Source organism: Halorubrum sp., from assembly GCF_046498025.1.
Taxonomy (GTDB): Archaea; Halobacteriota; Halobacteria; order Halobacteriales; family Haloferacaceae; genus Halorubrum.
In genome coordinates this window covers 1-52,641 of sequence record NZ_JAWOBM010000038.1, presented here as the reverse complement: position 1 = coordinate 52,641, position 52,641 = coordinate 1, and the positions used below count along the sequence as shown (strand labels likewise).

The following is a 52,641-nucleotide window of genomic DNA, read 5'->3' as shown; positions in this document are numbered from 1 at the left end:
GCGGCGTCCCGAAGAACTTCACGCTCCAGACGATGCTCGTCACGCCGCGGGCGTACGACTACGCGGTCCAGATCACGATGGACCCGGAGGCGACCGGCGGGCTCTCCGGCGCGACCCTCGAGGAGGCTCGGTCGTGGGGGAAACTGGAGAAGGACGCGCGTAACGCTTCCGTCTACGGCGACGCGACCGTGATGCTGCCGATGCTGATCGCCGCGGCCCGTGAGCGCGTGGAATAGGGTCCCGAGTGCGGTCCCGATCGCGCCATCATTTATAAATCGATCTGCGGTGGCGTCGCCGGCGCGTAGCGCCGGCTGCTAGCGAGAGCTTCGCTCTCGCCCCGCGTGCTTCCGAGCGGTCGCCCTCGGCGACCGCGAGGAGCGCGCGCGAGGGACGCGGCGAACGCGAGCGGCGAAGCCGCGAGCCGTGAGCCGCGAGGCTGGGGAGGCGTGAGGCTGCAGTTGCGGTGGGGGTGGGACTCAAAGGGGCAGCCGCGAGGGCGAAGCACGGCGCAGTAAGCACCGCAGCGAGGGAGCGACAGCGACCGAGTGAGGAGCTCAACAAGCCGCGCGAGTAGCGAGGGCGACCGAAGGGAGCCCTCGACTGGCGAGCGGCCGGTAGGCCGCGAGCCCCTCGCGGCTGGGGCTTTGGAGGTGTTCACCGTCGATCCACAAGTAACGATTTATAAGCGAGCGGCTGGGGCTTTGGAGGAATCTCTCGCCGCCATCCGATCAACTACTTATAAAGAAGCGCCCGAAACGCCGCGATCCTCCTATTCGCCGTCGGCGCTCGCGAAGAACTCCACGTCGCCGGCGATCACCGCGCTCGCGACGACCGCCCCGCCGACCAGCAGCGCGACGACGAGCGTCGTCAGCGTCGCGGTGAGCGCGCTCCCGCCGACCGCGACGCCGACGAACGCGCCCACTGAGCCGCCCACGCCGCCGGCGATGACCGCGAGCGTCTGTGCCTCGCCCATAGCTGTCGATTTCCCAACAGGGCTAATAAGCGTTCGCGTCGGGCTCTCACGGGTGATAACGGGGGATGCGACCCCAGACGGCCACCGCTCGCTCCCCGGCGCTCAGCGCGGATAGCGTCGCCCGAGGTCGACGCCGTTGGCGGTGCGGTCGTCGCCGTCGGCTCCCGCCCCGTCCTCGCTCTGGTCGCCGTCGGCTCCCGCCCCGTCCTCATCCTCGTCACCGCCCGGACTCACGCTCCCGGTCCGGTAGCCGGCCATGTCGAGGGTGACGTAGTCGAATCCGAGGTCGGAGAGGTGCTCGTGGACGGCGTCGGCGAACGCCGGGTCGAGCGCGCGCTCCAGCTCGTCCGGGGCGATCTCGACGCGCGCGAGCCCGTCGTGGTCGCGAACGCGAAACCCCTCGAATCCCCACTCGCGGAGCACCCGCTCGGCCTTCTCCACGCGGGTCAGCCGCTCCTCCGTCACTTCGAGTCCGGTCGGGATCCGCGAGGAGAGACACGCCATCGACGGCTTGTCGGCGACCGAGAGGTCGTACGCCTCGGCGATCGCCCGCACCTCCCCCTTCGAAATGCCGGCGTCCAGAAGCGGCGAGACCACGTCCAGCTCCTCGACCGCACGGAGGCCGGGGCGGTGCCCCTCGCCGGGGTCGTCGGCGTTCGTCCCGTCGCAGACGGTGTCGATCCCCAGGTCCTTGGCCGTCTCGTACATCCGCCCGAGCCGCATGGTCCGGCAGTGGTAACACCGGTCGCCGTCGTTGGCGACGAAGTTCGGATCGTCGAGCTCGGAGAACGTCACGGTCTCGTGACGGATCCCGATCTCGCCCGCGACCCGTTTCGCGTCGTCGAGCTCCGCGGCCGGCAGCGTCTCGCTCCGCGCCGTGCACGCGACCGCGTCGTCGCCGAGGGCGTCGCGCGCGAGCGCGGCGACGACCGCGGAGTCGACGCCGCCCGAGAAGGCGACGAGGACGCCGTCGCGCTCGGCGAGGTCGTCGCGGGCGGTCGCCGCCTTCGCCGCCGTCTCCGGGTCGAGGGCGTCCCGATCGGCGGCGAGGGTGTGGTGGCTCATGGCCCCGCGTTCGCGGGCGGCGGGAAAAAGCGCGTCGGCCGCGGCGAGCGCGCGGCGGATGGGGACGCGCCTCGGCTCGGTCTTGACCCCCATCCTTTTGCGCGTTGCCGCGATAGCGGCGAGTAGATGGAGCTGGAGGCGATTCCCGGCGTCGGGGCGAAGACGGCCGCCGCGCTGCGCGAGCTCGACGACCCGGCCGGGACCGTCGAGTCCGGCGACGTCGCCGCGATCGCCCGCGCGCCCGGGGTCAACGAGGCCCGCGCGGCCCGCATCGCCCGCGGCGCGATCCGCCGGCGACACGGCGACGACGGTCGGGTGCTGGCGACCGACCGCGCCCGCGAGGTGTACCGCTCCGCGATCGACCTGCTGCGCGAGCGCACCGTCACCGACTACGCCGCCAAGCGGCTGGAGACCTTCTATCCGAGCGCCTCCGCCTCGCGGATCGCGGAGGCGCAGTCGTTCGTCGAGTCGGCGATCGAGCGCGACCCGGACCCCGCGGTCCGCGAGGCGCTCGCCGGCGTCGAGCCCCTGACCGACCCGCCGACGGTCCGGGTGCGCGACCGCTGTCTCGCGACCGCCGACGCCGAGACCCTCGCTCGCGCGGAGTCGGCCGTCCCGGAGCTCTCCGTCGAGACCGTCGAGGACGCCCGCGACGTCTCCGAGCTCGCCCGGTCGTACGCGACCGTGATCGTCCTCGACGAGGAGTTCGCCGGACTCGACGTCGAGGGCGACGTCCACGTTCGCCCGGACGCGCTCGGTGCGCCCGCGGAGACCGTGCCCGAGCGGCTGCTCGCCTTCTTCGCCGCGAACCGCGAGCGGCTGGAGGCGGCCGCGGCGGTCCACGAGGCGGCCGAGGCGGCGGGCGACCCCGTCGCCGGCGGCGATCCCGCGGCCGACCCCGACCGCCTCCGCGACGCCCTCGCGCGGCTCGACGACGACGGGACGATCGTCGGCGACGAGGAGCTGGCGCGGCTGACCGCCGCCGTCGACGACCTCGACGCCGCGGTGTCGACCGCTGAGTCGATCGCCGACGACCGTCTGAGGGAGGCGATCCGCGAGCGCGACGTGACCATCGAGGGGACCGACTTCCTCTCGCTGGTCGAGCAGGGCGCCCGCGTCGACTCGCTTCTGGACCGGGAGCTCGCCGACGAGTACGACGAGGCGATGGCCCGCGCCCGCGAGCACCTCGCCGACGCGCTCCGCCTGGAGCCGGAGGAGGCGGAGCTCGCCGACCGCGTCTTCGGCGACGACCCCTCGTTTCCGGTCGACCACGACGAGACCGCCGTCTCCCGGCTCCGCACCGAGCTGGCCGCCGCGCGGGACCGGCGCGCCGCGCGGCTGAAGGCCGAGCTCGCGAGCGACTTCGGCGACCTCCGCGAACCGGTGGAGGCGCTCGTCCGGGACGCACTCGAGCTCGACGTGGCGCTCGCGATCGCCCGGTTCGCCCGCGACTTCGAGTGCGTCGTGCCCGAGGTTGTCGGGCCCGAATCGTCCGATCCGGGCTTCCGCATCGAGGGCGGCCGCTCCCCGCTCCTCGACGTCGACTTCGCCGACGCCGAGCCGATCGACTACGCCGTGTCGGGCGCGACGCTCCTCTCCGGCGTCAACTCCGGCGGGAAGACCTCTACCCTCGACCTCGTCGCGCTCGTCGTCGTGCTCGCGCAGATGGGGATGCCGGTCCCCGCCGAGTCGGCGACGGTCGAGCGCTTCGAGGAGGTGCACTACTACGCGAAGTCGCAGGGCACCCTCGACGCGGGCGCGTTCGAGGCGACCCTGCGGGACTTCGGCGACCTCGTCGAGGGCGCCGACGGCCGGCTCGTCCTCGTCGACGAGCTGGAGTCGATCACGGAGCCCGGCGCCTCCGCGAAGATCATCGCGGGCATCCTCGAGGCGCTCTCGGCGCAGGACGCCACCGCCGTCTTCGTCTCGCACCTCGCCCGGGAGATCCGCGACGCGGCCGACTTCGACGTCGCCGTCGACGGGATCGAGGCGGCCGGACTGGTCGACGGCGAACTCCGGGTGAACCGCTCTCCGAAGAAGGGCCACCTCGCGCGGTCGACGCCGGAGCTCATCGTCGAGAAGCTCGCGGGCGACCGCGACACCGAGTTCTACGGGGACTTACTGGAGAAGTTCTGAGCGAAGGCGGCCCGCTCCGACGGGTCGCTCGACCTCAGTCGTCGCCCAGTTCCGCCGTGACCGTGATCTCTACGTCGAGCGGCGCGGGCAGTCGGGACACCTCGACGCAGGTCCGCGCCGGGTACGGCTCCGAGAGGAACGACCGGTACGCCTCGTTCACCGCGTCGTAGTCGTCCATGTCGGTGAGGTAGACGGTCGCCGACACGATTCGGTCCGGGGTCGTCCCGGCCGCCTCCAGCATCGCGGCCACGTTCGCGAGCGTCTGCGTCGTCTGCTCCGCCACGGACTCGGGCGCCTCGCCGGTGTCGGGATCCACGCCCGTCTTCCCCGAGACGTGGACCGTGTCGCCCGAGACGATCCCCTGGGAGTACGGCCCGAGGGCCTCCGGCACGTCGTCGGTCGTGATCTCGTGCATCGGTCGGAGCGACGGCGCGTCACCGCATCAAGGTGCGGGTCGCGGGGCCCGCCGACCGGGTTCCCCCGATCGGCCGCGGCGGGGCGCTCCACCGAGACCGCTCAGATCAACACCGCTCGGGCCAGTCCGAGGAACACGAGGAACCCCAGCACGTCGGTCGCCGTGGTGATGAAGATGGTCGCCGACGTCGCCGGGTCGATCCCGAGCCTGTCGAGCGTCAGAGGCATGAGCGCGCCGAAGAACCCCGCGATGACGAGGTTCGCGACCATTGAGACGCCGATGACGGCGCCGAGCAGGACCCCGAACTCGCCGTACGAGAACGCGGTCGCGATGACCGCCACGAGCGCGCCGGTGATGAGACCGTTCACCGCCCCGGCGACGGCCTCGTTCGCGATGACGCGCTTGCCGGTCGCCAGCGACACCTGTCCGAGCGAGATGCCGCGGACGGTGACCGCCATCGACTGCGTGCCCGCGTTTCCGCCCATCCCGGCGACCACCGGCATGTAGGCGGCGAGGATCGCGACGGCGGCGATCGTCGACTCGAACAGGCCGACCACCGCCGCGGCCACGAACGCGGTCCCGAGGTTGAGGACGAGCCACCTGTAGCGCCGGCGGATCTTCACGGCGGGGCCGTCGAGGACGCTCTCCTCCTCGGCGACGCCCGTGAACTCGTACAGCCGCTCGCCGGTGGCCTCGCCGATCAGCCCCAGGAGGTCGCTCGCGTAGATCACGCCGAGGACGTCGTCGTCCTCGTCGAGCACCGCGACGGTCCGCTCGCTGTTCCGACGGAACACCGCCAACACCTCCTCGTCGTCGCGGTCGTACCGGACCGAGGGCGTCTCCCGCACGTAGTCGGTGATCGCGTCCGTCTCCGGATCGGCGGTCGAGAGCGCCGCACCGGGCAGCTCGCCGAGGAGGACGTCGTTTTCGGTGACGAAAATCGTCGGCGTCCGCCCGGTCCGCTCCTCGAAGCGTCGGACACGTTCCGTCACCGCCTCGAACGACCGATCGGCGTCCACGGTGACGTAGTCCAGATTCATCACGCCGGCCGCGCTCTCGGGGTCGAACGACAGCAGGAAATCGACCTTTTCCCGGCGAGCGGAATCGAGCGTGTCGAGCAGGGTCTCGCGGGTCGACTCGTCGACGTAGCCGAGCACGTCGGTGATCTCGTCGGGGTCGAGGCGGTCGAGGAACGCCTCCAGCTCCGCCCGGCTCATGTCGGTCGCGACCGCGGCCCTGACGTCGGTCGTGAGCGCGAAGAAGGCGTCGCGCCACTCCCGCTCCGGCAGCGAGGTGAACCGCTCTCCGGGCCGCGGCGACATGGCGATCGTCGCCTGCGGATCCGACGTCTGGCTGCTCATGTACGAAAGGGACAGGAATCACACAAAACGGTACCGGGAGCCTCTGGGCGGTCGGCGTCCGTTCGCCCGTCGGCCGCCGCGTGCGGGCTCCGTTCCGCGCTCCCGCTCAGTCGTCGTCCGCCGCCGCGGGCTTCCGGCGGTCGTCGCGCGGGCCCGCGATGTCGACGTCGGGGAGCAGGTCGCGCAGGTACCGCCCGGTGTGGGACGCCTCCTCGCGGGCCACCGCCTCCGGGGTCCCGCTGGCGACGAGCTCGCCGCCGCCCTCGCCGCCCTCGGGACCGAGGTCGACGATGCGGTCGGCGTTCTTCACGAGGTCGAGCTCGTGCTCGATGACGACCACCGTGTTGCCCCCGTCGACGAGGCGGTGGAGCACGTCGATCAGCTTGCGCTCGTCCTCCTTGTGGAGCCCCGTCGTCGGCTCGTCGAGCAGATAGAGGGTGTCGCCCGTCGCCTTCTTGCCGAGCTCCTCGGCGAGCTTCACGCGCTGGGCCTCGCCGCCGGAGAGCGTGGTGGAGGGCTGACCGAGCTCCATGTAGCCGAGCCCGACGTCCTTCAGGAGCTTCAGGCGACGCTGGAGCCCCTGGTGGCTCTCGAAGAAGTCGTACGCCTCGTCGACGCTCATGTCGAGCACGTCCGAGATGGTCGCGCCCTTGTACGTGACGTCGAGCGTCTCGTCGTTGTACCGCGCCCCGCCGCACTGCTCGCAGGGGACGTACACGTCCGAGAGGAAGTTCATCTCGATCTTGACGGTCCCCTGGCCGCCGCACTCCTCGCAGCGCCCGCCCTTCACGTTGAACGAGAAGCGGCCCTTCTCGTAGCCGCGACGCTTCGCGAGCTTGGTCTCCGCGAACAGCTCGCGGACGTAGTCGAACACGTCGGTGTACGTCGCCGGGTTCGAGCGAGGCGTCCGGCCGATGGGCGACTGGTCGATGAGCCGCACCGTCTCGATCCCCTCGATCCCCTCGATCGCGTCGTGGTCGCCGGGATCGACCGAGGTGTTGTCGTTCATCTCGCGGGCGAGGCCCTTATAAAGAACGTCGTGAACCAGCGTCGACTTCCCGGAGCCGGAGACGCCGGTGACGGTCGTCAGCGTGCCGAGCGGGATCGACACGTCGAGGTCCTTGAGGTTGTGCTGGCGGGCGCCGCGCACCGTCAGCTCGCCGTCCGGTTCGCGGCGCTTCTCGGGGACCGGGATCTCCTTCCGTCCCGAGAGGTAGTCGGCGGTGACCGACTCGTCGGCCGCGACGATGTCGTCGAAGTCGCCCTGCGCGACCACCTCACCGCCGCGCTTGCCGGGGCCGGGTCCCATGTCGATGATCTCGTCGGCGCGGCGCATCGTCTCCTCGTCGTGCTCGACGACGACGAGGGTGTTCCCGAGGTCCCGCAGCCCGGTGAGCGTGTCGAGCAGGCGGTCGTTGTCGCGCTGGTGGAGGCCGATCGACGGCTCGTCTAAGACGTAGAGCACGCCGACGAGCCCGGAGCCGACTTGCGTCGCGAGCCGGATGCGCTGGCTCTCGCCGCCGGAGAGCGTCGACGCCTCGCGGTCGAGCGTGAGGTACTCTAAGCCGACCTCCTCCATGAAGCCGAGCCGCGCGCGGATCTCTTTTAAAATCTCCGTCGCGATGGTGGTCTCGCGCTCGCCGAGCCGCTCCTCCATCCCCTCGAAGTGCGCGCGGGCGTCGGCGATCGACATCCGGTTCACCTCGGTGATCGGCGTGCCGTCGACGAGGACGTGTCGCGACTGCTCCTTCAGGCGGGTGCCCTCGCAGTCCGGGCACGTCGTCACGGCCATGAACTCCTCGATGTGGTCTCGAGCGCGCGAGGAGTCGGTCTCGACGTGGCGGCGCTCCAGGTTGGGGATGACGCCCTCGAAGCGCTCCGTCTTCTCGCGGGTGCCGTTCTTCGTGGTCCACTCGAAGTGGACCAGGTCGTCGGTGCCGTAGAGGAACTGCCGACGGATCGACTCGTCCAGCTCCTCGAACGGCGTCTCCAGCGAGACGCCGAAGTGCTCGGCGACGTTGTCGAGCTGGCGGGAGTAGTAGGTGCGGTCGTAGCTCCACGGCTCGAAGACGTGTTTCAGGGGCCTCGAGGGGTCCTCGATCACGAGCCCCTCGTCGACCTCCTTGGTGGAGCCGATCCCCTCGCACTCGGGGCAGGCGCCGTACGGGCTGTTGAAGGAGAACGAGCGCGTCTCGATCTCGGAGAACTGGAAGTCGGAGTTGGGGTTGCCGAGCTCCTCGGAGAACTCGACGACCAGCCGGTCGTCGCCGTCGGCGTCCGCCGCGAGCGACCCGGTCGAGCGGGTGTTGGAGGCGAAGGGAACGTCCTCGGGCGGGTCGGGGACGATCAGCTTGAGCGCGCCGCCGGCCTCCTCCAGGGCGGTCTCGACGGAGTCGGTGATCCGCGATCGGGCGTCGGGCGAGACGGTCACGCGGTCGACGATCACGTCGATCGTGTGGTCGTAGTTCTGGTCGAGCTCCGGGTCGTCGAGCGTCAGGTCGACCGGCTCGCCGTCGACCTCGACGCGGGCGTACCCGTCGCTCGCGAGTTCCTCGAACAGCTCTTCGAACGCGCCCTTCTGGTCGCGGACGACCGGCGCGGCGACCTTCGCGCGGGTCCCCTCGGGGAGCTCGAGGATCTGTTTCACCATGTCTTGTGCGGACTGCTCGCCGACTTCCTCGCCGGTGACGGGGTCGTACTGGGTGCCGATCCGAGCGTACAACAGCCGGAGGTAGTCGTGCAGTTCGGTGACGGTTCCCACGGTCGAACGGGGGTTGTTCGCGGCGTTCTTCTGGTCGATGGAGATCGCGGGCGAGAGCCCTTCGACGGCCTCTACCTGGGGTTTATCCATCTGTCCGAGGAAGTTGCGGGCGTACGCCGACAGCGACTCGATGTACCGACGCTGCCCCTCCGCGTAGACGGTGTCGAACGCGAGCGACGACTTCCCCGACCCGGAGAGCCCGGTGACGACGGTGAACTCCTCGCGCGGGATCCGGACGTCGAGGTCCTTGAGGTTGTGTTCCTCGGCGCCGCGGACCTCGATGTAGTCCTTGCTCATTTCGTTCCGTTCTTGCGGGCGCGCGCGGGAATACTCGTCGGTCTCGGTGTTCTCACGCCTCGTCGGTCTCGGTGCGCTCACGCGCAGCGGCGGCGTCGTCAGGGGCGAGCGATCAATGAGTGTGTCCCTCCGGGGTGCGCCGGTCAGCGCTCGACGACTCTCGAGGGCGGCGAGAGGTTCCGACGCCCGCCGAACGTGACGAGGAACAGGAGGCCGACGCCGACGCCGTACGCCGCCATCAGCGGGAGCGTCGCGAGGAACATCGTGATCACGTCCGCCGGGGTGAACACCGCCGCGAACAGCATGATCCCGACCGTGACCTCGCGCCAGCGGTTCCGGAACACGTCGTACGGGACGCCGGCGTTGTTCAGGAGGAGCATGAGGATCGGGATGTCGGCGAGGAAGCCGATCCCGATCGTCGTGTACACCACGAGCCAGAGGAAGTCGCTCACCTGGTAGGTGATGATCATGTCTGCGAGCCGCGCGTCCGTCACGAGCCAGCCGATGAGCCCCGGCGCGATGTAGGCGTACCCGAGCGCGAAGCCGCCGAGCAGCCCGCCGAGCAGCGCGCCCGCCCAGAGGTAGACCTTCCAGATCCGTCCGGCGACGAAGCCGCGCTCGCGCAGGGCCGGCCACGCGTAGTAGAGCGCGACCGGAAACACGGCGACGAGCCCGAGCAGGATCGAGAACTTCACCATGAAGATAAGCGCCTCGACCGGGTGGAGCGTGATGATGTTGATCCCGCCCTCTATCTCCGCCGGAACGCGCTGTTCGAGGTCGTTGCGCACCGTCGCCAGCCCGCCGAGATACAGCCACGTGAACGCGGCCGCCATCACGCTACCGAAGACGGCGACGAGCCGGAACGACCGCGACCGCAGCGAGTCGAAGATGAACTTGAGGTCCGTGTAGTAGCCGCCGATGTCGTCTTCGGCCTCCTCCTCCTCGCCGTCGGTGAGCTCGGAGAGGAACGTCGAACTCGCGCGGGAGGTGCGGTCCTGCATCGTTCCGACCAGCCCGTCTTGACCGCCGGACCCGCCCGATCCGCCGGCGCCGCTCGCGTCGCCCGCTCCCCCATCGTCGCTTCCGGCGTCCGTCTCCTCGCCTCCGGACACCTCGTCGAAGCGGTCGAGGATCGCCTGCGCCTTCTGCGGGTCGTCGTCGTCGAGCGCGGCCTGCGCGAGCGCGAGCGACTCCGCTTCGTCCATCTCCGCGAAGGCGGCGGCGGGGGCGGCCCGGACGCCGGCCTCGTCGAGCTCGCTCACGTCGATCGCGGTGGGGTCGCCGTACTGGTGCCCCGCGCTCGTCGTGTCGAGGTCGGCGTAGACGGCCCACAGCGTCGCGACGAGGACGAACACGAACGCCCACACGGCGGCGTACACGCCGGCGGCGGTGGTGGGGTCGACGCCGAGTCCCGCACCCGGTTCGAGGAACCGCCAGTCGCTGCCGGCCGTTCGGAGGAGATCGTTGAACGCGGTCCAGACGCCGTACTCGTAGAAGGCGTACGCGAGCCCGCCGCCGAGGACGGCCGCGCCGCCGACGACGTTCCAGTGGTTTCGGACCGCGCCGCGCACGTCGATGCGGTCGGAGCTCCGCTGGGCCGTCACGACGAGCTTCGCGAGGTAGAGGCTGAAGCCGTACAGGGCGATCAGCGGGAACGCCCACATCAGCTGCGTGAACGGGTCCGGCGGCGAGAACACCGCGCCGAAGACGAAGATGGCGACGACCGCGTAGCGCCACTTGTCGCGGAACGTCTCGTACTGGACGATCCCGGAGTACGAGAGGCCGGTGATCAGGAGCGGCATCTGACCAGCGAGCCCGAACGACAGCGAGAGGAAGACGATGAACTCCGTCCACATCACGATCGAGTACGTGGGCTGGATCCCGGCCTCGAGCCCGAAGCCGGCCAGGAAGGAGAACATGATCGGGAAGAACGCGTAGATCCCGTAGGCGACGCCGACACTGAACAGGCCCACGCCGAGGAGGCCGACCCCGGCGAGCTTCCAGCGCGGGACCGCTGAATGCGGCCACGCACCGCGCGCGCGGAGCTCGTCGCGGGAGACGTAGATGAGCGGCGGAATCGCGGTGATCGCGCCGACGATCAGCCCGATCTTCGCCTGCAGGAGGATCACCTCGAACGGGGTGGTCGCGATGACGTCGGCCTCGGCGGCGACCGCGGGGGACATGTTCGATTTGGTGACGTTATACAGGAACTCCCAGACGTACACGCGGAGCGCCCAGAACGTCGCGAGGAAGCCGAGCAGGAAGACGACGAACACCTTCTGGAGGTCCTTCTGAATCGACCGGAGGAACGCCTTCGCCGACTCGCGTCCCTCTGCGAGCGACTGCTGGGTATCCTCGTCGAGGGCACTCGCCATACGGGAGTGGAAGTCCGTCGCCGTTATCAACCTTTTCGACCCGCTCCGCGGGCTGCGGCCCCCGGTTCGCTCCGGCTCCATCCGAAAAGGCCTATAATCACCCGGTTGCGTAGGTGAAGTGAATGGACGACTCGGACCGGTCGCGCGACGAGCCATCGGCCCCCGAGGACGACTCGGTCGCCGACGACGCCGTCAGCGACGGCGACGGTACCGACGCGGCTCCAGACGACGGAAGCGACTCCGTCGAATCCGAGGCCTCCCAGGCGGTCACGCCCGAGATCGACGGCGTTTCTGACGACGATGGCGGCGACGCTTCTGGCGGTGAGGACGGCGACGCTTCTGGCGGTGAGGACGGCGACGCTTCTGGCGGTGAGGACGGCGACGCTTCTGGCGGTGAGGACGGCGACGCTTCTGGCGGTGAGGACGGCGACACTTCTGACGACGAAGCGACCAGCGATACGACTGATTCCGTCGACGAGGACGAGGCTGATTCCGTCGACGAGGACGAGGCTGATTCCGTCGACGAGGACGAGGCTGACGACGCGCCGACCGAGAGCCTCGGCGACGGCGGGACGCCCGCGACGGCCGAGGACGCGGCGGCCGCCGGTTCGGTCGAGGACGCGACGATCGCGGACGACGGGGCCGCCGACGATTCCTTCGAGGGATTGAAGGCGCCGGAATCGGACGAGGAGATGCCGCTCGCGGCCCACATCGAGGAGATGATGCGACGGCTCGCCGTCGTCTTCCTCGTCGGCGGGCTCGCGACGCTCGTCGTGGTGACCGAGTCGACGGAGCTGATAAACTACTTCTGGAGCTACCACATCCCCGCGCCGCTGGAGAACCGGCCGCGGCTGTACGGCCCCCTCGAACTCCCGCTCACGCGGCTGAAGGTCGCCGGGCTCGCGGGCGTCGTCGTCGGGCTGCCCGCCTTCGTCTACGAGACGTACCGGTTCATGAAGCCCGGCCTGTACGAGAACGAGCGCCGCTACTACCTCGCGGCGGTTCCCACCAGTCTGGTCCTCGGCGGGATCGGCATCGCGTTCGCCCACTTCCTCGTGTTGCCCGCGATCTTCTCGTATTTCACCACCTACACCTCCGACGCCGCGACCATCGCCTTCGGGCTCGCGGAGACGTTCAACCTCATCGTCATCATGCTCGCGTTCATGGCGATCGTCTTCCAGATCCCGCTTTTCATCATGCTCGCGATCATGATGAACCTCGTCACCCGGCAGTGGCTGGAGGCGAAGCGGCTGATCTTCTGGGGCGCGTTCCTCGGGATCGCGTTCCTGTTCAGCCCCGACCCGACCGGGATGGCGCCCATCATCGTGACGCTCACGATGATCGTCTTATACGAGGGGACGCTGGCGATACTGCGCTGGACCGGCAACTAGATCGCGCCGCTGACGTTTATATACGGTCGCAGCTCGGAAATTGGCGTTCACGAGGCCGCTTCGTAATCACTGCGTCCGTCGCGGTCGCTCGTTTATAAGTACCCAGCGGCGGATCGGGAGTGAACGCGGTCAAAGCCCCAGCCGCTTGAGTATACGTCTTCGGCTCCTCTCCGACGGCGAACACCTCCAACGCCCCAGCCGCGAGGACTCGCTCGACTCGTTGCGTTCCTCGGTCACTCGCGTCGCTCGCTCCCTGCGGTACTTACGTCGTCGTGCTTCGCCCTCGCGGCTGCCCCGTTGAATCCCACCCGACCGCACCGCCCCGCCCCTCACGCCTCCCCAGCCTCGCGGTTCGCGCTCTCCGAGCGCTCACCGCGTCCAGCGAGAATCGGAGATTCTCTGGCAGCCGGCGCTATGCGCCGGCGACAGCGAGGCGCGAAGCGCCTCTGGCAGTCGGGCGAAGCCCGACGACCTCGCACGCGCTGTTCGCGGCCCTTCGGGCCGCTCACAGGCGCGCGCCACCGCACTTTGATTTATAAACAATCGCCGCAACTCCCTCGCGGCTCTTTCCTGTACGTATCCACGGGCAGGAACCGGATCCCGCCTCCGCCGGACAAGGGTAAAGGGTCACCGGCGAGTACGAGACTTATGAACGACTCCGCAGGTCTCCGCCTGTCGGTGCGTGCCGCCGAGAAGCGGGACGCCGGCCGCGGGATCGCGAGGCTCCCCGAATCCGCCCGGAAGCGACTGGGCCTCCTCAGCGGCGACACCGTCGAGATCCGCGGCGACCGCGTCGCCGTCGCGAAGGTGTGGCCCGGCGGCGCCGACGCGCGGGAGGGCTCCGTCCTCATCGACGCGGACACGCGCGCGAACGCCGGCGTGAAGGTCGGCGACGCCGTCACCGTCGCGCCGGTCACCGTCGAGGACGCCGACCGCGTCGTGCTCGCCGCGCCCGCGCGCCTGGCCGACGTCGACGTGAGCCGCGACGTGGTCGAGCGCGCGCTCGGCCGCGACCTCCGCGACCGCCCCGTCACCGAGGGCGAGGCGGTCCACGTCGAGCGGCTCGGCGGGCTCCGGTTCGTCGTCGCCGAGACGACCCCGGCGGGCACGGTGCGCGTGACCAGCCGGACCGACGTCTCGGTGACCTACGGAAGCGGTGACGACACCGAGCGGGACGCGGAGACCGCCGCCGGGGGCGCCGAACGGGGGTCCCGCGACGCGTCCGGCGGGGGCGACCGCGTCGGCGACTCCCGAGACCGGACGACTCCTCCTCGCACCGACGCGCGCGCGACGGGCGGGGGGACCGCGCCCCCCGAGGAGCACACGGCGGGCGCGACCTACGAGGACATCGGGGGGCTAGACGAGGAGCTGGAGCTGGTGCGCGAGACCATCGAGCTCCCGCTCTCGGAGCCCGAGGTGTTCACCCGGCTCGGCATCGACCCGCCGAAGGGGGTCCTCCTGCACGGGCCGCCGGGCACCGGGAAGACGCTCATCGCCCGCGCCGTCGCCAACGAGGTCGACGCCGAGTTCATCACCGTCGACGGCCCGGAGATCATGTCGAAGTACAAGGGCGAGTCGGAGGAGCGCCTGCGTGACGTGTTCGACCGCGCGGGCGAGGCCGCGCCGGCCATCGTCTTCTTCGACGAGATCGACTCGATCGCGGGCAAGCGCGACGACGGCGGCGACGTGGAGAACCGCGTCGTGGGACAGCTGCTCTCGCTGATGGACGGGCTCGACGCCCGCGGCGACGTGATCGTCATCGGCGCGACGAACCGGGTCGACACGCTCGACCCCGCCCTCAGGCGCGGCGGTCGGTTCGACCGCGAGATCGAGATCGGCGTCCCCGGCGAGGCCGGCCGCCGCCAGATCCTCGACGTCCACACGCGGCGGATGCCGCTCGCCGACGACGTGGACTTAGACCGGATCGCGAGCCGGACGCACGGGTTCGTCGGCGCCGACATCGAGGGGCTCGCGCAGGAGGCGGCGATGACGGCGCTGCGGCGCGCCCGCGAGTCGGACGCGCGGGCGCTCGACGAGGTGACCGTCTCGAAGGCGGACTTCGAGGCCGCACACGCGAACGTTGAGCCGAGCGCGATGCGGGAGTACGTCGCCGAGCAGCCGACCACCGACTTCTCGGACGTCGGCGGGTTGCCGGAGGCCAAGGCGAAGCTGGAGCGCGCCGTCACGTGGCCGCTGACCTACGGGCCGCTCTTCGACGCCGCCGACGCCGACCCGCCGACGGGCGTGCTGCTGCACGGGCCGCCGGGCACCGGGAAGACGCTGCTCGCGCGGGGGATCGCCGGCGAGAGCGGCGTCAACTTCATTCAGGTCGCCGGGCCCGAGCTGCTCGACCGCTACGTCGGCGAGTCCGAGAAGGCGGTCCGGGACCTCTTCGACCGCGCGCGGCAGGCGGCGCCGGTGATCATCTTCTTCGACGAGATCGACGCCATCGCGGCCGACCGCGACAGCCCGGGCGGGGACGGCTCCGGCGTCGGCGAGCGGGTCGTCTCACAGCTCCTGACGGAGCTCGACCGCGCCAGCGACAACCCGAACCTCGTCGTGCTCGCGGCGACGAACCGGCGGAACGCGCTCGACCCCGCCCTGCTCCGACCGGGGCGGCTGGAGACCCACATCGAGGTGCCAGAGCCCGACCGCGAGGCGCGCCGGAAGATCTTCGACGTCCACACCCGCGCGAAGCCCCTCGTGGAGGGGGTCGACTTGGAGCACCTCGCCGACGAGACGGAGGGGTACTCCGGCGCGGAGATCGCCTCGCTGTGCCGGGAGGCCGCCCTCGTCGCCATCGAGCGCGTCGCCGACGAGCACGGCGCGGCCGCGAACGACCACGCCGACGAGATCGGGATCACGAGCGACGACTTCGCCGCCGCGCTGGAGACGGTGCGGCCGGCGACCCCGTGAGCGATGCGCGCCGAGGGGGACCGCAGCGACGGAAACCCGCCCACCCTCCGCGGGCTCGTGGCCAGCGTCGCCGCCGCGGTCCGGTCGCGCCCGCCGACAGACCTCTTCCTGATCGCCCTCCCGCTGCCGACGCTGCTCGTCGCCGTGAGCCTCACCCCGGGGACCGACGCCTGGCGGCTCTCGCTCGCGACAGGCGGCGTCTTCGAGAGCCGGTGGGCGCTGTGGACCGCGTTCGCGTCGTCCTTCGTCCACGCGAGCCCGGGTCACCTGTTCGATAACGTCGTCAACTACTGGCTGCTCGTCGCGGTCGCGTATCCCCTCTCCGTCGTCGCGGGCTGGCGCAGACGGCTGTTCGGGGCGGCGGTGATATACCTGGCGGTCGTCCCGCTCGCGTCGGCGTGGGCGACCATCGTCGCGCTCGGCGGCCTGACGAACGCGCCCACCGCCGGCTTCTCGGACGTCAACAGCGCGCTCCTCGGCTACCTGGTCGTCGTCTGGTTCGCCGCGCTGGCGACGGAGGCGGGCGACGGCGAGACGAACGCGACCGAGCGAGACCCGATCGGGCCCGCCCGCCCGGCCGTCGGCGTCGACGCCCGCTGGGCGGTCGTGGCCGCGCTCGGGTCGCTCGCGCTCGCGTACCTCGCGCCGAGCGGCGTGGGGTACTTCCCGTCGCTGCCGGCGGTCGGGTCCCTGTTCGCGCTCTGTGCGGCCCTCGTCGCCGCCTGGCTCTCCGTCGGCGTCGGCCGGCCGCGGGTGGTCGGGCTCGACCTCCCGCCGGAGCGAGAGCTCCTGTACGTCACCGGCGCGAGCGTCGCCGTCGCCGGGGTGATCGGCTCGCTGATGATCGTCCCGTTCGGCAGCAACGTCTTCGCGCACCTCGCCGGCTACGTCGTCGGGGTCGCGGTCCCGCTCGTCGGCGTCGTCCTCGACGGGTGAGGCGGGTCGGGCCGGCGGTCGACGACCGAGCGCGACACTCCTACTCCTCGACGTGACCGTGTTCGCCGTCGCCGTGTCCGTGCGCGTGCCCGCCCTCGACGGCGACCGCGCCGTCACCGAACTCGTCGACCGGAGTCACGCTGTAATCGACGGTGAGCGTGTCCTTCGTCGCCCGGATCTTCCCGACGAACGCCGAGATGTCCTCCAGCCGCCCTTCCAGGACGAACAGCTCCATGCAGTAGCGGGAGCCGACGTGGTTGTGGAAGTTGGAGGCGACGAGCCCCTCGTGTTCGTGGCGGAGCCGCATCATCCGCTCCTCGACGCTCGTGGTCTCGTAGTCGAACAGCACCGTCACCACCGCCATCAGCTCTCTGTCCTCCAGCGTGGCGTCCTCGAACTCGCCGAGGAGGTTCCGGGAGGCCTCGCGGACGACCTCGCTGCGCCCGGTGTAGCCGTGTTCGTCGGCGAACCCGTCGATCCGCTCCAGTAACTCCTCCGGCATCGAAACGCTGACAACGGTCATGTATTAACCCAGACGGTCGATGTTGTTAATCCTTGAGATTCGGGCGCTCGCGCGGCGTCGGACCGTCGACGAGTCCGGAGAGCCACTCGTAGTGGGCGAGGAGCGCGCGCTCCCCGGCCTCGGAGAGCGCGTACACGTCGGCGATCCCCTCCGTCCGTCGGTCGAGGAAGCCCGACTCCACCAGCGACCGGAGCGTCGCGTAGAACGAGCCGGGGTCGACGCGCTCGTCGTAGTGCGACTCCAGCCGGTTCTTCAGCGACTGCGCCCGCAGCTCGCCGGCGTCGTACAGCAGCGCGCACAGGTCGCGCCGACGCCCGCTGTGGAACCACTTCGTCATGGGTCGACTACCGCGCGCCGACTCACGACCGTTTCGGTCGCGGACGGACGGCCCGAGCGCGTCACCCGCGATCGGTCGAGAACACTGACCGTACACTCGACTGTACAGCTATATACAAAACTTCTACTCAGTAGAGGGGGGTGACTATTCGAAGTATATCAATATATTAGGCATATTAGTGTGTGTTCACGGAGGTTATTTATAAGAGAATACCACCACCGTGACACACGATGAACATCGACCGCCTGATCTGTCGCCACCAGTACGAACGCCGCGCGATAGTCATCGACCCCGACGAGGTCGTGGAGTCGTGTGCGAAGTGCGGCAAGGAACGAGTCCGACGGATCGCCGGCTCCTGAAACCGCGGAGCCGGTCACGTCGGCTCGACCAGCTCGTCGAGTCGACCCACGCGACGGTCGCCGAGCACGCACCGTCCGCGGTCCTCGTGGCCGACGCGCTCGACGTGGACGGCGTCGAGCCCGGCGTTCCACGCGGCGCTCACGTCGCTCTCGCCGTCGCCCGCGTAGTAGCCGCGGTCCGCGCGCGGGTCGACGCCGAGTTCGCGCATCGCCAGTTCGATCGGCGCGGGGTCGGGCTTCCAGCCCGTCTCGTCGGTACAGCAGACCACCGCGTCGAACCGGCCCGCTAAGTCGACCCGGTCCAGCACGGGCTCGGCGAGGAACCGCTGGCAGTGAGTGACGAGCCCCGTCGGCCCGCCCGCGTCGTCGACGCGGTCGAGCAGCCGGGCGGCGTCGTCGTGGAGGTACGTCGCCTCCGCGCGGGCCATCGGGTCCTCGACCGCGTGGAACGCCGGCCAGAAGGCGCTCGGGTCGACGCCGAGCTCGCGGAGGGTGTCGCCGCGCGGGCCGCCCAGCCCGTGCCAGAGGACGTACGACTCGCGGTCGGAGAAGCGCCGGCCGAGCCGGTCGCCGACGCGGTCGAACACCGTCCGGGTGTACGACCACTCCGCGTCGACGAGGGTGCCGTCGAGGTCGAAGAGGTGAAAGTCGTAGTCGGCGACGGCCATGGGCCCGTGCGTAGGCTCCCGGATAATAAGTGCGTTGCGGGCCCGTGGGGGACGGTCCCGCGGCACACGGACCGTCCGTCACCCGGCCCTTCACCCCTCGCGCACGTGGACTGACGACCCGAGGTACTTGTGAAGGACCTAGTCGACCGACTCGGCGTTGAACCGGTCGAGGTCCGCGGCGATCGCGGCCTCGAGCGCGTCGAGGTAGTCCCGGTCGGTCCGAAGCTCGCGGAAGGACGCCTCGGTGACCGCGACGCCGAGCCGGTCGCTCGCGAGGGACCGGAACGACGGCTCGTCGCCGATCTCGCCGCGCCAGAGCCGGTCGCGGAAGAACAGCCACCCGTCGTCGCCGGGCTCGATCGCGGGGATCTCCACGGTCGTCTCGAAGCGGTCGGGATCGGCCGTCGCGCCGTCGGGGTCGAGTCGGAACGCGACGGCGAACACGTAGGCGGCGTCCATCGGTCGCGATCTGCGGGATCGGAGTATAAAAGTACATATCCCTCGAACCAGTCAGTTAGCCCATATGTTGGATCGTCTCCGCGGTCTCGGCGAGCGCGCCTACCGCCGCCACCTCCGCCGCGAGATCGAGGACGTGCCGACCCACGTCGCGATCATCCAAGACGGGAACCGGCGGTACGCCCGCGAGCGCGGCGCCGACGCTCCCGACGGCCACCGCGCCGGCGCCGACACCACGGAGCGGGTGCTCGACTGGTGCGCGGACCTCGGCGTCGCCGAGCTGACGCTGTACGCCTTCTCTACCGAGAACTTCGAACGTCCCGACGAGGAGCTTGCGCCGCTGTTCGACCTGCTGGAGCGTAAGCTCCTGGAGTTCGCCGACGCCGACCGCGTCCACGAGCAGGGAGTGCGGGTCCGCGCGATCGGCGACATCGAGCGCCTCCCGCCCCGCGTCCGCGACGCCGTCAAGTACGCCGAGCGCCGCACCGCCGACAACGACCGCTTCACGCTGAACGTCGCGCTCGCGTACGGCGGCCGGACGGAGCTGCTCGACGCCGCTCGGACGATCGCCGCCGACGTCGACGCCGGAAACCTCGATCCGGCCGATGTCGACGTCGAGACCGTCGAGGACCGGCTGTACGACCGACCGGTCCGCGACGTCGACCTCATCGTGCGGACCGGCGGCGACGAACGCACCTCGAACTTCCTGCCGTGGCACGCGAACGGCAACGAGGCCGCCGTCTACTTCTGTGCCCCCTACTGGCCCGAGTTCTCGAAAGTCGAGTTCCTCCGCGCGATCCGCACGTATCAGTCCCGCGAGGAGTCGTGGCAGCGCGCCCGCGCGGAGCGGGCCGCCGCGCTCGTCCGGGCGGTCGCCGAGGTCGAGATCGCCGAAGCGCGAACCGTCGCCCGGCGACTCCGCGATCGCGTCCCCCGGCTTGACGGCCGCGACCTCTCCGACGACGCCCTCGGGATCGGCGACCGCGACGCGACCGCTCCCGTCGACGGGGACGCCAAGGAGTCGCAGGGCGCGAACTAGCCGGTCCCCGGTGCGATCCCGCCTTCGTTCCGCGTCAGCAGGTACAGCGCGAACGAGGAGAGCCAGTGCGAGCCCGCGTAGTCGTCGGTGAGCACGTCCGCGGCCCCCGCCTTAGCGTGGCGCCCTGCCGCGGCGTCGAGCGGGTCCCGAAGCCGGGCCGCCGCCGGTCCGTCCCGGTCCGCCAGCGCGTCGGCCAGCCCCGCGAGACACCACGCGCGGGAGACGTTGAGCCCGATCAGGTGCATCGCGGCGCCGTCGCCCTCCTCGGGTTCGACGGAGACGGGACTCACCAGCGCGTCGTGCGGCGGCGCCGAGAGGTCGGGGAGGAACCCGTCGAGCCACGCCGCGAACGCGTCCGGATCGAGGACGCGTCGGAGCAGGTCGGCCTCGGTCAGCGCGGGCGAGACGAAGTCCCAGCCGACGGGTTCCGCGCCGACGACGGCGACGGTGTCGTCCGCGTAGAGCCGGTGCGTCGCGGCCTCGGTCTCGCGCTCCAGCTCGGCGTCCCCGACGACCCGCGCGTAATCGAGGACCCCGGCGAGCGCGAACGCGGTGTTGCCGTGGGTGCCGACCCGGTGCGGGCGGTCGACCTCGAGGAACGACGCCAGGACGCCTCGACGGACCCGTTCTTCGAGGGGGCGGAGCGTCTCGCGCCACCGGTCGGCGCGCGGGTCCTCCCACAGGCGGAGCTCCGCGGCGAGGCGCAGCAGCCACGACCAGCCGTACGGCTCCTCGAAGCCGGGGTTCTCGTCGATGTAGTCGACCTCGCTGGCGACGTTCGCGGGGGTCAGCCGCTCGTCGACGCCGCCCGCGATCGCCGCCTCGTCCGGGTGATCCGGGACGAGTCGCAGCGCCCGCACGAGCGCCCAGTGACTGTGGACCGCCGAGTGCCAGTCGAAACAGCCGTAAAAGACCGGGTGGTTCTCCGACGGGCGCGGCGGCGCGCCCGGCTCTGCCACCGCCCCCCGGTAGTGCGGGTACTCGGTCTCGACCCCGTCGAGCGGGTGCGCGGCGAGCGCCGTCGCCACCGCGTCGTCTATCGCGTCCGTCCGTCCGGCGCGGAGCGCGTCAGGCGAAACGTTCTGGAAGGCGTCCATGTCGGGAGGTCGGCGGGGCGCCTGTTCAATCGGTCGGTGACGTGCGAGAACGTGTCACCCGGGACCGGTCAGACGACGTCGGTCACGCCGGGTTCTTCCGCGTCAGGTCGCTGCCGCAGATCGGACACCGCTCTCGGTTCTCGTCGAACGTCCGGTTACAGCCGACGCACTGGAAGCGCCACTCGCGCTCCTCCGAGATGCCGTCCCTGGCGATGGGCTCGACGTCCAGATCGAGCCGCTCGGCGACGTTCTGCATCGCGTAGTCGTCGGTGACGAGCGTCGCGCTCAGCTCGAGCGCGGTCGCGATGAGTCGCGTGTCGGTGTCGGAGAGCTCCGCGTCGTCGCCCGATCCCCGGGCGGCGCGCCGGACGTTGTCGATGGCCTCCGGGGCCGGGACGTGGATCGTCATCCCGGACCCCTCCATCGCGTCGAAGCGGAGCGCCCCCTCGCCGGTGAGCTCCTCGTGCACTTCGGGCACCGAGACGACGTCGTCGTCGGTGGTGTACTCGTGGATAAACGCCGAGGTGTCGAGGACTTCCATCAGCGGGCGACGACGATGTAGTCTTTCACCGCCTGCACGTTCCCGACCGGCACTTTCAGTCGGCCCATGTCGTCGACGTCGAAGCCGGACCGCTCGGTGCTGAACTGTTCGTGCGGACTGACGAGCAGGTCGTTCAGCTCGCCGGACTTTATGTCCATCGTGATGTTGTACAGGTCGCCGAGCTCGGTCCCGTCCGTGCTCATCACCGCCTTCCCGGAGAGGTTCTCCGCGAGGATGTCTACCATGTCCTCATCGTCCGTGGCAACGGTCTTAAACGCCACGGGGGCGTCTGTCGCTCGTCGGACGCCCCCGAACTGGTTCGACGGGTCCGGGACCACCCGGCCGATCCGGAGGGAGCCGCCCGCTTGGGCCGGAGGGCGAGGGGCACCGCCGCTTGGACCGAATAGCGAGGGAGCTGCCGCTTGGACCGAATAGCGAGGGGCACCGCCGCTTGGACCGAATTGCGAGGGGCGCCGCTCGCCCGGGCCGACGGGCGCCAATCGGGGCCGGAACGGCCGGCCGCATTTTGAAAGGCTTAACTGACGCCCGGGCGGAACACAGGGTAACCGACCTTCTCGGGGCGATCACCTATGACCGACCACACAAACGCGGACAGCCTTCGGACGCCGATCGTCGCCGTGCTGGGTCACGTCGACCACGGCAAGACGAGCCTGCTCGACAAGATCCGCGGCTCCGCCGTCAGCGAGGGCGAGGCCGGCGCGATCACCCAGCACATCGGGGCGACGGACATCCCGCTCGAAACCATCTCCGGGATGGCGGGCGAGCTCATCGACCCGACCGACTTCGACCTCCCCGGCCTCCTGTTCATCGACACGCCGGGACACCACTCCTTCTCGACGCTACGCGCCCGCGGCGGCGCCCTCGCCGACATCGCGGTCCTCGTCGTCGACGTCAACGACGGGTTCCAGCCGCAGACCGAGGAGGCGATCGACATCCTCAGACGCACCGGGACGCCGTTCGTCGTCGCCGCCAACAAGGTAGACACGACGCCGGGCTGGAACCCGCAGGAGGGCAAACCGATCCAGAAGAGCCTGGAGGCGCAGTCGAAGCGCGCCGAGTCCATGCTCAACGAGAACCTCTACGAGATCATCGGGCAGCTCTCCGAGGCCGGCTTCTCGGCGGACCTGTACTGGCGCGTGCAGGACTTCCAGAAGAACATCGGCGTCGTCCCGCTGTCGGCGATGACCGGCGAGGGCGTCCCCGACCTGCTCACCGTGCTGATGGGACTCTCCCAGCGGTTCATGAAAGAGGAGATGGCTATCGACGTGCAGGGCCCCGGCGAGGGGACGGTCCTAGAAGTGAAAGACGAGCGCGGCTTCGGCGCCACCATCGACACGGTCGTGTACGACGGCGTGGTGCGCAACGGCGACAGGATCGTCGTCGGCGGGCAGGACGAACCGATCGTCACGGAGATCCGGGCGCTGCTGCAGCCGCGGCCCCTCGAGGAGATACGCACCGAGAAGAAGTTCGAGAAGGTGGCGGAGGTCGGCGCCGCGGCCGGGGTGAAGATCGCCGCGCCCGACCTCGACCGGGCGATGGCCGGCGCGCCGGTCCGGGTCGTCCGCGACCGCCCCGAGGCCGAGGTCATCGAGGAGGTGAAAGCCGAGCTCGCGGAGATCGAGGTCGAGACCGCCGAGGACGGCGTCGTCGTCAAGGCGGACACGCTCGGCTCGCTGGAGGCGATGGCGAACGCGCTCCGGGAGGCGGAGGTGCCCATCCTGCGCGCCGAGGTCGGCGACATCGCGCCGCGCGACATCGCCGTGGCCGAGACCGCGAATCAGGAGGAGCACAAGGCGATCCTGGGCTTCAACGTCGACCTGCTGAAAAACGCGGAGGCGGAGCTCGAGAGCGCCGACGTGAAGCTGTTCACGAACGACGTCATCTACCAGCTGATCGAGGACTACGAGACGTACGTCGAGGAGAAACAGCGCGCGCAACAGGAGACGGTGCTGGACAAGGTCGTCCGCCCCGCGCGCTTCCGAATCCTCCCCGACCACACGTTCCGGCAGAACGACCCCGCCGTCGTCGGCGTCGAGATCATCTCGGGTACGCTCCAGAACAACCGCAACGTCGGGATGTTCGAGGGGAACGAGTTCGACCGCGTCGGCCAGCTCTCCGGGATTCAAAAGCAGGGCGACGACGTCGACGAGGCGCGCGCCGGCGAGCGCGTGAGCATCGCCATCGACGGTCCCACCGTCGGGCGGGGCATCGAGGAGGGCGACACGCTCTGGACCGAACTGCCCGAGAAACACGCGAAGATCCTCGAACAGGAACTGAAAGAGGAGATCACCGCCGACGAGCGCGAGGCGCTCGCGGCGTACCTGGACACCAAGCGGAAGCGCGACCCCTTCTGGGGGAAGTGAGTCGGTCCGTCGTCAGAAGGTCCCGCCACAGCTCGGACACTCGGGACCGCTGTCGCCGTCGGCCGGCTCGACCGCGATCCGGCAGTGCTCGCACCACCGGCGTCCGCCGCCCTCGCCGCCGAGCACGTCGTGTGTCACGCCGCTCACCGCGGCAGCGTCCAGTTCACGTCGACGCCGCGGTCGGGGAACGGCGGCGTGGAGACGACCTCGAACGTCCGGTTCGCCGCGCCCTCTGTCGTCGGCGCCGCGGTCATGAGCCACGCCACGTCCGCCCGCGAGACGGTCCCCCACAGCTTCTCTCCCGGCTCGGCCGTCGTGACGAGCCCCGTCCGCCGGCCGTTCGTCAGGATCCCCGGCCGGAGGATCGTGTGCCGGATCGGCGCGTCGCGGATCGCGGCCTCCGCCTCCCCCTTGGCCTCCTGTAGCGGACCGATGAACGCGTCGAAGGCCGACGCGAGCGGGCTCGCCGGCTCGGGGCCGACGCCGATCGCCGACTCCATCACGAACGCGTCGACGCCGGCGTCGACCGCCGCCTCCAGCAGCGCCCGGTTCCCCGCCCCGTCGACGAACGGCGGTCCGGTCCGGACGGCGGAGCGTGTGCTTCCCACGGCGCTTAGCACCGCGTCCACGCCGCCGACGGCGGCCGCCAGGTCCGTCGGATCGAGAAGGTCGTCCACCGCGACCTCGGTCGCGCCGGCCGCACGGAGGTCGGCGGTGGCCCCCGCCGACCGAGTGAGCGCGCGAACGGTGTCCACTCGGGATCCGGCTCGTCGCAGCACTTCGCGACCCGTCCCGCCGGTGGCGCCCGCGACGAGGACCGCGTCGACGTCGTGCGTGGTCATGTCAATACCTCGGCGCGGAAGATAAAGAGCGTCGGGGGTCGAGCCGACCCCGGCCGACGCCGTTCGCGTCGCCGTCGACGACGCGGATCGGTCGCTGGCCGCGTGAGGAACCGGAAAAATACCGCCGTCTTCCGCGAGTCACCTCGAGTCTCGTCTCGACCGGGGGTGGTGACGTGTCCGGTGACGGCGTCCGACTTACTCTTCGATCGACGCCAGCGTCTGCTTGATCTCCTCCAGTTTGAAGTACGACGCGAGGCTGAGTATCGTGACGGGCCAGAGGCCGACGAACTGGCCGCGTTGCTTGTCCCCGCGCACGTAGTAGAAGTACAGTGCGAGGGCGACTGAGCCGACCGATGCCAGTACTGCGGGGCTAAGACCGTCAGCACCGATTTCTTCCGCGGTTTCGCTAACCGTCTCGTTGGTTGATTCGCTCACGCTTCAATTACTACCCATACGTGTAAATCACTTCCTGTCACTTCAGTCGGATCAGAGCTCTGCGGATCGACTCGTCATCGCCGCGGACGTCGAATCCGTGAGACGGACTCGACGGTACGGGTCGTCTCTCCCGCGCTGACCGCCCTCCCCACAGCCTCGACCGCTCTCCCCGCAGCCTCGGCCGCTCTACCCGGAACGCGACCCCTCAGTCCTGCGGATCGCGAGGAAGATGAGCAGCGAGAGCAATATCATGATGACGGCGAACAGCAGTTCGTTCCCGTCGTCGCGTTCTTCGCGTGTCGAAGGCATGATAGCCCATTTAGAGCCGCCGTGTACATACCACTTCGTCCGTCGACTCGTCGCACAACTGCCGTGACCGTCCGGCGTCTCGACGGATCGAACGCGGTGCGCGCCGGCGACGCAGCGCGTGGCAAACGATTACACGGTTTCGGCCCCTAGGGATCGTATGGAAGACATCGACCCGGACTTACTGATGATCGCTTTCGGCGTCGTGATCACTCTGATCGCCGTGCTGGAGCTTTACCCCGCTTGGAAGCGATCCCGAGAGGAATGAGCGCGAGGCGATCCGGCGCGTATGGCGGCCGGTAGACACCGCGCTGCTCGGCGAGCGGTCGGCACCGCGTCGCTCGCCGGCCGGTCGGCGTCAGCCGTTCCGATCGACTGTCCGTGCCGGCGTTAGCCCTCTGGGGTCTCGGAGTACCCGGCGCCCGCCGTGTGCGCCACGAGTCGGGTCGCCGTCGCTTTCCAGCGAATCGACACGTCGTCACCCGCCGTGAGCGCCAATCGAGACGCGCTCTCGGCGGTGACCAACACGCGGAACGCCGCGTCGTCGACCGCGACGCGGACCGTCGAGACCGTCTCGCCGGACTCGATCCCGACGACCGTCCCGCGGAGCCGGTTCCGCGCGCTCGTCGAGTCGGGATCGACGTCGACGTCTCGCCCGTAGATCGTCACGGCGTCCGCCCCGATCCGGACTTGGACCGGGTCGCCGACGGCTGCACCGTCGTGGAGCCCTCGGACCGCGCCGACCGCGGTATCGACGTCCGCCAGCTCGCCGTCGACGCTCTCGACCGTCCCGTCCAGTACCGTCTCGGGCACGCTCGCGGTCGCGGCGAGCACGGCCTGAAGCCGGTCGTAGCGGTCGAGGAGCTCGCGACCGGCGTCCGCGAGCCGGCTGCCGCCGCCCCCTGAGCCGCCGCGCTGTCGCTCAACCAACTGGCCGAACGCCTCCTCTAAGATACCGATCCGCGAGAGGGCGCGGGCCCGGGAGCGACCCAACTCGGCGGCGGCGCCCGCGACCGAACCCGCCTCGTGGACCGCCCGCAGGAGCGCGGCGTCGCGCCCGTCGAACTCGACGTCGCCTTCGATGAGCGCCGCCCGACCCCGGCCCGCTCCGGTCTCGGCATCGGCGTCGCGATCCGCGCGCTCGTCCATGTCGGAAGGGTCGGGCGGGGGCGTGTTGGCCCTTTCCCTCCGCGCGACTCGACGGCGGCGTAACCGGTCGTGGGTCCTTCGGTCAATCCCGGATCGACCGCATACCGACGGCATCAGACGCCAGGGTGTGGATCCACATCCGTGCGAGCGATTCCTCGCGAGGCGTCGCGTAACCGGTCGCGGTTATGGGCGTGCAGAAGCTATATCTGCCGCCGGTCCGTCGGTGTTTCCATGTCGATACATCGGCGTCGGTTCGTCGCCGCGGTCGGCGCGGGGGCGGTCGCGAGCACCGCCGGCTGCGGCGGTGTCGGCGGCACCGAAGGGGGGTCGAGCGACGGCGACGGAGGGGCCGGCGTGGCCGGCGAGACCCTGACGCTCACGACGACCACGAGCACGTACGACACGGGGCTGCTCGACGCGATCCACCCCGACTTCGAGGCGATGTACGACGTCTCCGTCGACGCGGTCGCGCAGGGGACGGGCGCGGCCCTGGAGTCGGCACGGAACGGCGACACCGACGTGGTGATCGTCCACGCTCGGGGGCTCGAAGACGAGTTCATGCGCGACGGGTACGGCGTGAACCGTCGGGACATCATGTTCAACGACTTCGTCGTCGTCGGGCCCGAGAGCGACCCGGCGGGGATCGAGGGAGTGGGGTCGGCGACGGAGGCGCTCACCGCCGTCGCCGACGGGGAGGCGCCGTTCGTCTCTCGCGGGGACAACTCCGGCACCCACGCGAAGGAGCTGAACCTCTGGGAGGCCGCGGACGCCGAGCCCGGCGGCGACTGGTATCAGGAGACCGGAACGGGGATGGGCGAGGCGCTGAACATCGCGAACCAGCAGGGCGCGTACGCGCTCTCGGACCGCGGCACGTTCGTCTCCCAGCGCTCGGAGGTCGACCTCGCGATCCTCGTCCAGGGGCCCATCGAGGACGGCCCGGAGATCCTCGCGAACCCCTACGGGGTCGTGGCGGTTAACCCCGGCATCCACGACGACGTCAACTACGACCTCGCGATGGCGTACATCGGGTGGATCACGAGTCCCGCGGCCCAGGACGCGATCGCCGACTATCAGACGAACGGCGAGCAGCTGTTCTACCCGGAGGCGGTCTCGGCGGACCCCGACTTCCAGCAGTACGTCCCCGAAGGGTGGAGCGGAAACTCCACCGCCGAGTGAGCGTGCCGCTCGACCCAGTCGTCCCGCTGCTCGCGGGGCTCCTCGATCTGCCGTTCAGGGAGGGATACGTCCGGAGCATCGTCTTCGTCTCCCTGTACGTGAGCGTCCTCGCGGTGACGCTGAGCACCCTCGTCAGCATCCCGGTCGCCGTCGCGATAGGATTCACCGAGTTCCCCGGCAAGCGGCTCCTGAAGTCGGTGATAAACACGGGGATGGGGTTCCCCAGCGTCGTCGTCGGTCTGCTCGTCCTGTTCGCCGTCTCCAATCGGGGCCCGCTCGGCGCGCTGAACCTCGTCTTCACCAAGGAGGCGATGGTCATGTCGCAGTTCGTGCTCGCCACGCCGCCGATCACCGCGATCAGCCTCGCGGCCGTCGCCGGGGTGGACGACGGGGTCCGCGACGCCGCCCGCGCGCTCGGCGGCACGCGCCTCGACGTGGCGCTCGTCGTCCTCAAGGAGGCGCGGTACGGCATCGCGACCGCGGTCCTGGCCGGGTTCGGCCGCGCGATAAGCGAGGTGGGCTCCGTGCTCATCGTCGGCGGCAACATCACGGGCTCGGACGGGATCTCGAAGACGCGGACGCTGACGACCGCTATCCAGCTCGAGGCCCGACAGGGGCAGTACGAGACCGCGATGGTCCTCGGCGCCGTCCTGGTCGCGCTCGTGTTGACGGTCAACGCCGTCGTGATCCGACTCGGCGACCAGGGGGTGCGACGCTGATGCTCCGGCTCAGGGGCGTCTCGCACTCGTACGGGGGCGAGACGGTGTTCCGCGACCTCTCGCTCGACGTCGACGCCGGCGAGATCGTCGCGGTCATCGGTCCCTCCGGCGTCGGCAAGTCGACGCTGCTCCGGACGCTCGCGCTCTCGTTCGAGCCCGACGAGGGGGCCGTCGCGCTCGACGGCACGGACGCGTGGACCGCCGAGGAGGCGGCTCGACTGTCTCTGCGGCGTCGGATCGGGATGGTGTTTCAGGAGGCGAGCCTCTTCGACGCGTCCGTCGCGCGCAACGTCGAGTACGGGCTCCGGATCCGCCGGTCGTGGGCGACCAGGCTTCGGGCCGGACTCCGGTCGCTCGCCGGCCTCCACGAGCCCGCCGACGCCGTCCGCGACGCGCTCGGTGTGGTCGGACTCTCGGACGCGGCGACCCAGCCGGCGGCGTCGCTCTCCGGCGGCGAGGCCCAGCGGGTGTCGTTCGCCCGCGCGCTGGCGTACGACCCCGACGTGCTCCTCCTGGACGAGCCCACCTCCGACTTGGATCCGCGGAACACCGCCGTCATCGAGGCGGCGATGACGCAGGCCCGAGACCGGGGGATCGGCGTCGTCGTGGCGACCCACGACATGCATCAGGCGGAGCGCGTCGCCGACCGGGTCGCGGTGCTGCTCGACGACGGCATCACCGAGATCGGTCCGACAGAGGCCATCTTCGACGAGCCGGCGGACGAGCGCACCCGGAAGTTCATCTCCGGGGAGCTGGTGTACTGATCCGGCTCCCGGTAGCGCCGATCGACGGCCGTCCGGAATCGTGAGAGTGGTTTTTTCACCTGACGCCACAGACGGGTCACATGAACCGCCGCCGCCTCCTCCAGCGGCTCGGGGCCGGAGGGACGCTCTTCACCGCCGGGTGCGCGTCGGTTGGAGAGAAGCCCCGACCGTTCGATTTCGCCGTTGTCAACCGTCGAGAGCGGTCGTACCACGTCGAGTTTACCCTCTGGAACGACGCCGACGAGACCGTCGTCGACGGCGCGGTTGACATCGCCCCGAGACCGCCGGCGGACGAGGAGTACACACGCGTGAGCCTGGACGACATCGCCCGCGTGACCAACGGGGATTCGATCGAGGCCCGCGTCCGGACCGCGGGAGAGACGTTCGAAGAGACCTACGATGTGACGTGCAACCGCAGCGGAAACGCCGAGAACACGCTCGTTTTCTCTATCCGGCACCCCGACGCACCCGCCGCCGACGGGTCTGGAATGGAATTCCGCGGAAGCGAGTGTTGACGCCGCCGCTCACTGTTCGGTCCCGGCGTCGAACGACAGCCGCACCGCCTCGCCGGCGTCGGCGTCGCCCGGGTCGACCACGTCGTCGCCGGCGGCGAAGCCGGCGTGGAGGTGCCCGTAGGTGCGGTCGATCGCCTCCACGATCACCTTCGTCTCGCCGGTGACGGGCATGAAGTTCGTGTCGCCGTCCCACCGCGGCACGACGTGGGTGTGGAGGTGGTCGACCGAGCCGCCGGCGGCGGTCCCGCCGAGGTTCTGGCCCGTGTTGACCCCGTCGGGATCGACGTCGTGGCGCAGTGCCGCCAGCGTCGCCGTCTTCAGACGCGCGTGGTCGAGCAGCGTCGCGTCGTCGAGGTCGGTGGGGTCCTCGTGGTGCTCGCGCGGGATCACCATCGCGTGGCCCGGGTTGTACGGGGCGTTGTTCAGCAGGACGTAGTTGCGCTCGCTTTCGGCGACGACTCGGGCCTCACGGGCGTCCTCGCGCTCCGGCAGGACGCAGAAGGGACACCCGTCGATCGGGTCCGACTCGCGCGCGACCCACTCGATCCGCCACGGGGCGTAGATCCGGTCCATCAGTCGTCGAAGCCGTGGATCCCCGCCGTCGTCACCTCGACGCCGTCGTCCGTGATCAGAAGGGTGTGCTCCGCCTGACTGACGAGCGCGTCGTCGGCCTCCTTCAGCACGGGGTACCCCTTGATCGCGTTCGCCTGCTTGAGCCGGCGGAGCGCCATCTCGACGCGGTCGCCCTCCAGCCACCGCGCGGCGAACGGGAGGTCGTCGAACGCGTCGATCTCCTCCAGCGCCTGCCGCGCCCGGCGGTCGCGCACGCTCCCCGACCCCTGCCGCTCGAAGATCTCCTCCTCGGTGCCCTCGCCGACCTTCCCGCGGCCGTCGGTGGCGAACGGTTCGATGGCGACCACCTGTCCCGGCTCCAGCTCGACGGAGCGGTCGACGCCCCGGTTCGGTATCGTGGGTCCGGTGTGCGCGTCGTAGCGCTCGACGCCGTGCCCGGAGAGGTTGAGGACTGGAGTGTAGCCGTACCCGCGGATCACGTCCTCGATCGCTCCCCCGACGACGCCGACCTCGACGCCCGGTCCGGCCTCGTCGACCGCCGCCTCCAGCGCCATCTCGGCGGCCTCGACGAGCTCGGGGGTGCCCGTGTGATCGACGGTCACCGCGGCGTCGGCGATGTACCCGTCGACGTGGACGCCGACGTCGAGACACACCATCTCCTCGCCGAACTCGGTGTCGTCGTCGCGGCTCGGGGTGGCGTGCGACGCCTCCGGGTCGACGCTGATGTTGACGGGGAACGCGAGCCCGGCCCCCTGCTCGCGGATGAAGTCCTCCGTCCACTCCGCGACCTCCAGGTGCGTCCGGCCCGGTTCGACCATCTGGCGGGCCTCGTTCGTCGCCTCTACCAACACCGCACCGGCCTCCCGGTAGCTCTCGACCGCGTCGTCGTCTAGGGATCCGTGGCTCATGCTCGCGGATTCGGTCAGCGACCGCAAAGAGGTTGCGGAGGCGGCGCGACGGTCTCACTCGCGGCGGTCCGTCGCGGTCCGGCGTTCCGCCTCGACCGATGCGCCCGCGTCGTCTGACTCGCTCGCGTTTCCGGCCCGTGCAACTCCCTTCCCCGCGTCGGACCCGTCGTCCGCGTCGGCGGCCGGCAACCACATCGCGACCACCGTGCCCCTCTGTTCCCGCGTGTCGATGTCCACCTCGCCGCCCGACTCCGTGACGATCCAGTGGACGAGCCAGAGCCCGAGGCCGCTCGCGTGTTCCAGCGCCGTCTCGCGCGCCTCGGTGAAGACGGTTCGCTCGACTGGCGGGATCCCCGGTCCGTCGTCGGCGACCTCGATACGATACCCGTCGTCGTCGGCCGTGACCGTCACCTCGACGACGGGGCGCTCGCGGTCGTTGTGGACGACGGCGTTCTCCAGCACGTTCCGGACGGCGGACTCAAGCAGTTCGTCGGCGGACACGACGGCGAGGGCGGGCGTCGAGACCGTCACGGTCGCGTGCGGGAACGACGAGTCGAGCGACGCGCAGAGGCGCTCGACCAGCTCCGAGAGGTCTATCGTCGCCTGATCCGCGTCGCTGTGGAGCGCGACGTCGATCTCGCGCGCCTGGTCGCTGAGGTGCGTCAACGTCCCTACCTTCCGGTCGATGGTGTCCAGGTACTCGTCGCCCGTCTCGTCGACGTGGTCGCGAAGCAGGCCGGCGTACCCGCCGATGACGTTCGTGTCGTTCTTGAGGTCGTGTCTGAGCACGCGGTTGAGCACCTGGAGCCGCTGCTCGTATCGGCGACTCTCCGTCACGTCGGTCGCGGTGATCACGACCTCCTCGGCGCCGTCGAACAGGCGCTCGACGGTCGTCTCGAACCGCCGCCAGTTCCCGTCGACGTGCGCGATCCGGTGGTCGACCGACTGCGTCTCGTCCGTCTCGAACGCCAGTTCGAACGCGCGCTGCGAGTCCAGCCGGTCGTCGGGATGGACTAGGTCCACGACCGGCCGCCCCTCTATCCCGGCGGGAGCGTGACCCAGCAGCCGCTCTATCGACGGACTCACGTAGCGGACTAGCCCGTCGGCGCCGCAGACGGCGATGACGTTCGGCGACTTCTCGATGAGGGACCGGTACCGACGCTCAAGGGTCTCCTGCTCCGTGACGTCTCGAAACAGGAGGACGGTGCCGTCGCCGATATCGTCCTGCGCCGTCGTCACTCGGTCGGCGCCGACGATCGCGTAGACGCTCACGATCAGAAAGCGGTGGCTCCCACCGTCCTCGTGGGTCATCCGAAACTCCGCCTCGGACGGGCCGTCGCCCGTCACCGCCTCGACGACGCTCGGGGCGCACGCGAACGCCTCGGAGACGTCGCGCCCGACCGCGACGGCCGGGAACAGCCGCCTCGCCGGCTCGTTGACGTCGACGATCCGGCCGGTCGAGTCCGCGACGACGACGCCGTCGGCGATGTTCGTGAAGACGGCGTCGCGGGCGACCGGCGAGAGGTCGAAGAGCCGGTGCCTGAACACGACCCAGCCGATCACGCCCGACGTGGCGGCGAACGTCACCGGCGTGAAGTCGACGAACCGCGGCCCGACCGCGCCCCAGACACCGACGACCCCGGCGATCGTCGGCGCGGCGCCGGCGACGAGCAGCAGCGCCGCCTGCCGCCGGAACACGCCGTCGCGGGCGAGCGCCGCGTGACCGAGGACGGCGAACGTCACGAGGTTCACGGCGTACGAGTAGGCCACGAACGCGAGAAGCGCCGGCGTCGGGACGTACTCCATGACCAGGAAGCCGCCGGCGGCGGCGAGGGACGGCGCGCGATACAACAGCGGGTCGGGGCCGTACAGGAGGGTCCCGCAGATAACGGTCGTCGGCACGAGACAGAGAAGCGCGAACCGACGCGGACGGAACCACGCCGTCCATCCGACGTACGCGAGGACGAACGCGGGCCAGGCGACCGCGAGGACGCCGACCCCGATCCAGACGAACCGGTTCCACAGGAGGGTCGCGTCGAGTCCGGTCGCCGACAGCTGTGCCGCGTACGCCAGCGACCAGATCCCGCTCCCGAGCGCGACCCCGACGAACCCCCGGAGGAGGGGACCGCCCGCTCGTCTCCGATTCGTCGCGACGTACGCGGCGAAGAAGAACGAGGCGAGCGCCGCCACGAGCAACGGGGCCGTGTACGGCGTCGGTTGCCACACCATCGATATCGGTAGCATGACAGTAGCGGATAAAAGTGGACCGGACCGAACGCCATAAGACGCCTCCGAGACGACGAGACGTATGCTCGAACCGGGCGACTCCGCACCCTCGATCACGCTGTCAGACCAGCGCGGCGACCCCGTCACCGTCGACCCCGGCGACGCGCGGTACACGGTCGTCTACTTCTACCCCCGCGCCGACACGCCGGGCTGCACCGCGGAGGCGTGTGGCTTCCGCGACGAGTGGGACGCCTTCGCGGAGGCCGACGTGGCCGTCGTCGGCATCAGCGACGACGCCGTCGCGGAGCTCGAGCCCTTCGCCGAGAAGTACGACCTTCCATTCACGCTGCTCTCGGACCCGGACGGCGAGGTCGCGAGCGCGTACGACTCCTACGGGGAGAAACAGATGTTCGGAAACACCTTCGACGGCGTGTTCCGGAACACGTACGTGCTCGACGACGAGGGGGCCGTCGTCCTCGCGTACGAAGGCGTCTCCCCGGAAGATCACGCGGTCGAGATCATCGAGGACATCGCCGCGCTGGAGGGTGAATAAACCGCAGCGACGATAGCTTATAAATAACGGTGCGGTGGCGCGTGCCTCCGAGCGGTCGCTGTCGGCGACCGCGAGGAGCGCGCGCGAGGGAGTCGCGAACGAAGTGAGCGACGAGGTTGGGGAGGCGTGAGGCTGCGGGGCGGTGCTGTGCGGGGCGGGACTCAAAGGGGCAGCCGCGAGGCGGGCGCAGGCGACGTAAGCACCGCATGGAGTGAGCGGAGCGAACGACTGAGGAGCGCAACGAGCGTGCGCCCGCCTCGCGGCTGGGGCTTTGGAGGTGGTCTCTGTCACACCGACTGCGACGACCTATCGCCGAGCGGCTTGCGCTTTTGTGGCGTTCACCGTCGGTCCGACGTCAGCAATCGCTTATAAACGAGCGACTGGGACCTTAGACGTCGTCACCGCAGAGCCGTCGATCACTTATAAACTGTCACCGAGACAACTTGGTTCACGCCCGCCCGCCATCGATCGAGAGGTACCCTTCGGCGATCGGCTCACCGACCAGTTCAAAACAGCCCGCCGACTCGCGAGAGGAGCCGCGGCACCTCGTCGGCGATCGCGTGCCGCTTCAACAGCGCGAACCCGACGACGATGATGAGGAAGCCGGCGAGCGTCAGCGCCGTCACGGGCTCCGCGAGCAGCACCGCGCCGGCCACGGTGGCGACCACCGGAACGACGTAGGAGACGAGGTTGATCTCGAACGCGCCCAGCCGGTCGAGCAGCGTGAAGTAGATGGCGTACGCGACCGCCGAGGACAACACCCCGAGGAACAACAGCGCGCCGACCGCCGGGAGCGCGGTCGCCGGGAGCTGCTGCGGCTCGCCGACCCCGAGGCTGAACCCGTGAATGAGCAGACCGCCGAACAGCATCGCCCAGCCGGTGAGCGCGACGCTGGAGAAGCTCGTCTCCACGGTCCGGAGCCCGACGCTGCCGACCGCGACCGCGATCACGCCGATCGAGATGAGCCCGACGCCGATCGTGACGCCCCCGGCGAGGTTCGCGGGGTCCGGCTGGGCGACGAGCCCGACGCCGACGAACGCCAGCACTACGCCGAGGGCACCGCGTGCGTCGAGGTCGGATCCGCCGATCCAGGCGGCCGCGACGGCCGCGGTCGCGATCGGGACGAGGCTGTAAGTGATCGAGGCGATCCCGCTCGTCGTGTACTGCTGACCGACGAACAGGAGCGAGTTGTTGACCGCGACGGAGAGCCCCCCGCTGAAGCCGATCGCGGCCAGGTCGCCGCGCGTGCGCGGGAGCGGTCCCGCCTCGGTGAGGAGGACGTACGAGACCAGCACCAGCGCCGCCACGTCGAACCGGTACGCGGCGTACAGGAGGGGCGGATAGTAGTCGAGGCCGACCTCGATGGCGACGAAGGAGCCGCCCCACAGCATGGAGAGGGCGAAGAACAGAACGACGTCTCGGTACCGTGACACGGATGGAGAAACGGTGGCCGGGAGTAAAGGGGTGTCCGTTCCGGACGGCGCCGCCGGATCGAGGTCCTCGCAGACCCCGCGTCGGCCGGCCCGTTCAGCAGGTGCGGACGATCAGTGGACGCGGACGGTCAGTGAACGCGGATGGTCAGTAGCCGCGGACGGTCAGTAGCCGCGGACGATCAGTAGCCGCGGACGATCAGGTAGTCCGCGAGGTCCTCGAGGAGGCCCCGCGACCCGCTCTCCGGGAGCAGTTCGAGGTGCTCTTTCGACCTGGCCGTGAGGTCCTCGGCGGTCTCGCGGGCGTACGCGATGGACCCGGCCTCTTCGAGGGCGGCGACCGCGTCCTCGATGGCCGACTCCGTGACCTCCGCCGGGGTGTCGGCGTCAACCAGCCCGTCGACGTCGACGCCCTCCTGCCGCGCGTGAAGCGTGATCAGCGTCTCTTTCCCCTCGACGAGGTCCGAGCCGCGCTGTTTCCCCAACTCCTCCGACGGGACCGTCAGGTCGAGCACGTCGTCTTGGATCTGGAACGCTCGCCCCGAGTCGATTCCGTATTTATACAGCGCGTCGACGACCCCGTCGTCTGCGCCGAGCAGGACGGCCGGCGTCGCCGCCGACGCCCCGTACAGGACCGCGGTCTTCAGCTCGACCATCTCTAGGTACTCCTCCGGGAGGATATCGTCGCGCGACTCGAAGGAGACGTCGAGCGCCTGTCCCTCGCAGATCTGCGTGCAGGTAGACGCGAGCATGCGCATCGCCTCCAGCCCGTTCGCCGGCTCCGCGCCCGTTTCCGTCATGAACTCGAACGCCTTCGAGTAGAGGGTGTCGCCGGCGAGGATCGCCGTCGACGTGTCGTACTTCTCATGGACGGCGGGGACGCCGCGCCTGAGGTCGTCCTCGTCCATGATGTCGTCGTGGATCAGGGTGAACGACTGGATCACCTCGATGGCGACCGCCGCGCGCATCACGTCCACCTCCGTCCCGTCGAGGGCGTCGAACTCGCGGAAGTCGACGCTCATCGGCTCGACGCCCGTGACGGCCTCGGCGGCGAGCGTCGCCACCGTCGGTCGGAGCCGCTTCCCGCCCGCCTCGAGGATGTACCGCGTCGCCTCGTAGAGGCGCTCCGGATGCTGTACCGGCAGCTCTTCGTCGATAGCGGCGTTGACCAGTTCACGCCGCTCGCGGATGGCGTCGAGCACCCGCGCCTCTCTCGTCTCGCTCGTCATTCGACGAGTTGGATGATGCTGCCGTTCTGCGTGACGTGGACGTCACGTCCGAGCTTGTACCCCTGCGATTTCGCGAGGTTCACGTACGGCGAGCGGCCCTCCAGGGTCTGGTGGGCCGGGATCAGGTGCTGCGGCTGGAGCGCCTGCAGCATCTGGTAGTGCCCCTCCTCGCGGAGGTGACCGGAGACGTGGATGTCGTCGTAGATGCGGGCGCCCTGCATCCGGAGCAGCTGTTCGGACTGGTAGCGCTGGCCCTCGTTGGTGGGCTCCGGGATGACGCTGGCGCTGAAGACGACCTTGTCGCCGTCGTCGATTTCGTACGGGGTCTCGCCGCGACCCATGCGGGTCAACATCGCGCGCGGCTCGCCCTGATGGCCCGTCACGATGGGAAGGAAGTTCCCCTTCCCCTCCTTCATGATCCGCTTGAACGCGCGGTCGACGGACTTCCGGTGACCGTACATGCCGACGTCGCCCTGGAAGTCGACGAAGTCGAGCCGCTCGGCCGTGCCGGAGTACTTCTCCATCGAGCGCCCGAGCAGGACCGGCTGCCGGCCGATCTCGCGGGCGTACTCGACGAGGGTCTTCACGCGGGCGATGTGGGAGGAGAACGTCGTGGCGACGATCCCGCCCGTGTAGTCCTCCATCGACGTCAGCGTGTCGTGGACGTGCTTTTTCGCGTACGACTCGGAGGGGGTCCGCCCCTTCCGGCCGGCGTTCGTACAGTCCTCGATGTAACAGAGGACGCCCTCGTCCTGGCGGCCGATCTCGCGGAACCGGTCCATGTCGACCGGGTCGCCGATGACGGGGGTGTGGTCCAGTCGCTTGTCGAGCCCGTAGACGACGGCGCCCTCGGGCGTGTGGAGAACCGGGTTGATCGCGTCGATGATAGAGTGCGTGACGTTGACGAACTCCATCTCGACCTGCTCGGAGTCGCCGATCGCCATCGTGCCGCCCGCCTTCATCTTCACGAGGTCGTTGTCGACCTTGAACTTGCCCTCGTCCGCGATCTGCTGTTTGACGAGTTCGATCGTGTACGGGGAGCCCACGACCGGGGCGTCGTACCGGTGGGCGAGCTTCGGGATGCCCGCGATGTGGTCGAGGTGGCCGTGGGTGGGGACGATCGCCTGGACGTCGCCCTCCAGCTCGCTCATGACGCGGTCGTCCGGGATCGCGCCCATGTCGATCAGGTCGAGGCTGTGCATGCTCTCGGTCTCCACGTTGTCGTGGATGAGGACCTTACTGAGGTTCAGGCCCATGTCGAAGATGACGATGTCCTCGCCCGCTCGAACCGCCGTCATCTGTCGACCGACCTCTTCGTAACCGCCGAGTGTCGCAATTTCGATTTCCATAGTTTGTCGATGTAGAACGCCTGTACGGCGTCTCTCACTGAAACCCCGCAAGGAGCCGTCAGCGCTTCGTCCGACCGCGCGTCGTTGAGGCCCCGCTACGGCCGAGCCGCCGTCGGCCCACCGTGTCCCGCGGGAGTGTGGTACCGGGAGTTACAGGTGCCCATCTTAAAAACACCGGGGTTCGAGCGTGACCGAGCCGGTCGGTAACACGCCGGTCCCGGCCGCTGCACAACGCGTGAGCCGGTTCTGTGGGCGATTTGCGCTCCCGTGTCCCAGTATTTTTATAGCGCGACGGGCAGGGTACGTACAATGAGTGGACGACCCCTCGACGTGCTCGAAGCGTCGCTCGAGGAGCCGGTGACGGTACACCTGAAGGACGGGACGACCTACTACGGAGTCTTAGCCGGCTACGACCAACACATGAACGTCGTCATCGAACCGGAGGACGACGTCGGCGACCGCGTCGAGGACGATCTCGACGGCGAGTTCGCCGTCGCGATCGAAGACACAACGATTATACGCGGCGATAACGTCGTCACCATCAAAGCATGACCGGCTCCGGAACGCCCTCTCAGGGGAAGAAGAACAAGACGGTTCACGTGAAGTGTCGACGCTGCGGCGAGAAGTCCTACCACAGGACGAAGGAGCGCTGCTCCTCCTGCGGCTTCGGGAAGTCCGCGAAGCGTCGCGACTACTCGTGGCAGTCGAAGAACGGCGACCACTGACGCCGGTTTGATTCTCTCGTTTCCGCGCCGCTCTCGGAGCGACCGCCGTCCTTGAACGTCGACCGGCCCAACCCTTACTACCCGCGGTCGCCGAGCCCGGACATGGACCTGTCCGTCGTCGACCTCTCGCCGGTCCCCGCCGGTGGGACCGCCGCCGAGGCGTTCGCGAACACGGTCGCGGCCGCCGAGCAGGCCGAACGGCTCGGCTATTCGCGCTTCTGGGTCGCCGAACACCACGGGAGGGCCGATCGCCTCGCCGGGACGACCCCGGAGGTGCTCCTCGGTCGGCTCGCGGCGGCGACCGACGCCATCCGGCTCGGCAGCGGCGCCGTCCTGCTCAACCACTACCGTCCGTTCAAAATCGCGGAGGCGTTCGGAACCCTAGACGGGCTCGCGCCGGGGCGTGTCGACGTGGGCGTCGGCAGGGCGAACGGCTCGCCGGCCGCCGACCGCGCCCTCGGGACGAGCCGCCGCGTCGAGAATCCGAACGAGGACCACGAGGAGCGGATCCGCGCGCTCGTGAGCCACCTCTACGACGCCTACCCGGACGACCACCGGTACGGCGAGCTCTCGGTCCCGCGGTCCGGCGAGTCGCCCCCGGTCCCGTGGGTGCTCGGATCGAGCCCGGCGAGCGGCGAGATCGCCGGGACGCTCGGACTCCGGTACTGCTTCGCCGGGTTCATTCGCCCCGGCTTCGCGGAGCGCGCCTTCGCGGCCTACCGCGAGGCGTTCGACCCGGGTGTGCTCCCCGGCGGCCCCGACGAGCCGACCGGGACGGTCGCGGTCAACGCGGTCGCCGCGGAGACCGACGAGGCCGCGGCGCGACGCCGCGCGCCCGCGGAGGCAATTTATAAGCGGATGCGGCGGGGCGACCTCGGCGACTCGACGCCGACCGTCGAGGCGGCGATCGACGAGCTAGGCGGGGTGCCGGAGCCGACGCCCGCGACGCTCGACGCCGACGAGTGGCCGCGGTCGGTCTCGGGGAGCCCGGAGACGGTCGCGGGCCTGTTCGAACAGCTCGCCGACCGCGTCGGCGTCGACGAGGTGATGATCCAGCACACGGTGCCCGACCACGAGGCGGCGCTGGAGTCGCACGCGCTGTTGGCCGAGGCGATGGATCCGGACTCGCGTGGGTAGTTGGGTGTCGATTCTGGGCGTACTCTCGGTCCCGTGATTGCTCGTTTCTAACTGGTTGCTAGCAGATCCGCGGTGGACACCTCCAAAGCCCCAGCCTCGCGGCTCACGGCTCGCGGCTTCGCCGCTCGCGTTCGCCGCGTCCCTCGCGCGTGCACCTCGCGCCCGGTGGGCGCTCGGTGGCACGCAGGGCGAGAGCGAAGCTCTCGCTTGCAGCCGGCGCGTAGCGCCGGCGACGCCACCGCACGGCTGTATTTATAAATAAGCGCTCGTCGCTGTCGCGAGCTCCGGCCGGCATCACGAAAAATCGGGCGTTGAGATCGCGTCGACCTCGGCGACCGAGAGGGGATCGACTCGGGTCTTACGCGATCTTCTCGTACTGCTCGGAGAGCTTCTCGGCGGCCTCGTCGAGAAGGTCGGCCTCGTACTCGTCGAGATCCCACTCGACGACCTCCTCGACGCCGTTCGAGCCGAGCTTCGCGGGAACGCCGAAGGCGGTGTCCTCGTAGCCGAACTCGCCGTCGAGCACGACCGAGCAGGGGAGCACCTCGCCGGTGTCGTTCAGGATCGCCTCGACCGTGTGCGCGACGCCGGTGGCCGGGCCCCACTGGGTGGCGCCCTTCCGGCTGATCACGTCCATGGCCGACTCCTGGAGGTCCGCGAGGATCTCCTCTCTCTCGTCGTCGTCGAAGCTCGGGTCGCGGCCGTTCACGCGCACCTTCGAGAAGACGGGCGCCTGCGCGTCGCCGTGCTCGCCGAGGATCGTCGCCTCCACGTTCTTCACGGGCGCGTCGAAGCGCTCGGAGAGGACGTAGCGGAAGCGCGCCGAGTCGAGCCGACCGCCGAAGCCGATCACCTTGTGGCGGTCGCGGTCGCCCGCCTCGTACAGGTGGCGGTTCAGCAGGTCGACCGGGTTGGAGGTGGTGACGGTGACGAAGTCGTCGTTGTGCTCGGCCAGCGACGAGCCGATGTCCTCCATGATGGGTGCGTTGTCGCCCGCCAGATCGATCCGGGTCTGCCCCTCCTGCCGCGGGATCCCGGCCGTGATCACGACGACGTCCGAGCCGGCGGTGTCCGCGTAGTCGCCCTGCCGGACGGTCGTGTTCGAGTCGTAGGCGACGCCGTGGTTGGTGTCGGCCGCCTGCCCGATCGTCGTCTCGCGCTGGTCCGGAATGTCGACGAAGACGAGCTCGTCGACCACGTCGCGCAGCGCGAGGTTGTAGCCGGCCGCGGCCCCGACCGTCCCCGCCGCACCGATGACACTAACTTTTGTCATACCGTCTGAAACCGTGTCCGGCCGGCGAGTAAACGTTTCGGAACGCCGTGATCGGCCGTGCTGGTTTCCGGCGTGCCGGGTCCCGGCGTGCTGATTCCGAGCGCGCCGCTCCCACCGGCCCGTCGCGAAAACTCTAACTCGGGGCGCGACGCACTCCCACCCAGTGCCGACGTTCCGCTACCCGTGTCCCGGCTGTCGGACGACCAACAGCCTCCACGACGCCGACTGCGACTTCGAGGGCGTGAGCTGGCCGACCATCGAAAAGGCGTACACCGACCTGTTGACCGTCCTCACCGCCGAGCCCGACGGGATGGCCGAGTCGACGCTCCGCGAGGCGGTCCACGGCGACTGGGGCGGGCTCCACAAGGCCGCGCTCGACGCCCTGGAACGCGAGCAGCGGGTCGTCGAGGAGAACGGTCGGCTCCGACTGCTCACCGCCGCCGAGTTCAAGGAGCTCGTCTCGGAGCCGACCCGCGATCCCATGCGGACCGTTTACGAGCACGGCTCCGTCCCCGGCTGTCACGACAACGCCGTCTTCGCGATGGTCGCGTGGTACGAGATGGTCGGGCTCTCGTGGCCCGAGACCCGCGAGAACGTCGTCGAGTGGCTCCGCGAGTCCGGCGCGTGGAACCGCGGCGGCTTCGAGGAGTCGACGCCCGAGGAGCTCGTCGACGCCAAGCGCCACGTGTACGACGAGGGGTACGGCTGGAAGGAGAAGGGACAGGCGGCAAAACGCGTCATCGAGCGACACCTGTAGCGCGGGGCGGACTCCGACCGGCTCCGCCCGGACGGGACCGTCTTTTTAAGTTCGGGCGCGGCGTTTCACAACCGTGACACATCCGGAAGCCGGCGCGGCGTCCGTCAACGGCGACGTCGCCGACATCGCGACGGGGGCCGGCGACGACCTCCCGCGACCCCCTGCCGTCGCGAACCCGCGGCGCGCGCTCGCGGTCGTGATCGGCGTCGTGTTCATCGATCTGGTCGGCTTCGGTATCGTGATCCCGATCCTCCCCTTTTACGTGCGGTCGTTCGGCGTCAGCGACGCCTTCATCGGCCTGCTCGCGGCGTCGTACTCGCTCGCGCAGTTCCTCGCCGCACCCACGCTCGGTCGGCTCTCCGACCGGATCGGCCGGCGGCCCGTCCTGCTCGCGTCGCTCGCGACCGCCGGCGTCGCGTGGGTGGCGTTCGGCTACGCCGGCGAGTCGGGGGCGCGCTTCGGCACCGTCGCGGCGCTGGCGACGCTGTTCGGCTCCCGGACGCTGGCCGGAGCGATGGGCGGCAACATCGCCGCCGCGCAGGCGTACGTCGCCGACATCACGCCGCGGGACCGACGCGCGGGCGCGCTGGGACTCGTCGGCGCGTCGTTCGCGCTCGGGTTCGTCTTCGGCCCGGCGATCGGCGGGCTGCTCGCCGCCGATCCCGTCGTGGCCCGCGCCGACGCCCTCTTCCCCGCGTTCGTCCCGGCGACGGCCTACTCCCTGCCGAGTTTCGCGGCGGCGGGGATGAGCTTCCTCGCGGTCGGCGTCGGCGCGCTCTTCCTCGAGGAGCCGAAGCGAACGCGGCCGGCGGCGGCGCTCGGCGACCGGCACACCACCGCGATCGGCCAGTTCCGCGACGCGCTCGCGTCCGCCGCGCTCCGTCCGCTGACAATCGCGTACTTCGTCGTCGCCGTCGCGTTCGCGGGCGTGCAGGTGATGTTCATCCCGTACGTCGCCGACGCGTTCGGCTACGACGCGACCGCCGCGGCGTTCCTGCTCACCTACGTCGGCGTCCTCGGCGCGGTGAACCAGGGCGTCCTCGTCGGGCGGCTCTCGCGGATCGTCCCCTCGCGGACGCTCGTCGCGGCCGGGTCGATCGTCCTCGCGGGCGCGCTCGTCGCGATCCCCGCGACCGGGGTCATCGATCGGGCGGCCGGCGGCGTCGCCGTCGGCGGGCCGCCGTGGCTCACGCTCCCGCTGGTGGCGCTGCTCGTCGCGCTCGCGGCGCTCTCGCTGGGGAACGCCCTCGTGAACGTCTCGCTGGCGACGCTCGTCTCCGCGTCGGCCGGCGACGCGGAACAGGGGGCCGCCTTCGGGGTGACGCAGGGCGCCTCGAGCCTCGGTCGGACCGTCGGCCCGCCCCTGATGGCCGTCCTCTACACCGTCGCCGTCGCCTCGCCGTTCCTCGTCGGCGCGCTCCTCCTCGTCCCCGTCGCCGCGGCGTTCCGGCGGTCGGCGGAGTGAGCGGGCAGAAGAGCCCGAGCGCGAGTCGCCGCGAACGCGAGCCGCCGCGGACTCGGATCACCACCGACGCGGACCGTCCCCGCCGCGACAGCTTTAGGCGACGCGTCCCCGTCGTGACCGACATATGCTCTCCGACACCGTCCCCGCGTGGCCCGTCGTCGGCTCGGTCGCCGGCGGGGCGGGGGCGCTCGCGCTCGCCTGGGCGATCCGCGAACACCGAGGGCGGCCCGGCGTCGACTGGTTCCTCGGCGTGTTCGCCGCGCAGGCGACGTGGTGTCTCTCTTACGGCGTCGGCCTGCTGGTCGGGGATCCGACGCTCCGAGCCGCGCTGGAGGCGACGACGTGGCTCGGGATCGTCTGGACCGGGATCGCCTTCCTCGGCTTCGCGCTGGAGTACACGGGGCGGAGCGACGTGGTCCGGAGCCGCCTGTTCGCGACCGTCGTCGGGTTCGGGCTGCTCTCGACCGCGCTCCTCGCCACGAACCCGCTGCACGGCGCGTTCTGGACCGGGTTCGGGATCGACCCCGCGTTCGGCGTCGCGACGGTCTCGTACGCGTTCGGCCCCTGGGCGTACCTCGTCGTCGCCGTCGAGACCGTGCTCGTCGCCAGCGCGGTCTTCCTCCTCGTCGACACCCTGCTCAGCTACGGCCCGCTGTACCGCCGGGAGAGCGCGGCGGTCGCGCTGAGATCGCTCCCGCCGGGGTTCGCCCTCGTCGCGTGGACGCTGGAGCTCAGCCCGGTGCCCCAGCTCCAGCTCGCGCCCCTGCTGTTCGTCCCGCACGTGCTGCTCGACGCGGACGGCGCGACCGCGCGGAGATGTTCGACCGCAACCCGACGACCAGCCGCGCCGCCGAGCGCACCGCCATCGACGACCTCGCGGACCCCATCGTCGCGCTCGGGCTCGACCGCCGCGTCGTCCGACTCAACCCCGCCGCCGAGGCGGTCCTCGGCGTCGGCGCCGAGACCGCTCGCGACCGACCCCTCGCCGAGTTCCTCGACCTGCCGGTCGGGACGGGCGGGGAAGACGACGAGGGCGAGGAGGGCAGCGCGCGCGAGACGGTCGCGGTCGACGCCGGACCCGGCGCGGGGCGCCGCACGTACGCGGTGTCGACCTCGCCCCTGACCGACCCCAGCGGGACCCGCGTCGGGTACACGGTCGTCCTCTCGGACGTCACCGAGCGCGAGCGCCGCCGCCAGCAGCTGGAAGTGCTCAACCGAATCTTACGCCACAACCTCCGCAACGACGCCGGCGTCGTCCGCGGCTACGGCGAGATTCTCCGCGACCGCCTCGACGACGCCGACCTGGTCCGGATGGCCGACGCCGTCGAGCGCCGCGCCGGGGCGCTGGCCGCGCTCGGCGAGAAGGCCGGTACCGTCGAGCGACTCGTCTCCGACGGCGACGCGTGGCCCGTCGCGGTCGACGACCTCGTTGCGTCCGCCGTCGCCGATGCCCGGGAGCGCGAGCCGGAGGCGACCGTCGAATCGGTCGCGGAGGAGCTCACCGACGGCGAGTGGACCACCCGCGTCAGAGAGGACGCGCTCCGGGCGATCGTCGAGAACACCGTGGCGAACGCCCTCGACCACCACGACGGCGAGGGCGTCGAGCGCGCGGACGGCGGCGCGTGGGTGCGAGTGACGCTCACGCGGGAGGGGAAAGAACCCGACGGTGGCGACGGCACCGGCGACCGCCCCGCACGGTTCGCCCTCACCGTCGCCGACGACGGCCCCGGCATCCCCGATCACGAGACCGAGGCCGTCGAGTCGGGGCGGGAGACGGCGCTCGAACACGGCTCCGGGCTGGGGCTGTGGGTGGTCGCGTGGGGCGCCGCGGCGGTCGGCGCCGACGTCGACTACGCCGACCGCGACCCGCGCGGGACGACGGTGACGGCGTCGATACCGGTCGTCAACGGAGCGTGAAAAAGACGGGTCGTCGACGGTTCGCGCCGAACGTGCCGTTTTCGGTCGTTTCAGTCGCTCTGAATGCGAGGGGCTAACATATACGTTGCGTGCCCGAGCCCCTCGGCGAACCCGTAGTGGAGCTTGACGGGGAACTCCTCGCCGAGCTCGATGGTGACCTCGGCGTCGCCGGGGATCGCCTTGTTCATGTCCTTCAGGTAGTCGAGGCTGAACAGCGAGTCGGCGGGGCCGGCGGTGAGCGCGATGAGGTCCTCGCGGGTGAGCTCGAGGTCGACGTCGTCGGTGTCGCCCTCGGCCTCGATGAAGAACGCCTCGTCGGTCTCGTCGACCCGGAGGCGGATGTGGTCCGAGACCATGTCGGCGGCCTTGATCCCGCGGTCGATCTGGGCGCCCTCGACGACGATCTCGGCGGCCAGATCGAGGTCCGGGATGTCCGGCTCCTGGCGGATGGAGTCGGGATCGATGAGCGCGAGGGTGTACGAGAGCCCGTCGATGGCGATGTGGAGCTTGCGGGTCTCCTCGTCGAGTTCCAGGTGGATCAGGTCACCGGAGTTGGCCATCCCGGCGATGTCCTCTAAACGGGCGAGGTTGACGCCGATGACGCCGCCGTCGGCCTCGTACGACTCGAACGCCGCGGCTTCGAGGGTGAGATCGACCATGCCCACGTTGGCGGGGTCGACGGCGCGGATCGACAGCTCCTCCTCGTTCAGGCGGATCTTACACTCGTCGACCAGCACGCTCACCGAATCGAGCGCGTCTTGAAACGTCGACGCGCCCACGATGGCCTTGAACATATACGTTCGGCTAGGGCGGTATCACCTAAAAAGGCACCCGATCGGGTCGGCACGGAAACGCTCAAAGCGACCGGATGAGACGGGCGACGACGACCGCGAGCGTCGCCAGCGTCCGCCACAGGCGGAGCCGTTCAAGCCGGTATTCGAGAGGCTCTTCGTCGTCGTCGCTGTCGCAGTCGTCATCGTCGCGGTCGCCCCCGGATTCGGGCGAGGTGGTCGCGTCCCCGTCCGCCGGGAGGTCGACCTGCTCGTCGGGGGGATCCACCCCGTCCCGGGACCGGACCGCCGCCGGCTCGGCCGCGGGCGGCTCATCGGCGCGATCCAGTCGGTCCTCGCTGGGGTCGTCCGGCGGGCAGACGATCGAGTCCTCTGTCGAGTCGGCGGTCGAGTCCCCTGTCGAGTCGGCGGTCGGGTCCTCCGTCGTCGTGGGCGCAGATAGCTCGTCGTGCATGGAACTCGCGGCCGGAGGGCGGCCGCACGCGACGATACGAGGTTAATTTATAAATATTCGAGCCGAATGCAAAGCGGAACTGAAAGTCGTCGGTCCGGTTCGCCCCCTTCTCGACGAGCCCGGTTCGGCGCTCAGATCAGCGGCTCGACGATCTCGCGGCCCTCGGCGAGCAGTTCGTCGACCGCCGCCTCGCTGTCGGCCTCGGCGTACACCCGGAGCTTCGGCTCCGTCCCGGAGGGGCGGACGAGCAGCCACGAGCCGTTCTCCAAGAGGAGCTTGAACCCGTCGAGCGTGACGACCTTCGCGACGGCGTGGCCGCACACCGACTCGGGGATGTGGTCCTCCAGCTCGTTGAGAACGTCCGCCTTGCGGTGGTCCGGGCAGTCGAGCGAGACCTTCCCGGCCGCGATCTGGCCGTACTCCTCGAGCAGGCGGTCCACCCGTTCGTCGAACGGCTCCGCGGCGTGGGTGCCCGCGGCGAGCAGCGACATCAACACGCCGTCCTTCTCCCGGACGTGCCCGCGGAGCGTGAAGCCGCCCGACTCCTCGCCGCCGAACAGCGCGTCGTGCTCGCCCATCGCCTCGGCGACCCACTTGAACCCGACCGGGGTCTCGTACACCTCCTCGCCGTGCGCCTCCGCGATCCGGTCGACGAGAAACGTCGTCGAGACGGTTCGGACCGCCGGTCCGGAGTCCTCCTCGAGGAGCCGGTCGTAGCAGGCGGCGTAGAAGAGGTTCGCGTCGAGCGCGCCGCGCTCGGGCGTGACGACCGCGATCCGGTCGGCGTCGCCGTCGTTGGCGATCCCCAGGTCGACGTCGCTGTCGGGGTCGGTGACGCGGTCGGCCAGCGCCTCGAGGTGCTCGGCCGACGGCTCGGGCGAGTCACCGCCGAAGGTCACGTCGCGCTCACAACGCAGACGGACGACCTCGGCGCCGGCCGATTCGAGGAGCGCGTCGGTGACGCCGCGCCCGCTCCCGTGCATCGCGTCGTACGCGACCGTGAGCCCGTCGAGGTCGGCGCCGACGAGGTCGCGGGCCGCGTCGGCGTGGGCGCTCACGAGGTCGACGCGAGAGACGTCACCGCGCTCGGCTTCGGGGAGCAGATCCGGCTCCGCGAGCCGATCGACCACGTCCTCGGTCACGTCGGGGAGCGCGGGCGCGCCGTCGTGCGGGATGAACTTCACGCCGTTGTACTCGGGCGGGTTGTGGGAGGCGGTGACCATGCAGGCGCCCGCCAGTCCGCGGTCGACGATGGCGTACGCGATCACGGGCGTCGGCGCGTCGCGTTCGGGCAGAAGCACGTCGAAGCCGTTGCCGGCGAGCACCTCGGCGAGGCTCTCGGCGAACCCCTCAGAGGTCTCACGGGCGTCGTAGCCCACCGCGACCGGCTCGTCGTGACCGGCCGCGTCGAGGTGGTCGGCGATCGCCTGCCCCACGATCCGAACGCGCTCGTCGGTGAAGACGTCGAGCGTCGCTCGCCACCCGTCCGTGCCGAATGTAATCTGGTCCATATCACCCACGTCGGCGGCGGGGACAATAATGCCCGGTGCCGGTCGCGAACCTTGCGGGGGTCCGCGGCCCGACTCGCCGTGCTTTTGCGCGGCGCGGTCGAAGGGGGGGCATGACCCGAATCGTCGCGATCTCCGGCAGCCGGAGCGCGGACAGCACCACGCGGGCCGCGCTGTCGGTCGCGCTCGGCGCCGCGGCCGACGCCGGCTCCGAGACCGGGATGATCGACCTCGGCGCGGTCGACCTCCCGCTGTACCACCCGGACGAGGACGCGCAGGGCGACAGCGAGACGCTGAAGCGGCGGGTGCGCGAGGCCGACGGCGTGCTCGCCGGCACCCCCGTCTACCGCGGCTCTTACTCCTCGACGTTCAAGAATTTCCACGACTTCTGCGGCTCGGAGGAGTATCAGGACACTGCCGTGGGACTGCTGGCGACCGCCGGCGGCGGCTCCTACGGCGGAACGCTCGAACACCTGCGGTCGACGTTCCGGAACGTCCACGCGTGGACGGTCCCCCACGAGGTGGGGATCCAAGGCGCCTCGTCAGTCGTCGACGAGACGGGGATCGCGGACGACAACCTCCGCCGACGCACGGAGCGACTCGGCCGGGTCGTCGTCGAGCACGCGGAGCGGCTGCGGGAGTGACCGCGCACGGAACGCCGCCCTCGATTCGGAGCCGACGCCACCCCCGATACCGACCCGCCGTCCCCGACACCGACCCGCCGTCCCCGGCACCGACCCGCCGCCCTTTTGACCGCCTCGCGTCTACGAGACGTATGACCGAACCGGGTGACGACGACCGTGTCCGCTAACCGGAAGGGCGACCGCCGCGAGCGCGAGCTCGTGAACGCCCTCGACGACGCCGGCTTCGCCGTGATGCGCGCGCCGGCGAGCGGCGCCGCGACGGAGCGGGAGCTCCCCGACGTGCTCGCCGGTGACGGCGAGACGTTCTACGCGATCGAGGCGAAATCGAGCGCCGGCGATCCGATCTACCTCACCGGCGAGGAGGTGGAGTCGCTGCTGTTCTTCGCGCGGAACTTCGGGGCGAAGGCGCGGATCGCGGTGCGGTTCGACCGCGAGGACTGGTACTTCTTCCACCCGGGGGACCTGTACACCACCGACGCCGGGTCGTATCGGGTCAAAAAAGAGACGGCGCTCGCGGACGGCACCGACTTCCCCGAGTTCGTCGGCGAGACGGAGAAGGTGAGGCTCGACGAGGTCGGCGGAAGCGAGGACGGCGTCGACCCCGAGACGGAGGAGCGTCGCGAAGTGCTGGAGGCGGTCCGAGACGGGTACATGCCGGTCCAGGACGCGCTCGACGTGCTGTGACCCGGCCGAGCGCGGAGCGAGGCCGGCGTTCGACCCCCCCGCTTATCACTCGCGGCATCGAACTCCCACGCGAATGAGCGAGGAGTTCGTCCTGCTCGAGCCCGACGATCAGCCCGGCGACGAGTGGGAGCAACTGGACGTCTCCGACACGGAGGCGGACCGGATCGCCCGCCGACAGGACCGGGAGTTCAACGAGTTCCGCAAGCGGATCAAGGACACCGAGCAGTTCAAACTGCAGGAGTCGGTGTTCGACGACGCGACGCTGGCGGCCATCTACAAGCTCGTGCAAGACGGCTACGTCGACGCCTTCGGCGGTCCGGTGTCAACCGGAAAGGAGGCGAGCGTCTTCGAGGCGCTCGGCGGACAGGCGGGCGAGCGCCCGGAGCCCGGTTCCGCGGCCGCGGGCGGCGGTCCCGAGGGCGTCCACTCGGAGCGCGAGGTCGCCGTGAAGGTGTACCGGATCAACTCCTCGAACTTCCGGCAGATGCGCGACTACCTGGAGGGCGACCCGCGGTTCGAGGGGATCGCGAGCGACAAGAAGGCGGTGGTGCTGGCGTGGACCCGCAAGGAGTTCGCGAACCTCGAACGCGCGCGCAAGGCCGGCGTGCGCGTCCCCGAGCCGATCGCGGTCCAGCGGAACGTCCTCGTGATGGAGCTGGTCGGGCACGCAGAGGACCGCGCCCGGCGGCTGAACGAGGTCGACGTGGAGAACCCCGAAACCGCCTACGAGGTCGTCCGCGAGTACATGCGTCGGCTCTACCGCGCCGGGCTGATCCACGGCGACCTCTCGGAGTACAACATGATCATCCACGACGGCGAGCTGGTGATCATCGATCTGGGGCAGGCGGTGACGGTCCACCACCCCAACGCCGGCGAGTTCTTACAGCGCGACTGCGAGAACGTGGCGACCTTCTTTACCCGACAGGGGATCGACGTCGACCCCGACGACCTCCGCGCGTACGTGACGGAGCCGGAGCCCGACCCGAGCGGCGAGCCGGAGTCGGGCGAGGATGCGGAATCGGACGGAAATTCGGATTCGGCCGGAAATTCGGAATCGAACGGGGATTCGGATCCGAGCGGAGAGTCAGATCCGGGCGAAGCGGCCGACGAGTAGATCGCGGCGTTCGGGCCGCCGATCCGCCGAATATCCCGCGTCAGACGACCGCACGCCCGGCGTCGCCGGAACACGTTTAAAAGGCTCCGCCGGGTATTCCGCCGTATGCAACACGTGACGGTTCCGCAGGACCGTATCGGCGTCGTCATCGGCGCCGGCGGCGAGACGATGCGAGAGATCGAGGAGCGGGCGAACGTGCGGCTGGACGTCGACTCGCAGTCGGGCAGCGTCGCCATCGAGGAGCGCGACGACCCCGTCGCCGCGATGGTGGCACCGGACGTGATCAAGGCGATCGGGCGGGGCTTCACGCCGGAGACGGCGATGTCGATCCTCGACCACGACCTCCGGACGCTCGATCTGATCGACCTCTCCGAGCACACCCGCAACGACAACGACCTCCAGCGTAAGAAGGGGCGGATCATCGGCGAGAACGGCCGGACCCGCGAGCTGTTAGAGGAGCTGTCGGGCGCGAACGTCGTCGTCTACGGCTCGACGGTCGGCGCCGTCGGCCAGCCCGAAGAGCTGGAGGTCGTCCGTCGGGCGGTCGGGATGCTGCTGGACGGGGCCCCGCACGGCGCGGTGTACTCGTACTTGGAGCGGATGTCGAACGAGCTCGACGACGACGTGAGCTTCAACGCGCCCGGGTAGCCGTGCGAGTCCTCCGGAGGCGGCCTCCGGACCCCGATATCGACTCGCCCGCCGCCCGTCACCGACCGCATCCAACGCTCGATCTGCTGTTCTATATAAACACCCGTGATAACGAACCACACACCGCCCGAGTACCGGCCATCGTGTTGCGGTTTCGCACGACCCGAACAAAGGGTTTATATAGAATCACAAACAATCAATGGTCGTAATGTCACAGCGCCAGCGGATGGGCAATCAGCCCATGATCGTACTTTCTGAGGAGTCGCAGCGAACCTCCGGAAAGGACGCTCAGAACATGAATATCACGGCCGGCAAGGCGGTCGCGGAGTCCGTCCGCACCACGCTCGGCCCGAAAGGGATGGACAAGATGCTCGTCGACTCCGGCGGGTCGGTCGTCGTCACGAACGACGGCGTCACGATTCTGAAGGAGATGGACATCGACCACCCGGCGGCCAACATGATCGTCGAAGTCTCCGAGACGCAGGAGGAGGAGGTCGGCGACGGAACCACGAGCGCGGTCGTGGTCGCCGGTGAGCTCCTCGATCAGGCCGAGGAGCTCCTCGATCAGGACATCCACGCGACGACCCTCGCGCAGGGGTACCGCCAGGCCGCCGAGAAGGCCAAGGAGATCCTCGAGGAGGAGGCCATCGACGTCTCCGAGGACGACTACGACACGCTCGTCGAGATCGCCCAGACGGCGATGACGGGCAAGGGCGCCGAGAACGCGAAGGACCTCCTCGCGGAGCTCGTCGTCGACGCCGTCCTCGCGGTCAAGGACGACGAGGGCATCGACACGGAGAACGTCTCCGTCGAGAAGGTCGTCGGCAGCTCGATCGACCAGTCCGAGCTCGTCGAAGGCGTCATCGTCGACAAGGAGCGCGTCGACGAGAACATGCCCTTCGCCGTCGAGGACGCAAACGTGGCGCTGTTCGACGGCGCCATCGAGGTGAAGGAGACGGAGATCGACGCCGAGGTCAACGTCACCGATCCCGACCAGCTCCAGCAGTTCCTCGACCAGGAGGAGGCGCAGCTCCGTGAGATGGTCGACCACCTCGTCGACATCGACGCCGACGTCGTCTTCGTCGGCGACGGCATCGACGACATGGCCCAGCACTACCTCGCGCAGGAGGGCATCCTCGCCGTCCGCCGAGCGAAGTCCGGTGACCTCAAACGCCTCGCCCGCGCGACCGGCGGCCGCGTCGTCTCCAACCTCGAGGACATCGAGTCGGACGACCTCGGCTTCGCCGGCTCCGTCGCCCAGAAGGACATCGGCGGCGACGAGCGCATCTTCGTCGAGGACGTCGAAGAGGCGAAGTCCGT

Annotated in this window: 51 protein-coding genes and 1 pseudogene; 24 read left to right on the top strand and 28 right to left on the bottom strand. The window is 69.9% G+C overall.

What is annotated here, in order from left to right; genetic code table 11:
• Positions 1–236, top strand: a 236-nt coding sequence (locus R6U01_RS08135; RefSeq protein WP_410285961.1) for a deoxyhypusine synthase family protein, incomplete at its 5' end; no start/stop codon positions are given.
• Positions 237–769: 533 nt separating this feature from the next.
• Here the strand turns inward: R6U01_RS08135 and R6U01_RS08130 are convergent.
• Both R6U01_RS08130 and larE read right to left on the bottom strand, forming a co-directional pair.
• Positions 770–973 carry a hypothetical protein gene (locus R6U01_RS08130; protein WP_410285960.1) on the bottom strand — a complete coding sequence of 68 codons (204 nt, stop codon included), beginning with the start codon at positions 971–973 and terminating at the stop codon, positions 770–772.
• Between the two features lie 102 nt (positions 974–1,075).
• On the bottom strand, positions 1,076–2,038 hold the full coding sequence (gene larE, locus R6U01_RS08125) for an ATP-dependent sacrificial sulfur transferase LarE (protein ID WP_410285959.1): 963 nt from the start codon (positions 2,036–2,038) through the stop codon (positions 1,076–1,078).
• A gap of 126 nt (positions 2,039–2,164) precedes the next feature.
• Between larE and R6U01_RS08120 the strand changes: the two genes are divergently transcribed.
• Entirely contained in the window at positions 2,165–4,174 is a 2,010-nt protein-coding gene (locus R6U01_RS08120; RefSeq protein WP_410285958.1) for a MutS-related protein, read from the top strand.
• Between the two features lie 34 nt (positions 4,175–4,208).
• Here R6U01_RS08120 and R6U01_RS08115 read toward each other — a convergent pair whose 3' ends face one another.
• The 4 genes from R6U01_RS08115 to R6U01_RS08100 form a co-directional block, all read right to left on the bottom strand.
• Complete coding sequence (locus tag R6U01_RS08115; RefSeq protein WP_410285957.1) at positions 4,209–4,589, bottom strand: RidA family protein; 381 nt, start codon at positions 4,587–4,589, stop codon at positions 4,209–4,211.
• A 101-nt stretch (positions 4,590–4,690) separates the two neighbouring features.
• Positions 4,691–5,950: a magnesium transporter gene (locus R6U01_RS08110; protein WP_410285956.1), complete on the bottom strand. Its 1,260-nt coding sequence runs from the start codon at positions 5,948–5,950 to the stop codon at positions 4,691–4,693.
• Positions 5,951–6,056: 106 nt separating this feature from the next.
• Positions 6,057–9,008: an excinuclease ABC subunit UvrA gene (gene uvrA, locus R6U01_RS08105; RefSeq protein ID WP_410285955.1), complete on the bottom strand. Its 2,952-nt coding sequence runs from the start codon at positions 9,006–9,008 to the stop codon at positions 6,057–6,059.
• 143 nt (positions 9,009–9,151) lie between these two features.
• Positions 9,152–11,383, bottom strand: coding sequence for a twin-arginine translocase subunit TatC (locus R6U01_RS08100; RefSeq protein ID WP_410285954.1), 2,232 nt, complete (start codon positions 11,381–11,383; stop codon positions 9,152–9,154).
• A gap of 122 nt (positions 11,384–11,505) precedes the next feature.
• On the opposite strand from R6U01_RS08100, the gene R6U01_RS08095 reads away from it, so the two are divergent.
• The 3 genes from R6U01_RS08095 to R6U01_RS08085 all read left to right on the top strand — a co-directional run bounded on the left by R6U01_RS08095 (position 11,506) and on the right by R6U01_RS08085 (position 16,626).
• Positions 11,506–12,774: a twin-arginine translocase subunit TatC gene (locus R6U01_RS08095; RefSeq protein WP_410285953.1), complete on the top strand. Its 1,269-nt coding sequence runs from the start codon at positions 11,506–11,508 to the stop codon at positions 12,772–12,774.
• Positions 12,775–13,422: 648 nt separating this feature from the next.
• Positions 13,423–15,690 (top strand): AAA family ATPase, encoded by a 2,268-nt coding sequence (locus R6U01_RS08090; protein ID WP_410285952.1) that lies wholly within the window; start codon positions 13,423–13,425, stop codon positions 15,688–15,690.
• Positions 15,691–15,693: 3 nt separating this feature from the next.
• Complete coding sequence (locus R6U01_RS08085) at positions 15,694–16,626, top strand: hypothetical protein (protein WP_410285951.1); 933 nt, start codon at positions 15,694–15,696, stop codon at positions 16,624–16,626.
• A 40-nt stretch (positions 16,627–16,666) separates the two neighbouring features.
• Here the strand turns inward: R6U01_RS08085 and R6U01_RS08080 are convergent, their stop codons facing one another.
• On the bottom strand, positions 16,667–17,149 hold the full coding sequence (locus tag R6U01_RS08080) for a CopG family ribbon-helix-helix protein (protein ID WP_410285950.1): 483 nt from the start codon (positions 17,147–17,149) through the stop codon (positions 16,667–16,669).
• A gap of 25 nt (positions 17,150–17,174) precedes the next feature.
• Complete coding sequence (locus R6U01_RS08075; protein ID WP_410285949.1) at positions 17,175–17,486, bottom strand: PadR family transcriptional regulator; 312 nt, start codon at positions 17,484–17,486, stop codon at positions 17,175–17,177.
• A 230-nt stretch (positions 17,487–17,716) separates the two neighbouring features.
• On the opposite strand from R6U01_RS08075, the gene R6U01_RS08070 reads away from it, so the two are divergent.
• Positions 17,717–17,845, top strand: coding sequence for a hypothetical protein (locus R6U01_RS08070; protein ID WP_410285948.1), 129 nt, complete (start codon positions 17,717–17,719; stop codon positions 17,843–17,845).
• 14 nt (positions 17,846–17,859) lie between these two features.
• Here the strand turns inward: R6U01_RS08070 and R6U01_RS08065 are convergent, their stop codons facing one another.
• Together R6U01_RS08065 and lwrS are read right to left on the bottom strand one after the other, a co-directional pair.
• Positions 17,860–18,513, bottom strand: a complete 654-nt coding sequence (locus R6U01_RS08065) for an HAD family hydrolase (protein WP_410285947.1) — start codon at positions 18,511–18,513, stop codon at positions 17,860–17,862.
• Between the two features lie 138 nt (positions 18,514–18,651).
• On the bottom strand, positions 18,652–18,972 hold the full coding sequence (gene lwrS, locus R6U01_RS08060; RefSeq protein WP_410285946.1) for an LWR-salt protein: 321 nt from the start codon (positions 18,970–18,972) through the stop codon (positions 18,652–18,654).
• 64 nt (positions 18,973–19,036) lie between these two features.
• Between lwrS and uppS the strand changes: the two genes are divergently transcribed.
• Positions 19,037–20,008: a polyprenyl diphosphate synthase gene (gene uppS / locus R6U01_RS08055; protein ID WP_410285945.1), complete on the top strand. Its 972-nt coding sequence runs from the start codon at positions 19,037–19,039 to the stop codon at positions 20,006–20,008.
• Here uppS and R6U01_RS08050 read toward each other — a convergent pair.
• The 3 genes from R6U01_RS08050 to R6U01_RS08040 all read right to left on the bottom strand — a co-directional run bounded on the left by R6U01_RS08050 (position 20,005) and on the right by R6U01_RS08040 (position 21,891).
• Positions 20,005–21,105, bottom strand: coding sequence for a DUF2891 domain-containing protein (locus R6U01_RS08050; RefSeq protein ID WP_410285944.1), 1,101 nt, complete (start codon positions 21,103–21,105; stop codon positions 20,005–20,007). The two genes, uppS and R6U01_RS08050, sit on opposite strands and share 4 nt — an antisense overlap.
• 82 nt (positions 21,106–21,187) lie before the next feature.
• A complete protein-coding gene (locus tag R6U01_RS08045; protein ID WP_410285943.1) occupies positions 21,188–21,646 on the bottom strand; it encodes an NOB1 family endonuclease in 459 nt (152 codons plus the stop codon).
• Entirely contained in the window at positions 21,646–21,891 is a 246-nt protein-coding gene (locus R6U01_RS08040; RefSeq protein ID WP_410285942.1) for a PRC-barrel domain-containing protein, read from the bottom strand. Before R6U01_RS08040 ends, R6U01_RS08045 begins: the two co-directional genes overlap by 1 nt.
• A 345-nt stretch (positions 21,892–22,236) precedes the next feature.
• Here R6U01_RS08040 and infB point away from each other — a divergent pair, with 345 nt between their 5' ends.
• A complete protein-coding gene (gene infB / locus R6U01_RS08035) occupies positions 22,237–24,030 on the top strand; it encodes a translation initiation factor IF-2 (RefSeq protein ID WP_410285941.1) in 1,794 nt (597 codons plus the stop codon).
• A 12-nt stretch (positions 24,031–24,042) separates the two neighbouring features.
• Here the strand turns inward: infB and R6U01_RS08030 are convergent, their stop codons facing one another.
• The 5 genes from R6U01_RS08030 to R6U01_RS08010 form a co-directional block, all read right to left on the bottom strand.
• A complete protein-coding gene (locus R6U01_RS08030; protein ID WP_410285940.1) occupies positions 24,043–24,177 on the bottom strand; it encodes a hypothetical protein in 135 nt (44 codons plus the stop codon).
• A complete protein-coding gene (locus R6U01_RS08025) occupies positions 24,174–24,872 on the bottom strand; it encodes an SDR family oxidoreductase (protein WP_410285939.1) in 699 nt (232 codons plus the stop codon). Before R6U01_RS08025 ends, R6U01_RS08030 begins: the two co-directional genes overlap by 4 nt.
• A 195-nt stretch (positions 24,873–25,067) precedes the next feature.
• Complete coding sequence (locus tag R6U01_RS08020; protein ID WP_410285938.1) at positions 25,068–25,307, bottom strand: hypothetical protein; 240 nt, start codon at positions 25,305–25,307, stop codon at positions 25,068–25,070.
• Between the two features lie 186 nt (positions 25,308–25,493).
• The gene (locus R6U01_RS08015; protein WP_410285937.1) at positions 25,494–25,616 is read right to left on the bottom strand and encodes a hypothetical protein; all 123 of its coding nucleotides are present in this window, start codon (positions 25,614–25,616) and stop codon (positions 25,494–25,496) included.
• Between the two features lie 387 nt (positions 25,617–26,003).
• Positions 26,004–26,762: a TOBE domain-containing protein gene (locus tag R6U01_RS08010; protein ID WP_410285936.1), complete on the bottom strand. Its 759-nt coding sequence runs from the start codon at positions 26,760–26,762 to the stop codon at positions 26,004–26,006.
• Between the two features lie 231 nt (positions 26,763–26,993).
• Here R6U01_RS08010 and R6U01_RS08005 point away from each other — a divergent pair, with 231 nt between their 5' ends.
• From R6U01_RS08005 to R6U01_RS07990, 4 genes are all read left to right on the top strand, one after another.
• The gene (locus R6U01_RS08005) at positions 26,994–27,938 is read left to right on the top strand and encodes a substrate-binding domain-containing protein (protein WP_410285935.1); all 945 of its coding nucleotides are present in this window, start codon (positions 26,994–26,996) and stop codon (positions 27,936–27,938) included.
• The gene (locus R6U01_RS08000) at positions 27,935–28,657 is read left to right on the top strand and encodes an ABC transporter permease (protein ID WP_410285934.1); all 723 of its coding nucleotides are present in this window, start codon (positions 27,935–27,937) and stop codon (positions 28,655–28,657) included. Before R6U01_RS08005 ends, R6U01_RS08000 begins: the two co-directional genes overlap by 4 nt.
• Positions 28,657–29,421 carry an amino acid ABC transporter ATP-binding protein gene (locus R6U01_RS07995; RefSeq protein ID WP_410285933.1) on the top strand — a complete coding sequence of 255 codons (765 nt, stop codon included), beginning with the start codon at positions 28,657–28,659 and terminating at the stop codon, positions 29,419–29,421. The genes R6U01_RS08000 and R6U01_RS07995 overlap by 1 nt, the downstream gene beginning before the upstream one ends.
• 80 nt (positions 29,422–29,501) lie before the next feature.
• The gene (locus tag R6U01_RS07990) at positions 29,502–29,936 is read left to right on the top strand and encodes a hypothetical protein (protein ID WP_410285932.1); all 435 of its coding nucleotides are present in this window, start codon (positions 29,502–29,504) and stop codon (positions 29,934–29,936) included.
• A gap of 9 nt (positions 29,937–29,945) precedes the next feature.
• Here the strand turns inward: R6U01_RS07990 and R6U01_RS07985 are convergent, their stop codons facing one another.
• From R6U01_RS07985 to R6U01_RS07975, 3 genes are read right to left on the bottom strand one after another with little or no spacing between them, the layout of a single operon-like run.
• Positions 29,946–30,509, bottom strand: a complete 564-nt coding sequence (locus R6U01_RS07985; protein WP_410285931.1) for an HIT family protein — start codon at positions 30,507–30,509, stop codon at positions 29,946–29,948.
• Positions 30,509–31,417: a type II methionyl aminopeptidase gene (gene map, locus R6U01_RS07980; RefSeq protein ID WP_410285930.1), complete on the bottom strand. Its 909-nt coding sequence runs from the start codon at positions 31,415–31,417 to the stop codon at positions 30,509–30,511. Before map ends, R6U01_RS07985 begins: the two co-directional genes overlap by 1 nt.
• Before the next feature lie 54 nt (positions 31,418–31,471).
• Positions 31,472–33,646: a histidine kinase N-terminal 7TM domain-containing protein gene (locus tag R6U01_RS07975; RefSeq protein WP_410285929.1), complete on the bottom strand. Its 2,175-nt coding sequence runs from the start codon at positions 33,644–33,646 to the stop codon at positions 31,472–31,474.
• A 79-nt stretch (positions 33,647–33,725) separates the two neighbouring features.
• On the opposite strand from R6U01_RS07975, the gene R6U01_RS07970 reads away from it, so the two are divergent.
• Positions 33,726–34,196: a peroxiredoxin gene (locus tag R6U01_RS07970; RefSeq protein WP_410285928.1), complete on the top strand. Its 471-nt coding sequence runs from the start codon at positions 33,726–33,728 to the stop codon at positions 34,194–34,196.
• A 506-nt stretch (positions 34,197–34,702) separates the two neighbouring features.
• On the opposite strand, the gene R6U01_RS07965 is transcribed toward R6U01_RS07970, so the two are convergent.
• From R6U01_RS07965 to R6U01_RS07955, 3 genes are all read right to left on the bottom strand, one after another.
• Complete coding sequence (locus tag R6U01_RS07965; protein ID WP_410285927.1) at positions 34,703–35,629, bottom strand: DMT family transporter; 927 nt, start codon at positions 35,627–35,629, stop codon at positions 34,703–34,705.
• Between the two features lie 179 nt (positions 35,630–35,808).
• The gene (gene idsA3 / locus R6U01_RS07960) at positions 35,809–36,855 is read right to left on the bottom strand and encodes a geranylfarnesyl diphosphate synthase (protein WP_410285926.1); all 1,047 of its coding nucleotides are present in this window, start codon (positions 36,853–36,855) and stop codon (positions 35,809–35,811) included.
• Positions 36,852–38,204, bottom strand: a complete 1,353-nt coding sequence (locus R6U01_RS07955; protein WP_410285925.1) for an RNase J family beta-CASP ribonuclease — start codon at positions 38,202–38,204, stop codon at positions 36,852–36,854. Before R6U01_RS07955 ends, idsA3 begins: the two co-directional genes overlap by 4 nt.
• Positions 38,205–38,513: 309 nt before the next feature.
• Here R6U01_RS07955 and R6U01_RS07950 point away from each other — a divergent pair, with 309 nt between their 5' ends.
• The 3 genes from R6U01_RS07950 (at position 38,514) to R6U01_RS07940 (ending at position 40,066) form a co-directional block, all read left to right on the top strand.
• Positions 38,514–38,756, top strand: coding sequence for an LSM domain-containing protein (locus R6U01_RS07950; protein WP_410285924.1), 243 nt, complete (start codon positions 38,514–38,516; stop codon positions 38,754–38,756).
• Entirely contained in the window at positions 38,753–38,929 is a 177-nt protein-coding gene (locus tag R6U01_RS07945) for a 50S ribosomal protein L37e (protein ID WP_410285923.1), read from the top strand. Before R6U01_RS07950 ends, R6U01_RS07945 begins: the two co-directional genes overlap by 4 nt.
• 102 nt (positions 38,930–39,031) lie before the next feature.
• A complete protein-coding gene (locus R6U01_RS07940) occupies positions 39,032–40,066 on the top strand; it encodes an LLM class flavin-dependent oxidoreductase (RefSeq protein ID WP_410285922.1) in 1,035 nt (344 codons plus the stop codon).
• Positions 40,067–40,424: 358 nt separating this feature from the next.
• On the opposite strand, the gene mdh is transcribed toward R6U01_RS07940, so the two are convergent.
• On the bottom strand, positions 40,425–41,339 hold the full coding sequence (mdh, locus tag R6U01_RS07935; protein WP_410285921.1) for a malate dehydrogenase: 915 nt from the start codon (positions 41,337–41,339) through the stop codon (positions 40,425–40,427).
• 163 nt (positions 41,340–41,502) lie between these two features.
• Here mdh and R6U01_RS07930 point away from each other — a divergent pair, with 163 nt between their 5' ends.
• The 3 genes and pseudogenes from R6U01_RS07930 to R6U01_RS07920 all read left to right on the top strand — a co-directional run bounded on the left by R6U01_RS07930 (position 41,503) and on the right by R6U01_RS07920 (position 45,478).
• Positions 41,503–42,096 (top strand): hypothetical protein, encoded by a 594-nt coding sequence (locus R6U01_RS07930; RefSeq protein WP_410285920.1) that lies wholly within the window; start codon positions 41,503–41,505, stop codon positions 42,094–42,096.
• A 73-nt stretch (positions 42,097–42,169) separates the two neighbouring features.
• Positions 42,170–43,561 carry an MFS transporter gene (locus R6U01_RS07925; protein WP_410285919.1) on the top strand — a complete coding sequence of 464 codons (1,392 nt, stop codon included), beginning with the start codon at positions 42,170–42,172 and terminating at the stop codon, positions 43,559–43,561.
• 124 nt (positions 43,562–43,685) lie between these two features.
• Positions 43,686–45,478 (top strand): annotated as a pseudogene (locus R6U01_RS07920) (histidine kinase N-terminal 7TM domain-containing protein).
• Between the two features lie 50 nt (positions 45,479–45,528).
• Here R6U01_RS07920 and R6U01_RS07915 read toward each other — a convergent pair.
• From R6U01_RS07915 to R6U01_RS07905, 3 genes are all read right to left on the bottom strand, one after another.
• Positions 45,529–46,272 (bottom strand): DNA polymerase sliding clamp, encoded by a 744-nt coding sequence (locus R6U01_RS07915; protein ID WP_410285918.1) that lies wholly within the window; start codon positions 46,270–46,272, stop codon positions 45,529–45,531.
• 61 nt (positions 46,273–46,333) lie between these two features.
• Positions 46,334–46,723 carry a hypothetical protein gene (locus tag R6U01_RS07910; protein ID WP_410285917.1) on the bottom strand — a complete coding sequence of 130 codons (390 nt, stop codon included), beginning with the start codon at positions 46,721–46,723 and terminating at the stop codon, positions 46,334–46,336.
• Between the two features lie 131 nt (positions 46,724–46,854).
• Positions 46,855–48,234, bottom strand: coding sequence for a phosphoglucomutase/phosphomannomutase family protein (locus R6U01_RS07905; protein ID WP_410285916.1), 1,380 nt, complete (start codon positions 48,232–48,234; stop codon positions 46,855–46,857).
• A 110-nt stretch (positions 48,235–48,344) separates the two neighbouring features.
• Here R6U01_RS07905 and R6U01_RS07900 point away from each other — a divergent pair, with 110 nt between their 5' ends.
• The 5 genes from R6U01_RS07900 to thsA all read left to right on the top strand — a co-directional run.
• Positions 48,345–48,875: an NADPH-dependent FMN reductase gene (locus R6U01_RS07900; protein ID WP_410285915.1), complete on the top strand. Its 531-nt coding sequence runs from the start codon at positions 48,345–48,347 to the stop codon at positions 48,873–48,875.
• A gap of 144 nt (positions 48,876–49,019) precedes the next feature.
• On the top strand, positions 49,020–49,559 hold the full coding sequence (gene hjc, locus R6U01_RS07895) for a Holliday junction resolvase Hjc (protein ID WP_410285914.1): 540 nt from the start codon (positions 49,020–49,022) through the stop codon (positions 49,557–49,559).
• 73 nt (positions 49,560–49,632) lie between these two features.
• Positions 49,633–50,673, top strand: coding sequence for a serine/threonine-protein kinase Rio1 (rio1, locus tag R6U01_RS07890; protein ID WP_410285913.1), 1,041 nt, complete (start codon positions 49,633–49,635; stop codon positions 50,671–50,673).
• 105 nt (positions 50,674–50,778) lie between these two features.
• The gene (locus R6U01_RS07885) at positions 50,779–51,321 is read left to right on the top strand and encodes a KH domain-containing protein (RefSeq protein ID WP_410285912.1); all 543 of its coding nucleotides are present in this window, start codon (positions 50,779–50,781) and stop codon (positions 51,319–51,321) included.
• Between the two features lie 241 nt (positions 51,322–51,562).
• A partial coding sequence (gene thsA / locus R6U01_RS07880) for a thermosome subunit alpha (RefSeq protein WP_410285962.1) occupies positions 51,563–52,641 on the top strand: 1,079 nt, incomplete at its 3' end.

Coding starts and splice junctions, on each gene's coding strand:
- R6U01_RS08130 (WP_410285960.1), bottom strand. CDS start 973: ATGGGCGAGGCACAGACGCTCGCGGTCATCGCCGGCGGCGTGGGCGGC.
- larE (WP_410285959.1), bottom strand. CDS start 2,038: ATGAGCCACCACACCCTCGCCGCCGATCGGGACGCCCTCGACCCGGAG.
- R6U01_RS08120 (WP_410285958.1), top strand. CDS start 2,165: ATGGAGCTGGAGGCGATTCCCGGCGTCGGGGCGAAGACGGCCGCCGCG.
- R6U01_RS08115 (WP_410285957.1), bottom strand. CDS start 4,589: ATGCACGAGATCACGACCGACGACGTGCCGGAGGCCCTCGGGCCGTAC.
- R6U01_RS08110 (WP_410285956.1), bottom strand. CDS start 5,950: ATGAGCAGCCAGACGTCGGATCCGCAGGCGACGATCGCCATGTCGCCG.
- uvrA (WP_410285955.1), bottom strand. CDS start 9,008: ATGAGCAAGGACTACATCGAGGTCCGCGGCGCCGAGGAACACAACCTC.
- R6U01_RS08100 (WP_410285954.1), bottom strand. CDS start 11,383: ATGGCGAGTGCCCTCGACGAGGATACCCAGCAGTCGCTCGCAGAGGGA.
- R6U01_RS08095 (WP_410285953.1), top strand. CDS start 11,506: ATGGACGACTCGGACCGGTCGCGCGACGAGCCATCGGCCCCCGAGGAC.
- R6U01_RS08090 (WP_410285952.1), top strand. CDS start 13,423: ATGAACGACTCCGCAGGTCTCCGCCTGTCGGTGCGTGCCGCCGAGAAG.
- R6U01_RS08085 (WP_410285951.1), top strand. CDS start 15,694: ATGCGCGCCGAGGGGGACCGCAGCGACGGAAACCCGCCCACCCTCCGC.
- R6U01_RS08080 (WP_410285950.1), bottom strand. CDS start 17,149: ATGACCGTTGTCAGCGTTTCGATGCCGGAGGAGTTACTGGAGCGGATC.
- R6U01_RS08075 (WP_410285949.1), bottom strand. CDS start 17,486: ATGACGAAGTGGTTCCACAGCGGGCGTCGGCGCGACCTGTGCGCGCTG.
- R6U01_RS08070 (WP_410285948.1), top strand. CDS start 17,717: ATGAACATCGACCGCCTGATCTGTCGCCACCAGTACGAACGCCGCGCG.
- R6U01_RS08065 (WP_410285947.1), bottom strand. CDS start 18,513: ATGGCCGTCGCCGACTACGACTTTCACCTCTTCGACCTCGACGGCACC.
- lwrS (WP_410285946.1), bottom strand. CDS start 18,972: ATGGACGCCGCCTACGTGTTCGCCGTCGCGTTCCGACTCGACCCCGAC.
- uppS (WP_410285945.1), top strand. CDS start 19,037: ATGTTGGATCGTCTCCGCGGTCTCGGCGAGCGCGCCTACCGCCGCCAC.
- R6U01_RS08050 (WP_410285944.1), bottom strand. CDS start 21,105: ATGGACGCCTTCCAGAACGTTTCGCCTGACGCGCTCCGCGCCGGACGG.
- R6U01_RS08045 (WP_410285943.1), bottom strand. CDS start 21,646: ATGGAAGTCCTCGACACCTCGGCGTTTATCCACGAGTACACCACCGAC.
- R6U01_RS08040 (WP_410285942.1), bottom strand. CDS start 21,891: ATGGTAGACATCCTCGCGGAGAACCTCTCCGGGAAGGCGGTGATGAGC.
- infB (WP_410285941.1), top strand. CDS start 22,237: ATGACCGACCACACAAACGCGGACAGCCTTCGGACGCCGATCGTCGCC.
- R6U01_RS08025 (WP_410285939.1), bottom strand. CDS start 24,872: ATGACCACGCACGACGTCGACGCGGTCCTCGTCGCGGGCGCCACCGGC.
- R6U01_RS08015 (WP_410285937.1), bottom strand. CDS start 25,616: ATGCCTTCGACACGCGAAGAACGCGACGACGGGAACGAACTGCTGTTC.
- R6U01_RS08010 (WP_410285936.1), bottom strand. CDS start 26,762: ATGGACGAGCGCGCGGATCGCGACGCCGATGCCGAGACCGGAGCGGGC.
- R6U01_RS08005 (WP_410285935.1), top strand. CDS start 26,994: ATGTCGATACATCGGCGTCGGTTCGTCGCCGCGGTCGGCGCGGGGGCG.
- R6U01_RS07995 (WP_410285933.1), top strand. CDS start 28,657: ATGCTCCGGCTCAGGGGCGTCTCGCACTCGTACGGGGGCGAGACGGTG.
- R6U01_RS07990 (WP_410285932.1), top strand. CDS start 29,502: ATGAACCGCCGCCGCCTCCTCCAGCGGCTCGGGGCCGGAGGGACGCTC.
- R6U01_RS07985 (WP_410285931.1), bottom strand. CDS start 30,509: ATGGACCGGATCTACGCCCCGTGGCGGATCGAGTGGGTCGCGCGCGAG.
- map (WP_410285930.1), bottom strand. CDS start 31,417: ATGAGCCACGGATCCCTAGACGACGACGCGGTCGAGAGCTACCGGGAG.
- R6U01_RS07975 (WP_410285929.1), bottom strand. CDS start 33,646: ATGGTGTGGCAACCGACGCCGTACACGGCCCCGTTGCTCGTGGCGGCG.
- R6U01_RS07970 (WP_410285928.1), top strand. CDS start 33,726: ATGCTCGAACCGGGCGACTCCGCACCCTCGATCACGCTGTCAGACCAG.
- idsA3 (WP_410285926.1), bottom strand. CDS start 36,855: ATGACGAGCGAGACGAGAGAGGCGCGGGTGCTCGACGCCATCCGCGAG.
- R6U01_RS07955 (WP_410285925.1), bottom strand. CDS start 38,204: ATGGAAATCGAAATTGCGACACTCGGCGGTTACGAAGAGGTCGGTCGA.
- R6U01_RS07950 (WP_410285924.1), top strand. CDS start 38,514: ATGAGTGGACGACCCCTCGACGTGCTCGAAGCGTCGCTCGAGGAGCCG.
- R6U01_RS07945 (WP_410285923.1), top strand. CDS start 38,753: ATGACCGGCTCCGGAACGCCCTCTCAGGGGAAGAAGAACAAGACGGTT.
- R6U01_RS07940 (WP_410285922.1), top strand. CDS start 39,032: ATGGACCTGTCCGTCGTCGACCTCTCGCCGGTCCCCGCCGGTGGGACC.
- mdh (WP_410285921.1), bottom strand. CDS start 41,339: ATGACAAAAGTTAGTGTCATCGGTGCGGCGGGGACGGTCGGGGCCGCG.
- R6U01_RS07915 (WP_410285918.1), bottom strand. CDS start 46,272: ATGTTCAAGGCCATCGTGGGCGCGTCGACGTTTCAAGACGCGCTCGAT.
- R6U01_RS07910 (WP_410285917.1), bottom strand. CDS start 46,723: ATGCACGACGAGCTATCTGCGCCCACGACGACGGAGGACCCGACCGCC.
- R6U01_RS07905 (WP_410285916.1), bottom strand. CDS start 48,234: ATGGACCAGATTACATTCGGCACGGACGGGTGGCGAGCGACGCTCGAC.
- R6U01_RS07900 (WP_410285915.1), top strand. CDS start 48,345: ATGACCCGAATCGTCGCGATCTCCGGCAGCCGGAGCGCGGACAGCACC.
- rio1 (WP_410285913.1), top strand. CDS start 49,633: ATGAGCGAGGAGTTCGTCCTGCTCGAGCCCGACGATCAGCCCGGCGAC.
- R6U01_RS07885 (WP_410285912.1), top strand. CDS start 50,779: ATGCAACACGTGACGGTTCCGCAGGACCGTATCGGCGTCGTCATCGGC.